The following is a 57,671-nucleotide window of genomic DNA, read 5'->3' as shown; positions in this document are numbered from 1 at the left end:
CAGGGGCCGTATGAAGAAGGCAACAGCATGACTGGAGAAGGCGGCCAGGGTGCCGAGCCATGGGTGGAAACCGGGAAAGAAGAGCGGGCCAAAAACAGTTGCCGCAATGAACGCGTAGAGCAGGAAATCGTAAATTTCAACCGCAGTGCCGATCATCGCAACTAACGCGACCTGTCGCGGCGTCAGGAAGGTCTTCGGCATAAGACCTCCAGAGGCGGTCACTTCCTGCAGCGAACCTCGATGGACATCGCGGCTTCCCATTTCTGCCGAAGGTAAACACCGACGTTCTTGCTGCCCTGTTCGTACGAAGCCTGCTGGCACGTCCACCAGGCCGACCGGATCGAGACAGCTACAGGCTGCCCCCATAGGGGATCGCGGAGTCGGTTGGCAGCGCGATGCTGGCGATGCGCCGGAGGCCGTCACGGAAGGTGCGGTTGGCTGCCCATCCGTTCATGGGCGGTCGGGGGCGTTGCGCCATACCGGTTGGGTGTGCGGGTAGCGGTGGAGCTGGCATTGGATACCTGCGCGGGTGATGACGATGCAGGTGGCGCGAGCCAATGGCTCAGTGCAGGCGCAGGGTGCCCGCGTAACTCTTGTTCGCGGCGGCCCGCAAGAGCCTGTTCTGCGTACGGACGACGTCGGTCGGTCTAACGTGGCGTAGCAGCGCGTTCACGTTCGCGTCGAGGGTGCGTGTGACGATGACGGCGGGGGAGATCTGGGTACACGCCCTCTTTCCCGCAGCGGTGGCGAGCGGGCGCAGGCGCAGGCCGGCCAGTTGGGGCGGGATGACGGTGGGCATCGAGTGCCAGACCGCCGCGTCGATGTCCCCGGCGAGCACGGCTGCCGGGGCGAAGACGAATGGGCACTGCACGTACTCGGGGTTGCGGTCGCCGAACTCGGCCTCGCTCAGCCGTTGGTGGTCGTACGAGTTGCGGTCGATGCCCACCCGCAGGGGAGTGCCCGGCCTGCGGGTGGCGTGCTCGACAACGACGAGGGAGCCGTTGGAGTAGAAGGTTCCCGGGCCCAGGTCGAGACCGGCCAGTCCGGGCAGGGTTTCCTTGTGCCGCTCCAGCGCCCCGGCCGAGGTGACCGTGGCGTGCACCCGCTCGTGGTAGACGTCCTCGAGCCGGGTGATCGCGCCCGGGCGGAAGTCGGCGACTACCGCGATGCCGAGGTCGGCGAGCGCGTTCTGGATCGCTTCGAGGATGCCCTGCTGCTCGACGGGGCCTTGCGGCGGCAGGATCATCCGGAAGTTGCCGAGGGCGGCTGCGTTCCATAGCTGTCCGATGTCCCGGCTTACCACCACGGTGCCCTGATGGCCCCGCGCGGTCAGGGTCACTGCTCCGGCGTCCTGCAGGTTGCGCAGCGCCTTGACTACCGTGCCCGTGCCCGCGCCCGTGCTCGCCTGCAACTCCTGCACCGTCGGGATGCGTTGACCCACCTCGCGGGCGAGCAGTACCCGCGCCACGTGGGCGCGGACATCGGGTTCGGCGGTCGCAGTCACGGCCGGGAACCGAGGCCCAGCTTGCCGGGGTTGAGCAGATGGCTGGGGTCCAGCGCATCCTTGAGCCGGCGGAGCACCGGATAGCCGGTGCCCAGGGACTCTTCGACCCAGGGCTGTCGGGCCAGGCCCCCGCCGTGGTGGTGCGAAATCTCGCCGTCGTGGGCGATCACCACCTTCATGGCCCGGGCCCAGATCTCCTCGAGCCGGCTCAGCGCCACCTCGTCGTCGTCGGCCTGGCCGAGCAGAATCAAGTAGAGCGACGAGCCCTGGTCGTACACGTGCGAGAAGTGACCCAGCACCTCGCCGGCTAGCGGGGCGAGCTGCTCCTTGAGCTCGGCGTACATCGGGCCGATCCGGCTCCACAGGTTGGCGACTTCGACGGTCTCGGCGTACCCACCTGGCCGGGCGAGGAGGTTTTCCACCGTCGAGAAGTCGTAGCGGCGGTCGAGCCAGGCGTTGACCGGTGCGGCCCCCATGCTCGTTCCTCCCAGCGACGCGACGATCGCGGTGGCCGCGGCGTGCTCGGCGGTCGCGACGTCAGCCAGGCCCTCGTGTCCAAGGAACAATACCGGTGCGGTGGCGGGCGTGGTGGGGACGGCGTGGGCGGCCTCGTCGAGGTCGTAGAAGCGGACCAGGAACGGTCGCAGCCCGGCCTGGCTGATGCGCCGCATTGCGGCCAGACCGGCGTCGACGGTCGGTAGTGCGAACGCCTCGACGATCCGGTGCTCGGCGCGTGCGAAGACCTTCAGCGTCACCTGGGTGACCACGCCCAGGGTGCCCTCGGAGCCGATGAACAGTTGCTTCAGGTCGGGGCCCATCGCCGCGCGTGGGCGCTGGCCGAGCTCGGCGATCGTGCCGTCGGCCAGGACCACCTGGTAGCCGACGAGGAGGTCCTCGATGCCGCCGTAGCGGGAGGAGAACTGGCCGGTGGCCCGGGTAGCGATCCAGCCGCCGATAGTGGACCGGCCGAGCGACTGGGGTGAGTGGTTAAGTGTGAGGTCGCGCTGGTTGAGCCAGGCTTCGAGGTCGCTGCCGCGTACGCCGGCCGCGACGGTGACCGTGCGGTCGACCTCGTTCAGTTCGGGTTCGGAGACCAGTTCGGCCATGTCGAGCACGATGCCGCCCGCGACAGGCAGCGGCTGGCCGGTTACGGAGGAGCCCAGGCCCCAGGCGGTGATGGGGGTGTCCGTCTCGGCGCCAATCCGCAGTGCCTCGACGACGTCGGCGACAGTGCGGGCGCGCACGATCGCGTCCGGACGGAAGGGGTGCCTGCCGAGTTTGGCCCACACGGTGGCGACAGGCCACGTGTCGTGGCTGCGGGCGTCGCGGTCGGCGTCGTCGGTGAGCAGCGCGTCCGGGCCGAAGGCGTGGCGGAGTTGGTCGATTACCGAGGCGGCCGACATGACTTACTCCCTGATCACTAATCGGACCGCCTGTCACGCTCCGGGTGCGCTTACTCAATCCTCAAAAAACTGAGTTGTCAAGACGTGTTGTGCGGGTTGCGGGACTCGATGGCCTCCCTCCCCAGGGAGGCGTCAGGACCAGGAAGTCTGCCGAAGCAAACCCTTGACATGTTGGAAACGGCACTCCTAGCCTCTGCTCAACAGACAGACTTCTGAATTTTCGAGGACGGGCCCACAGGCCGCCACCCACTACGGGAAGGTGAGAAGCGGTGACAGCGCACGCACTGCTCGAGGCGCGAGGGGTGAGGAAACGTTTCGGCGCCGTCGAGGCCCTGCGCGGAGCGAACTTCTCCGTCCATCCCGGTGAGGTCGTGGCGCTCATGGGCGACAACGGCGCCGGCAAGAGCACCTTGATCAAGACGATCTGCGGGGTGCACGGCCCTGACGAGGGTGAGATCCTCTTCCACGGCAAGTCAATCGCCGGCTGGACGCCCAGCGAGATCCACGCGATGGGCATCGAGACGGTCTACCAGGACCTCGCCCTAGCGCCCGACCTGGACACCGCCGCAAACCTCTACCTCGGTCGTGAGTTGCTCGCGAAGGGCCTGCTCGGCCGGCTCGGGGTGCTGGACAAGAAGCGGATGGCGACGCATGCCCAGCAGGTGCTCACCGAACTGAACGTCAACATCAAGGACGCCTCGGCTCCGGTCGCCATGCTCTCCGGCGGCCAGCAGCAGAGCGTCGCCGTCGCACGGGCCGTCACCTGGGCGAACAAGCTCGTGATCATGGATGAGCCGACCGCCGCGCTGGGCGTGCCCCAGACCCGCGCGGTGCTCGACCTGATCCGCCGGGTCCGTGACTCGGGCCGCTCGGTCGTGCTGATCAGCCACAGCCTCCCCGACGTCATGGCCGTTTCCGACCGCATCGAGGTGCTCCGGCTCGGCCGCCGTGTCGCCCGGTTGACGACCCGGGACACCACCGAGGAACAGATCGTGGGCGCCATGACCGGCGCGTTCACCAGTGAGGACGCGGCATGACATCGACTACCGAGACGCCCACCGAGACACCGGCTGGCAGCGCCGTCCCGCCCCGCGGCCGCCGCGTGTTGCTCGGCTCGGCCACCGACATCACCGCGGTCCTGCTCGTGATCGTGGCCCTGTTCGCCATCCTCGACTTCGGTGCGTTCTTCACCAGCGCGAACCTGATCAATATCCTCATCAACGCGTCCCTGCTGATCGTGATGGGTGTCGGCGCGACGTTCGTGCTGATCACCGGCGGCGTCGATCTCTCGGTCGGTTCGGTGCTCGTCTTCTCGGGCGTCATCGCGGGCAAGGTGATGATCGCCATGGGTCCGCAAGGCTGGGGCGCCAGCATCGTCGGCGTCGTCGTCGCGATGCTGGCCGGCGCTGTCTGGGGCGCGATCAACGGCATCGTGATCACAAAACTACGTGTGCCGCCGCTGATCACCACGCTCGGATCGTTTGGGGCCGCGATGGGCCTGGCCCAGATCGTCACCAACGGCAACGACCTCAAGGACGTGCCCAACGAACTGATCGACACCCTGGGTGTCGGGCGCTTCGTTGGCCTGCCCTGGCTGGTCTGGGTGGCGCTACTGGTAGCGCTCGTCGGCGGTCTGATCCTCGCGCTCACCCGTTACGGGCGGCGCACCTACGCGATCGGCTCGAACGCCGAGGCAGCCCGGCGGGCCGGCATGAACGTCGACCGGCATCTGATCAGCGTCTACACGGTCGCGGGGCTGCTCGCCGGCCTGGCGGGAATCATGAGTTACGCCCAGTTCGGCTCCACGACCCTGAGCGGCCACGGCACCGACAACCTCGCGGTAATCGCCGCGGTTGTCATCGGCGGCACCAGCCTCTTCGGCGGCGTCGGCACCATGTTCGGCACCCTCGTCGGCACCATGATCCCCGCCGTGCTCGCCAACGGCCTGGTGATCGTCGGCCTCAACTCCTTCTGGCGCGACTTCGCCGTCGGCGTCGTCCTCGTCGCGGCCGTCTACCTCGACCAGCTGCGCCGGCGGTCCCGCACCAGGCGTTGAACCCACCCCCTACCACCCCCTCTTTCAGTAACCCAGGAAGGAATCCCCCCATGCGTCCTTACCGCTGGGTATCTGCCGCGACCGCGGCCATGCTCCTGACTTCTCTCGCCGCCTGCGGCGGCAACGACTCCGGCGGCTCCGGCGACAAGACCAGCGGCTTCAAGATCGCCCTGATCCCGGGCGTCGCGAACGACGCCTACTACGGCTCCGTAGCGTGCGGCGTGCAGGCCGCCGCGAAGGCGAGCAACTCGACCGTCGAGGTACAAGCGCCAAAGTCGTTCAGCCCGACCGACCAGATCCCCATCCTGCAGGCGGTCATCGCCAAGAAGCCTGACGCGATCATCATCGCGCCGACCGACAGCAAAGCGCTGTACGCGCCGCTCAAGCAGGCCGTCGCCCAGGGCATCAAGGTGGTCCTGGTTGACACCACGCTCGAGGACCCGTCTCTGGCGGAAGCGCAGGTCAGCTCCGACAACGTCGAGGCCGGCAAGACCGCCGCGGCCAAGCTGATCGAGCTGCTTGGCAACAGGTCCGGCTCGGTTCTCACGGTCAACCTGTCGGCCGGCGTCACCACTACCGACGACCGTTTCAAGGGCTTCGCCGAAGGACTCAAGGCCGCGCCGGCACTCAAGGACCTGGGCCAGCAGTACTCCAACAACAGTGTGCAGACCGCGTCCTCGATTGTCTCGTCGACGATCGCCGCCCATCCCGACCTGGTCGGCATTTTCTCCACGGCCGCGTTCAACACCGAGGGGGCCGTCGCGGCGCTGCGCGCGGCCAAGGACACCAAGGTGACCGTCGTCGGCTTCGACGCCAACCCGCCCGGCGTCAAGCAGATCCGCGACGGCGAGGTCGCCGCGCAGGTCGTGCTCAAGCCGTACGACGAGGGCGTGGCGGCCGGCGAGCAGGCCATCAACGCGCTTACCGGCAAGCCGGTCACCAAGGTCATCTCGACCGGCGCGGTGGTGGCCACCAAGGACAACCTGGACAGCCCCGAGGTCAAGAAGTACCTCTACAGCTTCGACTGCCCGGCGGCTTGATCTCCACCCCATCTTGGCGAAAGGTAGACATGGACTCGCGTACCGGTAAGAAGATCAGGCTCGGCCGTCTGCTGAGCCCGACCACGGGAAGGTCGGTCGTCGTCGCGGCCTCACACGGTGTGATGAGCGGCCCGCCCGCCGGACTGCGGACCCGGGCCGAGATCGATGCGGCCTTCGCCAAGATGGGGGCGGCCGACGGCGTCATGGTGTCCCCCGGCATGCTGCCGCTCCTCGAGGACTTCTACGTCGGCAGGGGCCGCCCCGCCGCGGTCCTGCACCTGGACTGGAAGAACCACGGCCGCAGGATCTACACCCCCGGCAAGGACGGGCGCAGCGAGGGCGTTCTGGCCCAGCTCGCCTCGCTCGAGGAGGTGGCCGCCGCCGGCGTCGACGCGGTCATGACCTACCTGTACATCGGTCAGCGCGACAGCACGCTCGAACGGGCCGAGATCGAGCGCAATGCCCGGATCGTCGCCGAGGCGGCCAAGGTCGGCGTCGCCGTCATCGTCGAGCCTCGGTCGTCGCTGGAGGCCGAGGGAGGCGACGCACTCAGCACCGAGGTGCTTAGCCTGTACTGCCGGATCTCCGCCGACATCGGCGCGGACCTCGTAAAAGTTCTGTGGAACGGGTCCGTGGACGCGTTCGCACCTGTGGCGCAGAGCTGCTACGCGCCGATCCTGGTCGCAGGCGGCCCGGGCGGTGAGGACGAGAAGGACACGCTTCAGCTTGCCGCTGACTCGATCGCGGCCGGCGCGGCCGGAGTGATGTTCGGCCGCCGGGTCTTCCGGGCTTCCCGTCCCGACGCCGTGCTAGCCGGGCTGCGCAGCGTCGTCCACGAGGGTGCGTCGGTGGATGACGCCCTCGCCCGACTGTGAGGGACGGACGCCAATGTTGCTGATCGTGGGTGAGGCGATCGTCGCCTACCAGCGGGACATCGGCGCGGACGGCTCACACGCCGACGCTCCGTACACCGGGCCGTGGCCGAGCGGCTCGCCCGCGATTGCCGCGTACGTGGCCGCCCGGCTCGGCGTACCCACCATGTTCGTCGGTGGAGTCGGCCGGGACAGTCACGGCAAGGTGATGGCGGACGGCCTCGCCGCCGGGAATGTGGTGACCGACCACCTCGCGATAGCCGCGGATGCCCCGACCGCAACGGCCTACATCACCTACCGAGGAGAGGCGCGCGACTTCGACTTCCGGGTGGCCGGCACGGCCGCGACGCTGATCAACGAACGGGATCTCGGTGACCTGCCGGAGCGGGCCGACTGGGTGCACATGTCGGGCTCCGCGCTGATCTTCGGCGAACCGCTCGCCGCGACGACCCTGTCCGCGCTGCGTCGGGCCCGAGCGGCCGGCGCCCGGATCTCGGTCGACCCGAACGTGCGGCCCGAAGCCCTGCACCGCTCGGCCCGCAGCGCGCTGATCGAGGTGCTCGGGCTTGCGCACGTGCTGCTGCCCAGCGAGGGCGAACTCGCGGCGCTCGGCGTTGACGCACTCTCCCTGGTGGCCGCGGGCGCGACGGTGTGCACGACGCTCGGCTCGGGCGGCGCGACCGTCACCGACGCTTCCGGGACCACACACGTCGACGCGCTGCCGGTGGAACCGGTGGACACGGACGGGGCGGGGGACTCGTTCGCGGCCGGCTTCATCGCGGCGACGCTGGCCGGCCAAAACCCGGTGGCCGCAGCGCGGGCCGGGGCGCGGGTAGCAGCCGCGGCGATCCAGACCGAGGGGCCGATGACGGTCGTGCCTGACGCCGGGTTGCTGGCCGAGTGAGCGGCCGCCTGCTGATCGTCGGGCTAGCGACCTCCCTAGACCGGTACGCCTGGTTGCCGCAGCTGCGGCTCGGCGCGATCAACCGGCCGCGCGAAGTGCTGGTCCGCGCCGGTGGTAAAGGCCTGAACGCCGCGAGGGCCGCCTCGGGGCTCGGCGTCCGCGTGCGGTCGGTCTCGTTGGCCGGCGGTGAGACCGGGCAGCTCGTGCGGGCGCTCGCGCCGCCGCTGGATGTGCGGTTTGTTGACAGCGGCGCAGAGACCCGGCAATGCCTCTGCCTGCTCGGCGACGACGCGGTTCTGACCGAGGTCTACGAGCCAGTCCTGCCCGTTTCCTCAACAATCTGGCCGTCCGTTCTCTCCGCGGTGGCCGACGAGATCGAAGAGTGTGATCTCGTCGCACTGTCGGGACGGGTGCCGCCCGGGCTGCCCGTGGACGCGCTCGCCGAGATCGTCGATCTGGCGGTCGCCCGTCGGGTACCGGTCGTCGTGGACTCCGACGGGCCGTCGCTGATTGAGGCCATCCGGCGTGGGCCGACACTGGTCAAGGTGAACGCTGCCGAGGCCGCCGCTGCGGCACCAGGAGACCTAAGCCAGCTGCAGAAACTGGGCGCGAAATCCGTAGTGGTCACGACCGGGCCGACTGGGGCGCGCTTCCTCGGCGCGGACGGCTCGCGTCTGACGGTCTCGCACGACGCGATCCCCAACGCTCTGCCCGTCGGCAGCGGCGACGCCTTCCTGGCCGGCCTCACCGCAGTATGGCTCGGCGGCTCCTCCGGCCCGCCATTTGGCGGCCTGTCGGAACCGGCCGAGGCACTCCGGGTCGCGGCTGCAGCGGCCCGGGCCAACGCCCGCCGGCTCCCCGCGGGAGATATCAGCTGGGACCAGGTCAAGGCCGAACTGTCCGCGGTGCGGATCTCCGCGATCTGAACGTTCCGTCCACGACTTTGGTGGCTGTCTGATTACAGCCGCCGAGGGGTGCTCAGGCCCGCCGTACCGGCTGGCGCAGCAGTGTGCGCGGCGCCAGGTCGTCCAGGACGAGACGGACCCGGCCGGTGCGTTGCGCGTCGGCCTGGCCCGGGCCGGGTACGCCGTCGATGTGGCGGCCGACGGGGCCGAGGCGTACGAGCTGCTGCTGGTCAACGCAAGATCAAAGGGCGTTGAGCCTGGTAGCTAGGAGCGACCGGCAGCAGGTGTCACTTGAGCCTGCAGGTGGTGGGCCGGGCATCCCAGCGGTAGAGAGTTCGGGCACGGCGGATGAGTTGACGGATTGTGACGATGGCTGCTGCCAGGTACCGGTAGAAGACGATGGTCCTGGCGTTGCGGTCGGTGCCGTGGCGGACCTTGCGACCCCTCTCGTCCACGAGTTCGTTCGCTCGACTACCCAGCGTCTGCCGACCTGGACCGGGGCGGGGATGCCCTTGCGCGCGTTGTCGGCGTATAAGCCCAACTCGTCGAGCAGGTTGCGGTCGGACCGTTGTCGTAGGCGAGGTCCAGACGCGCGGTGACCTGCTCGGGCCGGCGATGCCGCAGTTGGGTGCTGCACCGTCGAAGGTCGCGCAGTAGCGGCGAGTCGTGGCGGTTGGCCGCCGCGCCGGTCAACCCGAGCGGGATCCCCTTGCCGTCCACGCCGGTCGAGGGTTTCGCCATTGACGGGCCACGCCCGCGTCCTTCCTCCGGACGGGTCGGTGTCACGCCGGCGACGGGCACGGGGCCATGCAAAGCCCGTCGGTCATTTCTTGGAGGCGCTGCTCATCGGTCGCCGGCGTGGCCTGTCGAACATGCCGTCGAGCGGCAACCTCACCTCTGCCCCGACCTCGCAGCAGGAGGGTCGCGGCGTGTGCACGTTTGCCAGGCGGGGCGGTGGCCTTACGTGGAGCTATCTCGGGAGGTGGATGGCGAACGGTAGCTCGCTGACGACGACGTCGGCCCGGATCCTCCGTCCGGCGTGGACTTCGGACGGTGGGCGGACTCGCCTGAACGGTTGAGTTCGGTCCCGGGTTGGGGCCGGCGGCGAGCCGGCTCACCAGGTATGGAACGGGGTCGTGGGGAGATCGACGGGGGAGGCTCGCATCCGGGTTCTCTGGCGTCGGACGTGGTTCCGGAAGGCCCATGCTGGTGGTATGGTGTCCCAAGTATTCCACCATGCGGAAATTGGTATTCGCCATACGAAAGACAGGAGGTCGAGCGTGGCCACAGAGGCCTCGGTGAGGATCGTTGGACCGGCTGTAACGGGCAGCGAGGACGTGCTCACCCCCGACGCGCTCGCGTTCGTCGCCGACCTGCACCGCCGTTTCCATGGCGACCGAAACCGGCTACTGACCGAGCGGGTGCGCCGACGTACCGAGATCGCCCGGACCGGGCGGCTGGACTTCCTGTCGGAGACGGCCGATGTCCGGGCGGGCGACTGGCGGGTGGCAACCGCCCCGGCCGACCTGCGTGACAGGCGAGTGGAGATCACGGGTCCGACCGACCGGAAGATGACGATCAACGCGTTGAATTCCGGGGCCAAGGTGTGGCTCGCCGACTTCGAGGATGCCACCGCCCCGACGTGGACGAACGTGGTCGCCGGTCAGCTCAACCTTACCGACGCCATCGAACGGCGAATCGAGTTCACCAGCCCGGAGGGCAAGCGCTACCAGCTCGGCGAGGGACCGTTGCCGGCGATCGTGGTCCGGCCGCGCGGCTGGCACCTCGACGAACGGCACCTGCTGGTGGACGGGGCGCCGGCCGTCGGCGCGCTGGTCGACTTCGGCCTCTACTTCTTCCACAACGCCCGACGGCTGCTGGCCGCCGGCAGCGGGCCGTACTTCTACCTGCCCAAGCTGGAGGGGCACCGGGAGGCGCGGCTCTGGAACGACGTGTTCCGCTACGCGCAGGAGGCGCTGAGCATCCCCACTGGAACGATCCGCGCCACCGTGCTCATCGAGACCATCACCGCCGCGTTCGAGATGGACGAGATTCTCTACGAGTTGCGCGAGCATGTCTCCGGACTGAACGCCGGGCGCTGGGACTACCTGTTCAGCATCATCAAGACATTCCGTGACGCCGGATCCGGGTTCGTGCTGCCCGACCGCAACTCGGTGACGATGACGGCCCCGATGATGCGGTCGTACACCGACCTGCTGGTCGCAACCTGCCATCGGCGGGGCGCGGTGGCGATGGGCGGGATGGCGGCCTTCATCCCTAACCGCCGGGAGCCCGAGGTCACCGCGGCGGCTCTGGCCAAGGTGCGGGCGGACAAGGAGCGCGAGGCCGGCGACGGCTTCGACGGCTCCTGGGTTGCGCACCCGGATCTGGTGCCGGTCTGCCGGGAGGTGTTCGACGCGGTCCTGGGGGACCGGCCCAACCAGGTCGAGCGGCAGCGGGACGACGTGAAGGTCGCCGCCGACGATCTGCTCGACATCGCGGCCACGCCGGGCGCGGTGACCGAGGCGGGGCTGCGCAACAACATCGCGGTCGGGCTGCGCTACGTCGAGGCGTGGCTGCGGGGTACCGGTGCGGTGGCGATCTTCAACCTGATGGAGGACGCGGCCACGGCGGAGATCTCCCGGTCCCAGGTGTGGCAGTGGGTGCACACCGGTACGGCGCTGGACAGCGGTGAGGTGATCACGGCGGAGCGGGTTCGGGGCCTGATCGCCGAGGAGGTCAACGCGCTCCGGGCCGAGCTGGGCGCGGAGTGGTTCGCCGCCAGCCGGTACGAAACGGCCCGCGAGGTGTTCGAGGAGGTCGCACTCGGGGCGACCTACGTCGACTTCCTGACCCTGCCAGCGTACCGGTTGCTCGCCGGCTGAACCGGTCGCCGCAACGCCGGTCGCGCGGGCCAGGCGGCCGGCGTTGCGGTCGTGGGTGTCGCGGCCGGTCAGCGGTGTGCCACTGCGGCGGGTGCGCCGGCTTTTCCGGGCGTGGCTAGCGAACCGCCCGGGGAGCCGGCAGCCCGACGTAGCTGGCCGCCGCCGCGATCGCCGAGGACGATTGCTGCAACAGCGGTACGGCCTTGGCGACCAGGCTGTCGTTGATCCGGGCAGTCGGCCCGGAGACCGACAGTGCCAGCGTGCCGGGCGGTCCGGGTACCGCCACCGCCACGCAGCGCACCCCGACCTCCTGCTCCCCGTCGTCTATCGCGTAGCCGTTCTTCCGTACGGTCCGCAGCTCCCGCAGTAGGTCGTCCAGGTCGGTGATGGTGGTCGGTGTGGTGGCGACGAACTCGGTGTTGGCGTAGACCTCGGCGATCACCTGGTCGTCGAGCTGGGCGAGCATCGCCTTGCCGACCGCGGTCCGGTACGCCTCCACCCGGCGGCCGACCTCGGTGAACATCCGCATCTGGTGCCGGGATGGCACCTGCGCGAGATAGACGATCTGCGTTCCCTCGAGTCGGGCCGCGTTGGCGGTCTCGCCGAGGGTGTCCACCAGCGCCGCCAGGTGCGGCCGGACCAGCGGAGCGATCATCGCCAGGGCCTGGTCGCCGAGGTGGATCAGCGCGGTGCCGAGCGCGTACCGCCGGTCCGGTTCCTGACGCAGCATGCCGGCGCCGATCAGGGTCCGGAGCAGCCGGTGGATGGTGGCGATCGGCAGTCCGGTGGCGCTCGCCAGCTCGGACAGCCCGCACGGTGCTCCGGTGTCGGCGATGACGTTCATGATCTGCAACGCCCGCTTGACGGACTGGACGCCGCCACCCGCGCCTTCGCTGTCGCCTTCGCTCCCGCGCGCCATATCCCCTCGTTCCCGTGCCGCCGTGGTTTCCGCGCCGATGCCCGCGCGGCGCACATCGTATGCCGTACAGGGGGGGTCCGTGCTGCCGCCACCCGAGCGGGCCGTGTCGCCGCCGGTGGAGTACCCGCCCGGCGGACGGGAGTTCCACTGAAAGAGCACTTGACAGGCGCGATGCGGATACTACTATCCGCAGTGTGGAAAGTCACGCCGGTTCGCGAAGGCCGACCGGCCCCGCCGCGCACCACGGAGTGACCTCGGCTGGCCGGCGTACAGCACCCGGTACCAGCGCATCACCCGTCTGATGCCAGCCCCCGCGGCACCACGCACGTCCACGTACCGGGAGGTCCCCCGTGTCAAATCGAAACCCCCACCGCCGTCTCCGGGCGGCGACAGCCGCCCTCACCCTGCTGACCGTTCTCGCCGCCTGCACCAGCGGGGCGGGGGGTGAGGACGTCGGTTCCGGCGTCAAGGCCGGCCAGCTCGACGCCAACCAGGCCAAGGTCGCCGACGGCGGAACGCTCGCCTATTCGATCGACGTCGACGTCAAAAACTGGAACATCCTGCACGCCACCGGTGACGTCTTCGGCTACCGGCAGATCCTCAACCCCGTGCTCCCGCACGCGATGATCTCCCTGCCGGACTTCACCATGGCCAAGAACGACACGCTGCTCACCGAGGCGAAGGTCATCAAGGACTCGCCGCAGACCGTCGAGTATCGGATCCGCCCGGAGGCCACCTGGTCGGACGGCACGCCGATCACCGCCGACGACTTCAAGTACACCTGGCAGGTCCAGGACCCGCAGCAGTGCCCGACCTGCGAGCCCGCCACCCAGGCCGGGTACGACCAGGTCGCCTCGATCACCGGCAGCGACAACGGCAAGACCGTCACCGTCGAGTTCAAGAACACCTACCAGCCGTGGCGGCTGATGTTCCCGCACCTGCTCCCGGCGCACATCGCCGCCCAGCACGGCGACCTGGCCACCTCGTTCAACGAGTACTTCAGCACCACCGTGCCGACCTGGTCCGGCGGGCCGTACCTCATCGAGCAGTACGTGCCGAACCAGTCGGTCACCATGAAGAAGAATCCCAAGTGGTACGGCGACGGCCCGCACCTCGACCAGCTCGTCTTCCGGATCCTCACCGACGAGCGGCAGGCCGTCACCGCGATGGCCAACAACGAGATCCAGGTCGTGGCGCCCCGCCCCACCCTCGACCTCGTCCAGCAGCTCAAGGGCATCAACAACGTCACCACCGCGCTGGCCTCGGGGCTGGTCTACGAGCACCTGGACATCAACACCGCGAACCCGGCCCTGGCCGACGTCGCCCTGCGCCGGGCCATCTTCACCGCAGTCGACCGGCAGGCGATCATCGACAAGACCATCGGCCAGTTCGCGGCCGGCACCAAGCCGCTCGGCAACCGCAACTTCATGCCTGGCCAGAAGCTGGACGGCGTCAACGCGTACGCCGACAACGTGACCTCGACTGGGCTCGGCGACGGCAACATCGAGGCGGCCAAGAAGATCCTTACCGACGCCGGCTACGTGATCGGCGATGGTCGGCTCACCGACCCCAAGGGCAAGCCGGTGCCGCCGCTGCGGATGCGCTACAGCAAGGGCAACCAGGTCCGGCTCGACACCTCGGTGCTGGTCCAGAACCAGCTCAAGCAGCTCGGCATCACGCTTCAACTCCAGGAGACCGACAGCCTCGGCACCACGGTCAACACCGGTGATTTCGACCTGATCGTCTTCGGCACCAACCTGGACGTGATCCCGACCGCCACGGCCCAGTCGGTGTTCGGCTCGAAGGGTACCCACACCGGCTACCGAGACCAGGAGATCGACGGCTGGCTCAGCGACGCCGCCCGCACCCTGGACCCGCAGCAGGTGATCGATCTGCTGAACAAGGCCGACACCCGGATCAGCGAGCAGGCCGTGACATTGCCGATCTACCAGACGCCGACTCTGATCGCGTACCGCAGCGACCTCGGCAACGTGCGGGTCAACCCGACCCGCTTCGGCACCAGCTACAACACGCAAGAGTGGGGAATCAAGAGTGACGGCTGAGCTCCGGCCCGGCCGGGACTTCATCGTGGAGGTCCCGGCCCCGGCCGTCGAATTCAACGAGGTCTACCGCAACTTCGTCGGCTCCGCCGGCTACTTCGTGGCGAACAACATCTACAGCCGGCTGGTCGTCTTCGACACCGGTTCCCCGGCGGCCTACCCGGATCTCGCCGAGCACTGGGAGATCGCCCCCGACGCCCGGACCCTGCGGTTCCAGCTCAACCGGCACGCCCGCTGGCACGACGGGGAACCGGTCACCGCCGAGGACGTCGCGTACACCCACCTGACCGCGTTGGCCCACGGGTACCACGCCGCGTCGTTCCTGCACGACGTGCGGGACATCGAGGTCCTCGGCCCGCACGAGCTGCGGTACGTGCTGCGGCGACCCAACGCCGGGTTCCTCGCCCAGCTGGGCAACCTGGTGTTCGCCCACATCCTGCCCAAGCACCTGTACGAGGGCACCGACTGGGCCACCAACCCGTACAACCAGCAGCCAGTCGGCTCGGGACCATTCCGGTTCGTCGAGCACGTGCCCGGTGAGCGGGTGGTCCTGGAAGCCTGGGACGGGTACTGGGGCCCCCGCCCCCAGATCGACCGGGTCATCCTCGACATCGAACCCGACCTGGACGAGGCGGTCCGCAAGGTCGCCGACGGGCGGGCCCACTACATGGTCCAGGACGTGCTCACCTTCCCCCGGCTGCACCTGGCCGAGGGGAGCACGACCGCCTCGGTCTGGCGCAAGCGTGGCCCCGGCATCGCCGTGCTCAGCTTCAACCACACCCAGGACCGGTGGCGCGACCGGCGGGCCCGGGCCGGGATCGCGCACGCCGTGGACCGCCGACGGCTGGTCCCGCTCGCCGATCCCGGCTGGTCCGAGCCGTACGCCCACTACCTGCCGCGCAGCGTGGACTGGGCGTTCGCCGAGGACGCCACCGCGCCGGCCCACGATCCGGCGGAGGCGGTCCGGCTGCTCGACGCGGCCGGCATCACCTCGGCCGGTCGGCGGCCGGCACTGCGACTGGCGTACATGAAGACCTTCACCGGACACGCCGGCATCGCCGCCGCGGTCGCCGAGGACCTGCGGACCGTCGGGCTGGAGGTCGACGTCGTCGGCCTGGACTCGCAGACCTGGGCGCATCAGATCGGCCGGGACGCCGACTTCGACCTGACCATCAGCGGCGGCAACATGGTCCCCGACCCGGAGATCACCGCCAGCCGGTTCGAGACCGGCGGCGGGCGCAACCACGCCCGGCTCTCCGACCCGGAGGCCGACGCCTGCTACGGCGCCGCCCGAGCCACCACCGACCGAACCCAGCGCGGCGAGCACTACCGGGAGCTGCAACGGGTTTGGGCCCGCAACGTCGACTGGGTGCCGCTGTTTTGGTACGCGGCCTACTACCTGCGCAACGACAGCTTCTTCGGCTGGCCGGACCAGGTCGGCTTCCGGGTGCCGTTCTGGCACTGGGGCCGGATCCGGCCCGTGACCTGACCTGCCACCAGCCGCCCGGACACCCCGGGCACCGACCTTCCCCACCGGCCCGGGGCATCCCCGGGCACCCCACCACACCGAGGAGAGGACTTGGACGAGTACATCGTCGTCGTACCCGAGGGCACGACCGAGATCAACGAGTCGTACCGCAACGTCGTCGGGGGCGCCGGCTACTTCGTCGCCAACAACATCTTCAGCCGCCTCGTCGTCACCGAGGTCGGCGGGGCCGCGTCCTACCCGGACCTGGCGGAGCACTGGGAGTGCCTGGACGGCGCCCGGCGCTGGCGGTTCACCCTCAACCGTCACGCCCGCTGGCACGACGGTCAGCCGGTGACCGCCCACGACGTGGCCTACACCCACCTCACCGCGCTGGCCAACGGCTACCACGCCGCATCCTTCCTGCACGGCATCGCCGACATCAAGGTCCTCGACGACCACCTGCTCGAGTACCACCTGACGCAGCCCAACGCCGCCTTCCTCACCCAGCTCGGCAACTTCGCCGCCACCCACGTCCTGCCCAAGCACCTGTATGAGGGCACCGACTGGGCGACCAACCCGTACAACCAGAAGCCGGTCGGCTCGGGGCCGTTCCGGTTCGTCGAGATGGAGCCCGGCGGGCGGATCGTGCTGGAGGCCTGGGACGGGTACTGGGGGCCGCCGGCCGGCGTGGACCGGGTCACCATCGTCGTGGAACCCGACCTCGACGAGTGCGTCCGCATGATCGCCGACGGCCGGGCGCACTTTGCCCCGCAAGACGTGCTGACCATGAAGCGGCTGCCGCTGGCCGAGGGCTCCGCCCACGCCACGGTGTACCGCGAGCGCGGGCCGGGCGTGGCGTTGCTGAGCTTCAACTACCGCCAGGAGCGGTGGGCCGACCGCCGGCTGCGGCTGGCGATCGCCCACGCGGTGGACCGCAGCCGCCTGGAGCGCTTCGCGGAGCCCGGCTGGTCGGAGCCGTGGGCAAACTTCTTCCCCGGCAGCAGCTTCGCCGTGGCCCGCGACGTCACCGCCGTCGGACACGACGCGGCAGCAGCCGAGAAGCTGCTCGACGAGGCCGGCTACCCGCGCGGGGTGGACGGGCGCCGGCTGTCGCTGCGGATGTACTACATGGCGACCTTCGACGGCCACGGCGGGCTGGCCCGCAGCGTCGCCGAGGACCTCGCCGCAATCGGCGTGCACGTAGAGTTCGCCGGCTTGGACTCGGAGACCTGGGCGCGGCAGATCGGTCGCGAGGGCGACTTCGACCTGACCATCAGCGGCGGCAATATGATGCCCGACCCGGACATCACCGCCAGCCGGCTGGAGAGCGACGGGCAGCGCAACCACCTCGCGCTGTCCAACCCCGACGCCGATGCCTGCTACGTCGCCGCCCGGTCGACCACCGACCGCGCCGAGCGGATCGCGCACTACCGGCGGTTGCAGGAGGTGTGGGCACGGGACGTCAGCGTCATCCCGCTCTTCTGGTATTGCATCTACCTGCTGCGCAGCAACGAGTTCTTCGGCTGGGCCGACCAGGTCGACTTCCGGATCCCCTTCTGGCACTGGGGTCGGCTCCGGAAGATCACCGGCGGCGAAGGCTAACCGGCAGCGGGCGCGGGAAGGTTCCTCATGGAGATCGTGGGCTTCGCCCTGCGGCGGCTGCTCGTCGCCATACCGGTGCTGTTCGTGTCGACGTTCCTGATATTCCTGGCCGTCGCCAAGTCCGGTGACCCGCTGGCCGAACTGCGGGAACGACAACCACCGGTACCGCCGCACACGATCGCCGCCGAGGAGGCACGGCTCGGGCTGGACCAGCCCGTGCTACAGCGGTACTGGAACTGGCTGACCGGGGTCCTCCACGGTGACCTCGGCCCGTCGGTGGACCGCAACGCCGACATCGGCATGGAAATCGGCTCGCGCCTTGGCATCACGATGCGGTTCGTCCTCATCGCAATGCTGATCGCGGCCGTGCTGGCGATCCTGGTCGGGGTCGTCAGCGCGGTCCGCCAGTACTCCTGGCTCGACTACCTGTTCACCTCGACCGGCTTCCTGTTCCTGGCGATGCCGTCGTTCTGGCTGGCAGTGCTGCTCAAACAGGGCGGCATCGAGCTGAACACGCTCGCCGGTCAGACCCTGATCTACACCGTCGGCGACAGTTCGGTGATCCCGCCGCCCACCCTGGGCGGCCGGATCGCCGACCTCGCCGGTCACCTGATCCTGCCGACCATCACCCTAGTACTGATCAACTTCGCGGCGTGGAGCCGGTTCCAGCGCTCGTCCATGCTGGACGTACTCGGCAGCGACTACGTCAAGCTGGCCACCGCCAAAGGGCTGCGGCGGCGTACCGTGCTGCGCAAGTACGCCCTGCGTACCGCGCTCACCCCGCTGGTAACGGTCATCGCTCTGGACTTCACCGCGGTTTTCGCCGGAGCGGTGGTCACCGAAACCGTCTTCCAGTGGCGGGGCATGGGCGACTACCTGCTGGAGTCCATCAACGGGCGGGACGTCAACGCCGTGATGGCGTGGCTGCTCGTCGCGGCGGTCGCGGTGGTCGTGTTCAACCTGTTCGCCGACATCCTGTACGCCGCTCTCGATCCGAGGATCCGCCGTGTCCGCTGACCCGCCACCGGTGCCCGCCACCGCCGCCACGCCCGGACAGTGGCGCGCCGTCTTCGCCCGGTTCCGTCGGCACCGGCTCGCCGCCGCCGCGCTGGTGGTGCTCGCCCTCGTCGCGCTGTTTGCCTTCGTCGGCCCGCTGCTGTGGCGTTACGGCCACGACGAGATCACCCCCGACAACTCGCAGCCGCCGTCGACGATCCACCCGCTCGGCACCGACTCGCTCGGCCACGACCTGCTCGCCCAGGTAATGCGGGGCACCCAGCAGTCGCTACTGATCGCGCTCACCGTGGCGCTCGGCGCGGCGGTGGTCGGCACCGCCATCGGCATCGTCGCCGGCTACTACCGGGGCACCGTCGACGCGCTGCTGATGCGGCTGGTGGACCTGTTCCTCACCGTGCCGACAATCGCGGTCGCCGCCGTGCTCGGGCACAACTTCGCCGGCAGCAGTGGCGGCTGGGTGCTCATCGCGGTCGTGCTCGCCGCGCTGATGTGGACCAGCGTCGCCCGGGTGGTCCGCGGCGTCGTGCTCGGCCTGCGGGAACGGGAGTTCGTCTCGGCCGCCCGCGCGCTGGGCTCCTCCGACCTGCGGATCATGGCGCGGCACATCCTGCCCAACGTGGCCGGCCCGATCATCGTCTCGGTGACCATCCTGGTCGCCACCGCGATCCTCGCCGAGACCGCGCTCTCGTTCATCGGCTTCGGGGTCCAGCCCCCGGACACCTCGCTCGGTCTGCTGGTGGCCAACGCCCAGTCCGCAGTCGCCACCCGGCCCTGGCTGTTCTACTTCCCAGGACTGGTCATCCTGCTCATCGCGCTGTCCATCAACTTCATCGGCGACGGGCTGCGCGACGCCCTCGACCCGACCCAGACCAAGGGACCGCGCCGCCGCCGCTACCTGGCCCGGCCCGTTGCGCGGATCGACGCGGTCAGCGAGGACGTGCTGCTTTCCGTGCGGGACCTGCGGGTGGTGTTCGCCGCAGACGGCGGCGACGTGCCGGCAGTGCGCCACCTCGACCTGGACCTGCGCCGGGGCGAGGTGGTCGGCCTGGTCGGCGAGTCCGGCTCCGGCAAATCGGTGAGCGCCGCGGCGATGATGGGACTGCTCCCACCCACCGCCACCGTCAGCGGTTCGATCTGCTTCGCCGGCCAGGAACTCATCGGGCTCACCGAGCCCCGGTTCCGGCGGCTGCGCGGCAGCCGCATCGCCATGGTGTTCCAGGACCCGATGTCCTCGCTGAGCCCGGTGCACACCATCGGCGACCAGGTCGCCGAGGCGGTCCGCATCCACCGGGCCTGCTCCCGGAACGAAGCCCGGGAACGGGCCATCGAACTGCTGGACACGGTAGGCATCCCCGACGCCCGCAACCGGCTCGGGGACTACCCACACCAGTTCTCCGGCGGGATGCGCCAACGAGTCGTGATCGCGATGGCGATCGCCAACGACCCCGACCTCATCATCGCCGACGAGCCCACCACCGCCCTCGACGTGACCGTGCAGGCCCAGGTGCTCGCCGCGCTGCGGGCGGTGCGGGAACGGACCGGCACGGCGATCCTGATGATCACGCACGACCTGGGCATCGTGGCCGAGATCGCCGACCGGATCGCAGTGATGTACGCCGGCCGGCTGGTCGAGGTCGGAACCGCCGCCGACGTTTTCGACCACCCCGCGATGCCCTACACCCGCGGGCTGCTGGACTCAGTGCCCCGCCTCGACCGGCCCGCGGACGAGGAACTGTGGGCGATCCCCGGCTCACCACCGGCGATGACCGCCCTACCGGCCGGCTGCGCGTTCGCCCCGCGCTGCACATTCCGCACCCCGGACTGCTCAACGGCAGTGCCAGAACTCGTCCCGCTGACCGCCGGGCACCGGGCCGCGTGCCTGCGACTCACCCCGACAGGCGACCCCCCGCCGGAGCCCGCCACCACCACGCCGACCCACGAAAGGCCGTGACGACATGACCCCTCGCACGCCGCTGCGTGCCCCGGCCGGAGAGAACCGACTGCTCCGCTTCCCCGTCCTGACCGACCTGGACGGCTCGGAACTGGCCATCCACGCACACGTGATCACAGGCACCGCCGACGGACCGACCCTCACCCTGCTGTCCGGGGTGCACGGCAACGAGTGGTTCTCGCACGCCGTCCTACGCGCGATGCTGGCCGACACCGACCCCGCCACACTGCGCGGCACCCTGGTGCTGGTACCGGCAGCCAACCCGTACGCGCTCCGCACCGCCACCCGGTACTCCAACGACATCCAGCAGGTCGGCTTCGTCAACATGAACAAGGCGATCCTGCGCGACACCGAGTCGATCACCGGACGAACCGGCCAGGTCCTCGTCGAGCAAATCGTCAAGCGCTCCACCCACCTGCTGGACTTCCACCCCGGCCCCTGGGGCACCACCTGGGGAGTCGTGCTCTACGACGCGACCGGCCCGCTGTCGGCAGCCAGCCGGGAACTGGCCGTGGCCTTCGGCATGCCCTACATCCAGGGCGAGGACGCCGCCGTGGTCTTCCCGAACTCGGTCTTCGACGCGGCCACCGCCGCTGGGGTGCCAGCCATCGGTGTGGAGGTCGGTGGCCTCGGCTTCGGTGCCCGCAGCGAAGCCGACTGGCTCGCCCGCAACGTCGAAGGCGTGCGGCGGGTGATGGCCCACCTCGGCATGCTCGACGAGCCGGTACCACCCCGGCCAGTCACCGACGTCGAGGTCGCCTGGGACCTGCGCCCCAGGCACGGCGGCATGCTGATCCCCGAGATCGGCGTCGACCGCCTGCTCACCCCGACCACCGAGGGCGAACTGCTCGGCCGACTGCTCTCCCCAGTCGAGCTGACCGTCATCGAGGAATACCGCACGCCCGGGGACGGGATCCTGCTCTCCGTCCCACGCAACCACCCGGTGCACCCGTACAACTTCGGCTTCGTCATCGGCCGACCCCGCCGGAGCACGCCATGACCGGCGAGCTGCTGCTGGAGGTCGAGCGGCTGACCAAGTACTTCCCTGTCCGGCGGGGCAACCTGATCCGCCGGTCGGTGGGGGTCGTCAAGGCGGTCGACGGCGTCTCGTTCCAACTCCGCGCCGGTGAGACGCTCGGCGTCGTCGGCGAATCCGGATGCGGCAAATCCACCCTCGCCAGGCTGCTCACCCGGCTGGAACAACCCTCCGGCGGACAGATCCGCTACCGGGGAACCGACATCGCCGGGCTGCGCGGCCGGGAGCTACGCGACCTGCGCCGGCGCATCCAGGTCGTCTTCCAAGACCCGTACTCCTCGCTCGACCCGAGGATGACCGTTGGGCAGATCATCGCCGAGCCCTTCACCGTGCACGGAGAGCTGGGCACTGCCGACCGGCGCCGCCGCCGAGTCCAGGAGCTGCTGGAAACCGTCGGCCTCAACCCCGAGCACATCGACCGATACCCGCACCAGTTCTCCGGCGGCCAACGGCAACGCATCGGCATCGCCCGCGCCCTGGCGCTCCAACCGGAGATCGTGGTCTGCGACGAACCGGTGTCGGCGCTAGACGTATCGGTGCAGGCGCAGGTGATCAACCTGCTCCGCCGGCTGCAGCGCGACCTCGGCCTCGCGTACGTCTTCATCGCCCACGACCTGTCCGTGGTGCGGCACATCTCGCACCGGGTCGCCGTGATGTACCTAGGCAACGTGGTGGAGACCGGCACCGTGGCGGAGATCTTCGATCGACCGGCGCACCCGTACACCCAGGCGTTGCTCTCGGCGGCACCGGTGCCCGACCCACACCACCAGCGCGAGCAGATCCTGCTCCGCGGCGACCCGCCCAGCCCAGTCAACCCGCCGAGCGGCTGCCGGTTCCGGACCCGCTGCTGGCAGGCGCTCGACGCCTGCGCGGACGAGCCGCCGGCCCTGATCGAGCGCGCCGCCGGGCATCCGGTGGCGTGCGTCAACGAGGTACCCCCTACCGCGCGACGGCTGCCGATCGTCACCTGAGGCCCCCCGGGCTCCCTTGAGTGCCGGACCCGTTGGCGCCGGCTCCCGCACTCAAGGAGTCAGGAGCCGTACCGGGCGGGGCCCCGGTACCCGGTGGTCGGTGGGTACCGGCCCCGGCCGCCCACCGACGGGGGAGTGGAGCCCCGCCGGGGCAGCGGCAGAGGGCGAAGGCACTGATCTCAACGAGATTGGCGTCGACCGGCTCATCGCGGCCCTGCAACACGCACGTGCCGTCGACCTTGTGCCAGGTTGTGCGCGCGGTGCCCAGGTCGGGTCCGAGGGCGTTCATCTGGATGGCGAACTCGACCAGTCGGCCCTGGTCGTCCGTGGCAGCGGTGAACGGAACGGCGTGGACCTTGCGGCCGTACTTCCGGCAGAGGGCCTCATCGGCGTGTGGGGTGGCCATCAGGTCGAGCTCACCGGCGAAGCCACTCTTCCCTCCGGCCTTGCCGTCACGGCGTACATCCACTACCGCATTGACGAGTCGGCTGACGTTGCCAGGGTCCAGGCATCAACCAGGGTCGTCAGGACCACCCCGTCGGGCAGGTCGTCAGCGCGTAGCTCGGGCCGGTAGTCGCGCTGTACGCGCGCGGCGTGCGGTCAGCGGCGAGGACGTGCGACGGCACAGGGCAATCGGACACCGAGCGGTAAACAGCAAGTCACGACAACCGACTGGACCGGGCGCGCCCATAGGATGAAGTCGCTCGATATTTCGCCGCCGTTCTCGCTGCTACAGGCAGTGCCGCATGGGCGGGGACGACTACGAGACAGGGAGTAGCAGATGAAGCTCACCGCAGTCGCGCGCCGGGCGGCGTTCGCCGTGGCCCTCGGCCTACCGCTGCTGGCCGGGCCGGTCGTGGCCGCCGGCCCGGCGACCGCGCAGTCCGCCCCGCAGATCGCGACCGCCCCGGGCGGCAGCACGGATGGTACCGCCCCGGCGGCGCGGATCTCCGCTGGCGACCGAGCCGGCACCGGCCCGGCCACAGCGATGGCGCCGCGCTGCGGCTGGCGGCCCGGCGCCTACGAGCCGCACAGCGTCGGCTTCTCGGGCGACGGTATCCGCCTGCGCACCGGCCCGTCGACGACCTGCACCGTGCTGGGCCTGGGCTACGCGGGCCAGAGCGCGACCCTGCGGTGCGGCGCGGTGGGTGACGACGGATGGGGCTGGTACTACGTCAGGAACAACAGCACCGGCGTCACCGGCTTCGTCCGGGGTGACGGCCTGACGGGCGTACCGATCTCCACCCTGGCGTGCTGACGCCCAGTGTCGGCCGGCAGCGGTCGGCACCGATCTCCGGGCCGCGTCGGACACCTGCCCGGCGCGGCCTGCCGAGGTGATCTTCGGGGGCGAGGGTGTTCCGGGCCTTGGTGGCGGCGTCGAGCGCGGCCAGGGCGTTCGAAGGGCGGTGCCGGCGGGCCTCGGCACGGGCGAGCAGGCTGAACAGCCGGACCGTGATGGTCCCCTCGCGCGTGTATTGTGTGCCGTCCTCGGCGGCAGCGACGGCCTCGTCGAGGCGTCCGTCCCAGTAGGCCGTCCGTGGGCGGGTGATCGTAGAGGTTCAGGATCCGGCGCATCTTCGTGGTGAAGTCGGGGTCGGTGCTGGCCTTCCAGGTCTTGGTGCCTGCCAGGACACCCCGCGTTCGTGCAGGATCCGCCGGAGGGTCTCGACGCTGATCGTCGTGACGTAACCGGCGTCGATGAGGTAGTCGCGGAGTTTGGCCAGGGACCAGCAGGAGAACGGTTTGCCGAGGAAGCGGGGGGTCGCACCGGGCGATGACGCAGATCCGGTCGCGGGTCTGCTCATCGATCCGTCTCGGTGCGCCCCCGCCCCCGTTTTGGGTCCAGCGCGTCGAACCCCCGCTCGTTGAACGCGTGGATCACGTCCCGGACGTAGTCCTGGCTGGTCTTGAGCAGGTGAGCGATGTCCGGGGCTGGCTGCCCCTGCGCGGACATCAGCACCACGATCGCCCGGCGCAGCTTCACCGGGTCCTTCGCGGTCCGGGGTGATCCGCTGCAACCGTTGACCCTCGGCCATCGACACCTGCCGGACGAACACTTCCGGCCGTCTGCCCACCGGCCACCACCTCCCACCGTGAACGATGAGAGACAACCTGCCCGACGAGCCCTCAGAACCGACGGATTACACGATCAACGTTCAAAGACGAGGCACTCGCCGTGGCTACGAGGCCACCCTGGCCATCGCGGCCACCAACCAGTACCTCCAGGACCTGTGAAACACGGGCTCAGGCGTGTTTCACAAGGCGGTCAGAGTCACTCGGTGATGATGGTGATGGTCAGGACGGCTTGGAAACGGACGGCGGGTTTGTCGTAGCGGGTGGCGACACCACGGTGACAACGTCATCGGGTGCACCGCCGCGATGGCGCAGTGGGCCATGGTCGTCGTCCTGACCCGACGGCTGGTCCCCTCCCACCGCACCGGCCGCCTCCGAACCGTCACCAGCCCCGCCTGACTCGAACGACGACCCGCTCCGCGTCCTAAGCCAAGCCGGTAACAAGATACGGTCGGGATCATGACCCTCATCTTCGCCGACCTCGGCCTGCACCTGGGCGTCCTGGACGCCCTGCTGGATGACGCGATCGCTGCCGACGACCTCAAGGCGCTCATCGAGTCGACCGGCCCCGATGGCCCGGAGGACGGCTACCCAGGTCCAGGCCCGCGCCTGGAGGCGTCACTAGAGCTGTTACATGCCGTCGCGGTGCCGTCGGCCGAGGCTGCAGCGATCACCCACTTGCAGTTCGACGGCGGCAGCGACATCTACATGCTGATCGAGCAGACCCTGGACATCGACACCGGCGGCGAGTCCGACGACTACAACGTGACGTCGCTGGAGGGCATTCACGCACTGTCCAGCCTGCGGTCCCTGGACCTGGACGGCCACGGCTACCGTCGAGGGCCGTTGGATCTGACCCCGCTGACCGGCCACCCGGCCCTGTCGGAACTGGTACTGACCGGGAAATGCACGGGAGCGGCGGCGCTGGAGTCGCTGCCTGCGCTACACACCCTCGACGTCTCGATGGCACACCTCGACGACCCCGATGTCCTGACCCGCCTGGAGGCCCGCGGAACGACGGTCCACCGTTGACCGTGCCACAGCAGAGGCCGTTGCCCCACAGAGGCCGGGAGTCCTGGGTGGGGGAGCAGGTTGGTGCCCGACGCCCACTGCCTCGGCGCGACCGACGCGCCCCCAACCGCATACATCTGCGGCTGTCGGCTCCGCCTGAAAAACGACCCGGTGGTTCCGGGTGGGTTACCACAACCTGGTCACCTCCGTGGTCGACGGCGGCAACACGGCGAGCGGCGGCAGCATCGTCCAGGTAGTGCCCAAACCCTGAGCGTCGGGGCTCGCGTCCCCATATGCGTCAGGCAACCGACCGGCCTGGGGATTAGAAGAAGATCGCGGATGGCTGGCCCGGTGGTGGCGCTCCTGGTCAGCCCGTCCGTCGTTGTCGGGCAGCGTCGGCGCCAGCGGGCGGGCTTGGCTGTAGGGATGGCTGTACAGCCAACCTGGCAGGTGGCCTGGTTAGGCGATCGGAGGGCGGGCCATTTTCATCCTGAGTAGCCGGCGTCCTATGCAGCCTGCGGCTGCTGGACGACGAACAATCGCCGCAGGTCCTGCGCGCCGAGCACGCACACCGCCGGTCCCCGCCGGCGGGTGACTCGTAGTCCGACGACTCGCCGCTCAATCCGGGTCGGGTCTGTCCGGGGCTGGTCCCGGGACCCCGAGCGTGGCGTCGTTGACGCTCCTGTCGACGAGTCGAGCGGCGACCCGATCGGCTTGGAGCGTGTCGGAGTCGACGAGGAGCCGGACGTGACGCATCTTGGCTTCCGAGTACGCGGGCGGACGGGACCGTGAGGTAGCCGGTAGGTAGCCACTGGTTGGGCGGCGGGCTTGACCGCGTTGGGACTGTCGGGCACCGTGCGGGGGAACGGCGGAGCCGCTGCTGAGGGGCCACGAGTGCTTCGGCCTTGACGATGTCGGCATTGACCGCCGTCGACGGAATCGTGCCTTGGGCGGAATGCTGCGGAGGTCGAGGTGACGGCGAGTACCGAACGACGTCGGCGACCGGCGGGCCGTTCGACGACGACGCCCGCGCTGGTCGGCCGCGACGACGCGTTCAGCAAGGTGACAGGCGCCCTCGCGGCTGGCTCGGCGCTCGTGGTGGTGGAGGGCGAGGCAGGGATAGGTAAGACCCGCCTGCTGCGCGAGGTCCTGGCGGCGCTCGACGGCTCGCCTTCGCCTGCCAACCGTGTGCTGCTCGCGACCTGTCCACCGGTGCCCGAGCCGGCCCCGCTGGGTGCCGTGGTGGCCGGCATCCGGCGCCTGGCACCGAACCCGGACACCCATGGCATGAGTGCGCTGGGCGGCGCTCTGCGGCCGCTCTTCCCGGAGTGGTCGCAAGATCTCCCGCCCGCGCCGGAGCCGCTGGACGACCCGTCCGCGGTCCGGCATGTGCTGTTTCGAGCGTTGTCCGAGCTCGTCGACCGTCTCGGGGTGACGATTCTCGTCCTCGAGGACGTCCACTGGGCCGACACCGCCACGCTGGAGTGGCTGTTGACGTTGTGCGCGGACGAGCCCGCCGGCGTGCGTGACCTGTCGATCGTGGTGTCCTTCCGTCCGTGGGACGTACCGGCGGGTTCGCTGCTGCCCCGGCTGACTGCGCGCACGCCGGCCGGTATGTCCCGCCTCCGCATCGCCCTGCAGCCGCTGGGCATCGAGCAGATCCGGCAGCTGGTGGCTTCGATGTATGCCACCGACCAGGTGTCCGAGCAGTTCGCCGAGTTCTTGTACGGCGCGACCGACGGCATCCCGCTTGTCGTCGAGGAGTACCTACTGCTGCTGGAGGACCGCGACGACATCACCCGGGAAGATGGCCACTGGACTCGCCGGCTCCTCACCGAGCTCGAGGTGCCGGCATCCGTGCGCGAATCGGTCCTGGAGCGGGTCCACCGACTCGACCGGGACACTCAGCGACTGCTCGAGGCGGCCAGCATCCTGATGGACCCGGCCGACGAGCCGCTGCTGGCCACGGTCGCCGACCTCGACGAGCCGGCCGCCCGCAGCGGTGTGGCCCGGGCGTTGGCCTCCGGCCTGCTGCGCGAGCGTTCGACCGGCCGATTCACCTTCAGGCACGTGCTGGACGCGCAGGCGATCAGCGGCGCGATGCCGGTCTCGGAGCGGCGCCGGATGCACGAGCGGGCCGCGCGGGCGCTGCGGCGAAAAGACCATCCGCCGGTGGCGCGGCTCGCCCACCACTTCCGCGAGGCCGGGGACGACGATCAGTGGTGTGGGTACGCCGAGGCGAGCGCCGAGCTGGCCTTGGAGTCCGGCGACGATCGAACCGCTGTCGAGACGCTCCTGCAGGTGATGAACGCCGCCGAGCATCCGATCGGTCGGCGGGTCCGGCTGGCCCGTCAGTTGGGTCAGGCTGCCTTCTTCGGTGCGGCCGCTCTCGGCGATCTCGCCGAGCACGTGGTCGATGTCCTTCGCCGGGTTCTGGAGTCGGGTGAGATCGCCCGGTCTGACCGGGGCGAGCTGCGGTTGCTGCTGGGCCGCATGCTGTGGGCGGTCGGCGAGCGGTCCGCCTCGTTCGAGCAGTGGGAGGCGGCCGTTCCCGATCTTGGCCATCGCCCGGATCTGGCGATCCGGGCGATGGCCAACATGGTGCTTCCGCTGATCCCGGACTGGCCGGTGAGCCGGCACCGACACTGGTTGGACCGCGCCGGCGAGTTGCTCGATCAGGTCGCGACGAAGGACCGGCGGGCGTTCCTGGACATGCGCATGACCGCGCTGCTCCTGCTCGGCGAGGAGGCGGGCTGGGAGGCGCTGAGGCATCTCCCGGACTCGGCGCCGACCCGGGCGGGCGAACGTGAGATCGGGAGTACCCGGGTCAACGCGGTCTGGGCGATGCTGGCGTGGGGCCGGTTCGACGGCGCGCGCGAGCAGTTGGCCGTGTGTCGCCGACACCTCGAGGCCGCCGACTCGTCGCGGCTCACCTACCTCGCCCTGGCTGTGCAGGCGCGGATCGACTGGTACGTGGGGAACTGGTCCGGGCTTGACGCCAGGGTGGCGGAGCTGGCTGGGCGCGAGGACAGCGACGCAGAAAGCAGGCTCCATGCGCGGCAGGTTCGCGGTCTGCTGCAGCTGGCCGCCGGCGGACGTTCCGCGGCCCGGCGTGAGTTGCACGAGGTCGCCGCGGAGCAGACTCGGCTCGGTGTCATGGAGCCGGAAGCGGTGGCCGTGCCGGCGGCGCTAGCTCGGTTGCACCTGGCCGACGGCGACCCGGCCGAGGCGCTCTCGATCACCGGACCAGTGGTGCACCTGATCGCGCACAAGGGTGTGTGGCTGTGGATCACCGACATCGCGCCGGTCCACGTGGACGCGCTGCTCGGCATGGCCGCGGGAAACGACGCCGATGACTTCGTCGCCACATTTGCGCACGAGGTCGCCGATCGAAACTTTCCGGCACCGGCGGCCGCGCTCGTGACGTGTCAGGGCCTCGTGGCCCGGGCCGCGGACGACCCACGCCGGGCCGCCGGCCTGTTCGCGGACGCGGCCCGGCTGTGGGCGGCGCTGCCGCGGCCCTATGACGAGCTGCTCAGCAGGGAGCGGCAGGGCCGGGCGCTGCTGGCCGCCGGCGAGAGCGCTGGCGCGCTGGAGCTGCTCGCCGACACCCAGCAGCGGCTGCACGACCTGGGCGCCCGGTGGGACGCGGATCGGGTGGCCCACGTGGTGCGGGAGCACGGCGGAGAGGTTGCTCGCACGTGGCGCGGCGGGCGCCGCGGATACGGCGACCGGCTGTCCCCGCGCGAACTCGACGTGGTGGGTCTGGTCGTCCGCGGCATGACGAATCGGCAGGCCGCCGAGACGCTGTTCCTGTCACCCCGCACCGTGGAAGGTCATGTCAAATCCGCGATGCGCAAGCTCGGCGTGACGTCGCGAACCGCCCTAGCCCTCGCCGCGGTCGAGGCCGGGCTTCATCGCGCGGACGGCGAGGACTCGGTCGGTGCGGGATGAATTCCACGTAGTCTGCACGGTCGCTAGCGACCACTTCGCTCGCGATGCTTGCCGGTATGGCCGACGATCCGCCTGAAGCGCAGGAGGCCGAAAGGGCGTCAGCCGGCTCGCCGGCTGATCGGAGCAGCCCTGCCTGCACTCCGCCGCCCGACCCCGATGACGGGCAGTCGGCTCGACGCCGCGACGAAGACCAGGCCGGCGACGCCGGCGGGAAGCACTACGAACCACTGTGACCGGCCTTGCCGGCGGCAACCAAGGAGTGTCGATGACCCCACGACCTGCTCCGCTGGGCGGACGATCCCGCCTCGGCCGACCACTGTCGCTGCTGGCGGCACCCGCGCTGGTAGTGACGCTGCTCACCGGTGCCGCGTCCCCCGGCGCTGGTGCCGACGATCCCCGAGCCACACCGGCCGGCGTGGTGGTGTCCGCGCTGCCGAGCGGCTCCGCCAGTCCAGACCCGATCACCCTCATCACCGGTGACCAGGTACGGCTGGAACCGGCCGAGGACGGACGACAGGTCGCCGTCGTCGAGCCGGCCCCGCGGCCCTCCGGGCAGGAGCCCCAGTTCGAGGTGCTCGACAAGGGCGACGACCTCTACGTCATCCCGTCCGACGCGGCGATGCTGATTCCGGATCGGTTGGACCGGGAGTTGTTCAACGTCACCAAGCTGGCCGACTACGGCTACACCGACGGCGTCTCGGTGATCGTGACCGACACGCCGGCGCGCGTCGCTGCGGCGAGCACCAAGGGCCTGGCGGTGACCACCCGCCTGTCGAGCATCAACGGGTACGCCGCCACGGTGAAGCCCGACGGCGGCTGGTGGTCGACGATCGCGCCCGCCGCCGGCGGCACCGCGAGGACGCTGACCAGCCCCGGAAAGGTCTGGCTGGATGAGATCGCCGAAGTCAGCCTCGACACGAGCGTGCCGATGATCGGCGCACCCGCGGGGTGGTCGCAGGGCTTCGACGGAACCGGCGAGACCGTGGCGGTGCTGGATACCGGCGTCGATCTCAGCCATCCGGACCTGGCCGGGCAGATCGCCGGAACACGGATCTTCACCGGCGAGGCTAGCATCACCGACCAGCACGGTCACGGTACCCACGTGGCCAGCACCATCGCCGGTACGGGTGCCGGATCGAACGGCAAGTACAAAGGGGTGGCTCCGGGAGCCGACCTGCTGATCGGGAAGATCTGCACAGCGTCGGGCAGTTGCCCGACCTCGGCGACGATCCGGGCGATGGAATGGGCCGCACCGCTGGCCGACGTGGTGAGCATGAGCATCGGCAGCAACGTCGGTGACAATGGCACCTCGCCGGAGTCGATGGCGATCAACCAGCTGAGCGCAAGCCATCCGCACACGCTGTTCGTGGTTGCCGCCGGCAACAACGGTCAGCAGGGCGCGGGCAGCATCGCGTCGCCGGGTTCCGCCGACGCGGCGCTCACCGTCGGCGCCGTCGACAAGCAAGGCAAGCTGGCCTACTTCTCCGGCCGCGGTCCGCGGTTGGGCGACTATGCGATCAAACCGGATGTCACCGCACCAGGTGTCGGGATCGTGGCGGCGCGCGCCGCTGGGACGGCCATGGGGACGCCCGTGAACACCCTGTACACCTCCGCGAGCGGCACCTCGATGGCCACCCCGCACGTCTCGGGAGCCGTCGCCATCGCCATGCAGCACAACCCAGAGCTGACCGCGAAGCAGGTCAAGGCCGAGCTGATCGCCACCGGACGCCCCAGCGCGGACGCGAGCGTCTACGAGCAAGGCGGTGGCCTGATCGACGTCCCGGCAGCGATCAACGCGCCCGTCCTGGCGACGCCGGAACCGTTGAATGTGGGCTTCTTCGCCTACCCCCAGGACAACACTCCGGTCACTGCCAAACCGGTGACCTTCACCAACCGCAGCAATGCGGCCGTCACTCTCGACCTGGCGCTGGATGTCAGGCACAAGGACGGCACCGCGGCACCCGGCGCGGCGCTGTCGGTCAGTCCGGCCACCCTGACGATCCCAGGCGACGGCACCGCTACGGCGACCGTGAGCCTGGACGTCCGGAACCTGCCGAAGGGTGTCTACGGCGGCTACTTGAAGGCGCAGGGCGGAGCTGCCAATGTCCGCGTGCCGGTCGGGTTCACCGTGGAACCACCGATGGCCGGCCTGACACTCACCGGGATCATGCGGGACGGCCGCCCGGCGACCCGCGCCAGCGTCGTCTACGTCCTCAACGCCAACGACCCGGCACAGCCCTGGAAGGAGCTGCGCTTCGAGAACGGCGTTGCAAGCGGGCGGTTCACGCCGGGTACGTACTACATCGTCGGCGCGATCCAGACGATGGACGGCGCCAACAGGTACATGCTGAACAGGACGATGATCGGGTCCCCGACGGTGCGTCTCACCGAGGACATCGCGCTGACCTTCGACGCACGGCAGGCCAAGGCGATCTCGGTCGGCACCCCGGATCATCCCGAGGCGTCGCCGGTGGATCAGATGGCGAAGACGGTGATCGGGTACGGCGGGCCGCGCTCGACCGAGAACTTTGCGCCGCAGTGGATCGGGAAGTGGACACCGACGTACGTGTTGAAGTCCGGGCCTGCCGAGGTGAAGCCTCTGGAGTTCGTCCAGCAGGTCCGGCTGGCAGCGGCACCGCTGGAGCTGAAGGTGGTGTCGCCACGGGCTGAGGACGTGTACATCCAGCCGCTGGCCGGTACGCCGAAGATCGACACGTCGATGGACCTCGACCTGGTGTACGCCGGCCAAGGCGCCGAGGCCGACTACACGGGCCTGGACACCATGGGCAAGGCGGTACTGGTGCGGCGGTCGGACACGGCGTACTCGACGATCGAGGCGACCGCGCGTGCGCACGGAGCGAAGGCCCTGGTGATCATGCACGACACCAGCGGATACTTCTTCGGCTCGGTAGGTACCAACGCGCAGATCCCGTCCATGGCGATCAGCGGCGAGGCGGGCCAGCAGCTCCGTGACCAGCTCGCGACCGGAAAGGTTTCAGTGCGGGTGTCGGGCACGTCCTGGTCGCCGTACCTGTACGACCTGGCCCTGATCCGATCCGGTGCGCTTCCGGACGGCGTCGATGAGACTGTGCACACCGATGACCTCGTCACCGTGGACAACGCGTTCCATGGCGAACCGGGCGGGTCGCTGGGTGAGTACCGGGCACTGTGGCGGCCTTACCTGCTGTTCGCGGCGTCGCAGTTGTCGACCGTCAAAGCCGCGCAGCAGCGCACCGAGTACGTGACCGCCGGGACGGACTCGCTGTACCGGCAGGCCGTCACCGCTCAGTATCCCTCCGGGGGCACGCTGCAGGAGCGCGACGTCATCTACCCGGGCGTCGAACACGTCAAGCACGAGTGGTTCCGCGGCCCGAACCACCCCACCGTGCTCGGCCCGGCGGGTCCGCGCAACCCTGGCTATCCGGTGACCCGGACCGGGGACGTCATCACACTCCAGCTTCCGGAGTGGTCGGACAGCAGCAGCGCGGAACACTACGGCAACGGCGGCACCGATACCTCGCCGATCACGTTCTACCTCGACGGGAAATACATCGGTCAGGCGTCCCGCCCGATGGTGAAGCTGAGCAGCCTGCCGCCCGGCGAGTCGACGGCGCGGTTGGAGCTGACCACCACTCGCAACGCGCCGTGGTGGCAGACCTCCACCAAGACCGTGACGAACTGGACGGTGCGGACGGCACGCCCGAGTGCACCCGCGTTGGTGCCGATGCTGACGGTGGACTACGACACGCAGCTCGACCGGACCAACACCGCCGTGCTGCCGAGTGATCGCAACGGTCCGGCCACCCTGAAGCTGCACGTGCGGCACCAGGCCGGGTACGTCGGAGGCACCGTCGCCGGAGCCAAGGTGTCGATCTCGTACGACGACGGGGTTACCTGGCAGGAACGACCGACAAAGGTCACGCCGGGGGCCGGTAACTTCCAGGCGATCCTGGACTCGACGGCCGCCGGCGACACCCCGACCGGGTACGCCTCGGTGCGAGTGGAGGCCTGGGACACCAACGGCAACCGCATCGAGCAAGAGATCACCCGCGCCTGGCGGTTGGCACCCCGCTAGGTCAAAACGATCGACGGTGGCGTGCGACAGTCGAGGTCGCACGCCACCGCGGGTGTGCGACCCGCGATGTAACGCGAGCGGGGGGCCGGCGTTCGCTGCCGTTGTCGAGCACACACCGCGCACATCAGGGGCACCCCCGTTCCCGCGGTCCTGGAGGTGTGCTGTGTGCCGGCGACCGCTTCGAGTTGCGTACCGAACGGCACCACTGTGCCGTGTCACTCACCGGGCGGGATGGTCCCCGACGGCGCGACAGCGCGTGCGGCGGCCATCGCGCGACGACAGAAGGCAATGTGTCACGCATCGGTTGCGGGCCGTGCCTGAATCCGAAAGGGGAGGTTTCCGCTATCTCTGTGATGCGTAAAGATGGCGGTAGGGCATATAGATCAACGTTGTTCAACAGCGGTGAATGGCTGACACGTCACACAGTCGACGGCGGCCGACCGTGGTCCCGTCCATCGCGCTGGCGGGGGAACGGAGAAGCCCGTGGCGGGGGCGGGCCGGTCGATGCCCACCCCCGCCACGGCGTCACCCCCGCAGCAGCGGCAGCACCCGGCGGCCGAGCAGGTCGACACCGCCCGCCGGGGTCAGACCGTGCGGGGTGCCGAACTCCACCCGGGTGGCCCCGGCATCGAACACCGCCGCGGCCTGCGCCGCGACGTGTTCCGGGGTGCCGGAGAAGGCGAACAGGTCGAGCAGGTCCCCGCCGATCAGCGCGCCGGCGAGGTCGTGTTCCTGGCGGGCGACGTGCTGCTGGATCCGCGACAGCAGCTCCGGATCGATGTCGACGTTCGGGTCGAGGGCGGCGACCACGGCGAGGTACATGGCCACCTCCGTACGGGCCACCCGACGGGCCAGCGCGCCGTCCTCGTCCACCACGGTCACGGCGCCGAGCACCACGCCGACCTGGTCACCGGCCCGACCGGCGGGCGCGGCGTCGTCCAGCCAGGCCCGCATCGTCTTGGCCATCGCCGGGTTGGCCGAACCGCCAACCTTGATCTCCGAGGCGAACGCGGCGGCCGTCCGGGCGGTCTGCTGGCCCCACGTCCCCACCAGGACGGGCACGTCGGCGCGGACCGGGGCGTAGCGCAGGGCGGTACCGGGCGCCACGGTGAACTCCCGGCCCTGGAAGCCCCCGTCGCCGCGGGACAACAGCAGCCGGACCACGTCGACGGTTTCGGTGATCCGCCGCAGCGGCCGGGCCTGCGGCACCGCGATCTGATCCAGCCAGGTGCCCCGGGCCAGCCCGAGGTAGGCCCGCCCGTTCGACGCCAGGTCCAGCGCCGCGACCTGCCCGGCGATCTCCACCGGGTGCATGGTGAACGGGTTGAGGCAGGCCGACCCGAGCCGGATCCGTCGGGTGTGCCGCGCGGCCACCAGCAGCGGGAAGAACGGCGGCTGGTACATCAGGTCACCGAAGACCGACAGCACGTCGAAGCCGTGCCCTTCGGCGAGCTCGGCCAGCGCGGCGTACTCGTCGGCGCTCTTGTCGGACTGGAGTCCGATGCCGACCAGCCGGCGTCCTTCGTCGGTGCTCACGTGAGTTCTCCAGTCGGGATCTGTCGCCGGGCGGTCCGCTCGATCCGCAGGATGACCCGCTCGTCCGGATCCGGGCAGGCCACGTGGCAGTCCCGGGCCAGCCAGTCCTCCGGCGGCAACGGACGTTGCTTGGCCGGCAGCAGCGGCAGGCACGCCGCGAGGGCGTAGAGGCAGAAGTGCCGGCCGGTGGGGATGGTGAGCCGGCTCGACTCGGTCAGGTCGATGTGGTCGCCCGGCTGGAGGCCGCAGACGGAGCGGCCCTCGATCCGTTCCACCACGACCCGCAGGTCGTACAGGTCGGTGACCGGTTCCTCGGCGCTCATCGGAGGGCCTCGGCGTGGTGGTGCACGATCCGCCAGCCCCGCTCGTCGCGGCGCAGCACGTCCGTCACCCGGAAACAGTCGTCCGGCTGCCCGGTCGCGTACCGGGCCCGCAGGACGTAGCGGACCAGGCCCGTGTCCTCCCACGCCTCGGCCCGGAACTGCTCGGGGGCGACCGAGGTCGGGGGCGCGGCCGGTCCCCGGGCCGCCGCCCGGCGGTCCCGCAGGTCGTCCAGGGCGGCCAGACCGTCCAGCAGGTCGGGTGCGTCGGACTCCCAGATCGTCAGTTCGGGGTGCAGCCGGGCGTCGAACGCCGCCCGGTCGCCCAACGACCGGTACATGTCGGTGATGGCGGCGGTGAGATCGTCAACGGTCATCGGGGCTCGCTTCCGGTCGGGGCGGACGGGGGTGTCGGGGGTGGATCAGGAGAGCTCGGCGAGGCGGGCGCGCAGCGGATCGAGCCCCATCGGCCCGAGCCGCAGGGCACGCTGGTGGAACCGCTTGCGGTCGAACCCGGCTCCCTCGCGCCGTTCGACCTCCCGGCGGGCCTGCTGCCAGAGCCGCGCCCCGGCCTTGAAGGCCAACGCCTGCGCCGGCCAGCCGAGGTACCGGTCGACCTCGAACCGCGCGGTCGCCGGGGCCAGCCCGGCGACGCGGACCAGGAAGTCCACGGCCAGCTCGGGGGTCCACCGGCGCGCGTCGGTGAAGCCGGTCCCGGCCGGGATGGGCACGTCCAGGTGCAGGCCGAGGTCGATGACCACCCGGGCGGCGCGCCACATCTGCCCGTCGAGCATCCCGAGCCGCTCGGCGGGACCGGCGTAGAGGCCGAGCTCGTCGGCGAGGCGTTCGGCGTAGTGCGCCCAGCCCTCGGCGTACCCGTGCACCTGGCACAGCGACCGCTGCCACGGGTGCAGGTCGACGGTGGTGAGGGTGATCGCGTGCTGGAGGTGGTGCCCGGGCAGCCCCTCGTGGCAGAGCGTCCCGACGTGCCGCCACACCGGCACCGTCGACTCGCCGGGGGGCGTCGACCACCAGATCCCGCCCGGGCGCGTCAACCCGGCGTCGGGCGGGGTGTAGTACATGACCCCGGAGGCGGCGGGGCTGATCCGGCACACCACCCGGCGGGCGGCGGCCGGGATGTCGAAGTGCGGGCCGTCCAGGGCGTCGGTGAGCCGCTCGGTGCGCTCCCGCAGCCACTCCTCCAGGTCGGGCCCGACCGGCACCCGGCCGGCGGGGTCGGCGTCCAGCCCGGCCCGTGCGCCCGCCACGTCCGGGTACCCGAGCTCGGCGGCGACCGCGCGCTGCTCGGCGGCGGTCCGGGCCAGCTCCTCCCAGCCGTACGCGTACAGCTCGTCCAGGTCGACGGTCGCGCCGAGGAAGCTGCGCGCGGTGACGGCGTACAGGTCGCGGCCGACGCCGTCGACGTCGGTGGCCCGTGGCGCCAGCTCGGTACGCAGGAACGCGGCGAAGTCCGCCGTCGCGGCGGCGGCCGAGCGGGCCCCGGCGGCCAGCTCCCCGGCCAGCGGCCCGTCCGGACACCCGGCCACCAGCCGGCCGTAGAAGTCGTCGGAGGTGACCCAGGCGGTGCACTGGTCGGCGACCGCCAGCACCTGCCGGCGGGCGACCAGGTGCCCCCGCCGGGCCGACCAGCGCAGCGTCTCGGCGTACTGGCCGAGGGCCGTGGGCACCCGGCGCAGGTGCGCGGCGACGACCGCCCAGTCCTGCGCGGTGTTGCGGGGCAGGTTGTCGAAGACCTGCCGGACCAGGTGCACCGGCGTCGCCAGCGGGGCGAGCAGCCGGGTGGTGAAGCCCGCGTCGTAGAGGTCGACCTCGCTGGCCAGCCGGTCGATCAGCGCGCCGGCGAGGGCCCGCTGGGCCGTGCCGTCGACACCGGCGCCGTCCGCCGCCGTGGCGGTGCTGCGGGCCAGCTCCGCGCGGGCGGCGAAGCCGTCGGGGGAGAGGTCCGCGAAGTGCGAGTCGGGCGTACGACCCGCCGCCTCGGCGGCCTCCGGATCCAGCCCGGCGAGCACGTCGAGGTACCGGTCGGCGACCTCGGTGATCGTCGTCATCGGGCGACGCCGAGGCGGCCGTGGTCGTCGCGGTAGGAGACGCCACCCTTGAGCACCGTGTGCAGGGTGCGCAGCGCGGACACCGAGCGGGTGGGATCGTCGCGCAGGACCAGCAGGTCCGCGTGCTTGCCCACCTCGACGCTGCCGAGCGTGTCGGCCTGGCCCAGCCACTGCGCGGGGCGGATGGTGGCGGACTTCAGGGCGTCGGCGACGGGCATCCCGGCGTCCACCATGAACTCCAGCTCACGCACGGTCGCGGTCGTCTCGTCGTAGCCGGCGTGTGGCGGCATGTCGCTGCCCAGCGCGATCGGCACCCCGTTGCGGATGGCGTGCTGGAGGCTCTCCCAGTGCCGGGGCCCGGCGGCCAGGGCGCGGTCCATCAGCCAGCCCGGCACGCCGGAGTCGCGGAAGAACTGCTCGCAGCGGCTGACCACGATGGTCGGGACGTACCAGACGTCGCGTTCGGCCATCAGCCGGGTCACCTCGTCGGTCAGCTCGTAGCCGTGCTCGACGCAGTCCAGCCCGAGTTCCACGGCGCGGCGCACAGACTCGGCCGGGCCGGCGTGCGCGGTGACCTTGCGCCCCCAGTCGTGCGCCACCCGGATCACCGCCGCCAGCTCGTCGTCGAGCAGTTGGGGGGTGTCGATCGACTCGAACTCGCCGGCGATCCCACCGGAGATGCACACCTTGATCAGGTCGGCGCCGGCCCGGATCTGCTGCCGGGTGAGCCGGCGGAACCCGTCCGCCCCGTCGGCCTCCAGCGCGTCGGCCTCCCAGCCGTGCCCCCCGGTGCAGCAGAGGGCGTGCCCGGCGGTGAAGATCCGCGGGCCGTCCACCGCGCCGCGTTCGATCCCCTTGCGCAGGGCGAAGTCGGCGTACCGGCTCTCGCCGACGAGCCGGGCGGTGGTGACGCCGGAGTGCAGGGTCCGGCGCGCCGAGTCGGCCATCAGCAGCACCAGCTCGGCGAGGTTCGACCGGTGCACCTCGTCGCCGAAGTGGCCGGGCAGGCCGAGCGACAGGTGCACGTGCATGTTGGTCAGGCCCGGCATGACGTGGTCGCCGTGCAGGTCGACCACCCGGGCGCCGCCCGCCTCGGTGAGGACGTCGTCGACCGGCCCGACCGCGCGGATCGTGCCGTCGGCGCCGATCCAGATGCCGCTGTCGCGTTGGACGTCGTCCCGGACGCCGTCGTAGAGCGCGAGGTTGACCAGGACCTGTTCGGTGGGGATGCGCATGCGGTGTCCTCTACGCGGCGGGCACGGTGGTCTGCGCCACCGTGGGGTCGTTGAGCCAGCAGGCGGCGGTGCGGCCGCCGAGGTCGAGCGTGGGCGGCTGCTCGCCGCACGGCCCGAAGGCGTGCGGGCAACGCGGCCGGAAGCGGCACCCGACCGGCGCGTGTGCCGGGTCGGGCACCTCCCCGGCGAGCGTCCTGGGCAGCTGCGGGGAGAGTGCGATCTGCGGCACCGCGTCGATCAACGCCCGGCTGTACGGGTGCCGGGGCGAGGACCACAACTGACGGGTGGGCGCGGTCTCGACGATCCGGCCCAGGTACATCACCGCCGTGACGTCGGCGATCTCGTGCACCAGGGAGAGGTCGTGCGAGATGAACAGCATGCCCATGTCCAGGTCCCGGACCAGCCCGACGAGCAGGTTGACCACCTGCGCCTGCGACGACGCGTCCAGCGCGGTGACCGGCTCGTCCGCGATGATCATCCGGGGTTCCGGCGCCAGCGCCCGGGCGATGGCGAGCCGCTGCCGCTGGCCGCCGGAGAACTGGTGCGGGTACCGCTCTGCGGCCCCGGCCGGCATGCCGACCCGGTCCAGCAGGTCGGCGACCCTCGCCCGGCGGGCGGCGCCGGTCACCGTGTCCGGCACCCCGTCGAGGAGCTGGGCGCCGATGGTGCGCCGGGGGTTCAGCGACGCGTACGGATTCTGGAAGACCATCTGGAGCCCGACCTCCGACACCGGCCGGCGCCGCCAGCCGAGCGGGGTGATCGGGCGGCCGGCGAACCGGATCGTCCCGGCGCTCGGCGCGGCCAGCCCGACCGCCACCCGGGCCAGCGACGACTTGCCGCAGCCGGACTCGCCGACCAGGCCGACGATCTGGCCGGGCGCCACCTCCAGGCTCACCCCGGCCACGGCCCGGACCGGCCCCCGGCCGCGCGGCTTGTACTCCACCTCGACGTCGCTGATCTCGAGCAGGTTGCCCGACCCGACCGGCTCGTTCATGCCGCCACCTCCAGGTGCGGACGGACCACGCAGGCCACCGACCGGTCGGTGCCGGCGGGGGACAGCGGGGGAGGCGCGGTGCCGCAGGAGGGCTCGGCGTACCCGCACCGGGGTTGGAACGGACATCCGGGCGGCGCCTGCCCCGGCGTCGGCGGCCCGCCCGGGATGGGACGCAGCGTGCCGACGGCCTGGGTGCCGTGCGGGCGGGCGCCGAGCAGCGCGGCCGTGTACGGGTGGCGCGGCGCGGTGAGCAGCGCTCCGGTGGGGCCGGTCTCCACCACGCGCCCGGCGTAGAAGACGTACCCGCGGGTGGTGAGCGCGCTGAGCACCCCGAGGTCGTGGGTGATGAAGGCGACGGCCAGCCCGGTCTCGGCGCGCAACTGGTCCAGCAGCGCGAGGATGCCGGCCTGCACCGTCACGTCGAGCGCGGTGGTCGGCTCGTCGGCGATCAGCAGCCGGGGGCGGGCGGCGAGGGCGATCGCGATGGCCGCCCGCTGCCGCATGCCGCCGGAGAACTGGTGCGGGTACGCCCGCACCGCCCGCTGCGGGTCGGGGATGCGGACCTGGTCGAGCAGTTCCACCGCCCGCCGGTCCGCCGCCCGCCGGTCCAGGCCCAGGTGGACCTGCATGTGTTCGGTCAGTTGCCGGCCCACCGTGAGCATCGGGTGCAGCGCCGCGGTGGGGTCCTGGAAGACCATCGCGATGCCGGCGCCGCGCACCTTCTGCCAGCGCCTGGTGTCCAGGCTGAGCAGTTCGGTCCCGTCGAACCGGGCCGACCCGGTGACCTTGGCACCGGCGGGCAGCAGCCCGAGCAGGGTCTGCGCGGTGAGGCTCTTGCCGCACCCGCTCTCCCCCGCGATGCCGACCATCTCCCCCTCACCGACGGTGAACGACACGTCGTGCAGGATCGGCAGCGGCCCCGTGGGGCCGGGCAGGGTGACGGCCAGGGAGTCGACTTCGAGCAGCGGTCGCATTCTCAACGTCCCTTCGCGTAGCGGGGGTCGATCCGGTCGCGCAGCGCGTCGCCGAGCACGTTGAAGGCCATCACCACGGTGAGGATGGCCAGGCCGGGGAACACGCTGACCCACCACATGGAGAGGTCCTGCGAGCCGAGCGCCACCATCGAGCCCCACTCGGCCGCCGGCGGGCGGGGGCCGAGGCCGAGGAAGGACAGCGCGGACAGCAGCAGCACGGCGTTGCCGAGCTCCAGGGTGGCCAGCACGATCGCCGGCCCCACGCTGTTGGGCAGGACGTCGCGGCGCAGCGCGCGGACCGGCCCGATGCCGAGCAGCCGGGCGGCGCTGAGGTAGTCCTCGCCGCGCATGGTCAGCACGGCGCTGCGGATGACCCGGGCGTAGACGGGCCAGGAGACGATGACCAGCGCGAGGACGGCGTTGCGGGTGCTGGGCCCGAACGCGGCGGTCACCGCCATCGCCAGGATGATCTGCGGGAACGCGAAGACCAGGTCCGTCAGGCGCATCAGCGCCTCGTCGACGAACCGTCCCACGTAGCCGGCGACCAGGCCGAGCAGGCCGCCGATCAGCAGGGCGAGCGAGACGATGGCGAGCGCGAGCGGGATCGACAGGCGGGAGCCGTGGATCACCCGGCTGAACACGTCCCGGCCGAGGGAGTCGGTGCCGAACCAGTGCGTGCCCGACGGCGGGGCATACGCGTCCGGGCTCTGTGCCAACGGGTCGTACGGCGCGACGACCGGGGCGAACAGCGCCATCAACAGCCACCCGCCGAGGATGACCAGGGCCGCCACGGCGATCGGCTGCCGCCAGACAGGCCGCCCGGTGGAGCGACCGCGCAGCCGGCCCAGGAACCGGCGCCGAGCCAGCGCGTCGGTCGCCTTCGGGTCGGGCGCTACGGGGTCGGGTGCGAGTGTGGTCATGACAGCCGGATCCTCGGGTCGATGAGCCCGTACAGCAGGTCGACGGCGAGGTTGACCAGCGTGTAGACCAGCGCCACGAACAGGCTGACGCCGAGGATCGCGGGCAGGTCCAGCGCCGTCGCGCTGCGGTACGCGTACTGGCCGAGGCCCGGCCAGCCGAAGATGTTCTCCACCAGCACCGTGCCGGAGAGCAGCGAGGCGAAGGCCAGACCGGAGACGGTGATCACCGGGACCAGCCCGGCCCGCAACAGGTGCCGGCGGAACACCACCCGGGCGGGCAGGCCCTTGGCGTACGCGGCCCGGATGTAGTCCTGCTGGAGCACCTCCAGCATGGACGAGCGGACGAACCGGACCAGCATCGCCACGGTCAGGCTGGTCAGCACGAGCACCGGCAGGACCAGGTGCTGGGCGGCGTCCCAGGCGACGTCCCACTGACCGGCGAGGGCGGCGTCGACGGTGTACATCCCGGTCACCGTCGGCGGCGGGCTGAAGTCGGTGGAGAGCCGGCCGCCGCTGGGCGCCAGGCCGAGCTGGTAGAAGAACACGTAGAGCACGACGAGCGACAGCCAGAACGGCGGGGTGGACAGGCCGAGCAGCGCGCCGACGCGGATCAGCTGGTCGGTGATCCGGCCGTTGCGGACGGCGGCGAGCATGCCGATCCCGGTGCCGATCAGCAGCGCCAGCACCATGGTGGGGATGGCCAGTTCCATGGTCGCCGGCACGTACTGCAACAGGTCGTCGGTCACGGTGCGGCCGGTCTGCTGGGAGATGCCGAGGTCGCCCGTCAGCAGGTTGCCCAGGTACTGGAGGTACTGCACGTACAGCGGCTGGTCCAGGCCCCACTTCTCGCGGAACGCCGCGACCGTCGCGGGGTCGTTGAGCGCCTGGTCGGAGAGGTTGGCCGTGACCGGGTCGCCGGGTACCACGGTGACCAGGCCGAACGTCACGATCGTGACGCCCAGCAGCAGTCCTGCCGTGATCGCCACCCGCTTGGCCAGGAACACCAGCAGCGACCGGTGCGGCCGGGGCCGGGACGCGGTCGTGGTGACCGCGCCCGGCTCGGCGTCGTCGACTGTCGTCGTCATGAGATGGTTACTCCCGGCCGACGGCGGCCAGGTCGACCTGCCAACCGGCGGCGGTGTAGTCCGTGCCGGTCAGGTCGCCGCTCGCCACCACGGTGGAGGAGTTGCTGGCCAGGACGACGTACGGCGAGGCGGCGTTCATCGCCCGCTGCCACTCCTGCATGGCGGTGGCCCGGGCGGCCAGGTCGAGGGTCTCAGTGACCTTCTTGCCGGCGGCCACGACGGCCGGGTCGGCCCGCTCCACCGTCCAGCCCGAGCGCAGCGCGGTGGCCTGGCCGGGGGACATGTTGTTGATCAGCGAGTCGGCGACCGGGTAGTTGAGGCTCTGCGGGGTGAACCCGAGCGCCATCTTGCCCGTACGCATCTCGTCGAGGAACGTGGTCAGCGGCTGCGGGGTCAGCTCCAGCTTGATGCCGGCCTCGGCGGCGTCGCCCTGCACTTTGGTCGCCACCGTGCCCAGGTCGACGCCCTTGTACGTGATGGCCGGGTAGTTGAACTTGACGGTGGGGTTGGTCAGCCCCGCCTCGGCGAGCAACGCCTTGGCCTTCGCCACGTCACGCTTCGACTCCTCGCCGGCGGGCAGCGCACCCGGGTAGGCCGGGGCCACCAGCCCGGCGCCGGGGGCGGCGCCCTTGCCGTACAGCCCGGCGATTCCCTGGTAGTCGATGGAGGCCCGCAGCGCCTGGTTGAACTTCGCGTTCGAGGTGACCCCGGAGACGGCCGGGTCGGCGTTGAGGAAGAGGAAGTAGACGGTGTCCTGCATGGCGGAGGTCTTGAGCGTGTCCGGCAGCCCCTCCAGCAGCTTGCCGGAGATGTCCAGCGCGATCTCGGAGCCGCCGGCCCGCTGCATGGTCAGCTTCTGGGTCTGCACGTCCATGTTGCGCAGCACGACCCGGCCGAACTCTGGCTTGGCGCCCCAGTAGTTGGGGTTGGCCTCCAGCACCACCTGCGCCGACGGGTCGTACGACTTCAGCACGTACGGGCCGCTGCCGATGGAGTTCTTGTCGAGGTACTGCTGGGCGGTGTCGGTCTTCGCGGCGTCCGCGGCGTCCGTCGCGCCGTTCTCCTTGGCGACCTTGGAGTTGACCACGCCGGTCGAGGGCATCGCGAGGACCACGGGGATGTTCGGGTCGGCGGTCGCCGAGGTGACCACCACGGTCCGCTCGTCGGTCTTGGCGACCGTGAGGCCGCTGACCATGACTGCCGGGCTGGCCTTGACGTTCTTGAGCCGGTTGAGGGAGAAGACCACGTCGTCGGCGGTCAGCGGGCTGCCGTCGGAGAACTTCACCCCCTCGCGGAGCTTGAAGGTGAAGGTCTTCGCGTCGGCGGAGGCCTCGTACGACTCGGCCAGCGCCGGGACGGGCTTGCTGACGTCCGAGCCCTTGAAGGTCAGCAGGGTGTCGTAGAGGGAGTGCACGGCGGTGAGGCCGGTCGCCTCGTAGATCCGGCCGGGGTCGAGCGTCTTGAGGACGAACGAGGTGTTGACGGTGAGGGTCTTGGCCGAACCACCGTTACCGTTTCCTCCGCTGCCACCCGCGCTGCACGCGGTGCTGGAGGCTGTGACCAGCGCCGCCAGAGCGATTGCTCCGACGCGGAGCCGGCGAGGGGACACCGACATGCTGTTCCTACCTTCGAATGGGCCGGCCCGCGCGGGACGGGCTCTGGGGTTGTCGCGCCGACGTCGCCGGTGACGCCGAGGTCGGGGGCCGGTGCCAACCGATGGCGGCTCGCGGGGCTTCGCCCGTAGACCGTCATGAGGTTGGATGTATCCGGACGGCACTCCTGTCCGGTTCGTGCCCCGACGTCGCTTGTCTAGTTACGCCAAACACGTTCGCCTTGTGTTTGACCATGCTAGACAGGGGCGTATAGTTGCGTCAAACATTTCTAGCCAGACTGTTTTGGAACGAGGAAGAACGCATGCTCGGTGACCAGCTCCGCGACCTGCGCCAGCAGCACTCCCTCACGCTGCGCCAGCTCGCGGCCGCGGCCGACGTCTCGCCCGCCCTGCTCAGCCAGATCGAGAACGGCGCCACAGACCCCAGCCTGGCCACCCTGCGTAAGCTCGCCAAGGTCTTCGACACCTCCATCGCGGCGCTGTTCTCCGAGCCGGACGCGCCGCTGGTGCACATCAGCCGGCCCGGCTCGCGGACCCGGCTCGCCGCTCCCCCCGGGCAGATCGCCTACGACCGGCTCACCCCCGGGCGGGGCGACCTGGAGGTGCTCGAAGCCGAGCTGGCGCCCGGCGACTCCAGCTCCGGCGAGCCGTGGGCGCACCCCTCGACCGAGTGCGCGATCGCCGTCACCGGCGAGGTCGTCGCCGAGATCGGTGGCGAGAAGTACGTGCTGAGCACCGGCGAGGCGATCACCTTCGACTCCCGGCTGCCCCACCTCTACCGCAACGCCAGCGACCAGCGGGCCCGGCTCATCATCGCGGTCACCCCGCCCACCCCCTGACCCACCCGGCACGTCACCCGGCCCGCGTCGCGCACGCGGGCGGTACGACGCCGCCCGTCGAAAGGACCCCGCAGTGGACCGCGACAGCGTCGACTGGTTCGGCTACCTGCCGGCCGTCACCACCCCGTTCACCGCCACCGGCGAGCTGGACCTCGCCGCCTGGCGCGTCCAACTGGACTGGCTCGCCGCCGAGCGGCTGCACGGGATCATCGTCGGGGGCACCACGGGCGAATGGTTCAGCCTCACCGAACAGGAACGCGCCGCGCTGTTCCGGACGGCCGCCGAACGGGTCGGCGACCGCCTCACGGTGCTCGGCGGCTGCAACGCGTACACGCCGGCGGAGGCGATCCGGCACGCCGAGGCCGCCCGGGACGCCGGCCTGCACGGCATCCTGCTCACCCCGCCGCCGTACGTGGTGCCCACCCGGTCGGAGATCGTGGCCTTCTACCGGACCGTCTCCGAGGCGGTCGACCTGCCGCTCTGCGTCTACAACTGGCCCCGTGGCACCGGCGTCGACCTGGACGCCGACCTGCTGTCGGAGCTGAGCGGGCTGGACACCGTGGTGGCGGTCAAGAACTCCACCCCGGACTTCGGCGGATTCGTCCGTAGCCTCGTCGCCCTGCGCCACCGCGTGCGCTACTTCGGCATTCCCACCAACGAGGTCGGCATCGAGCTGATGACCACGATCGGTGGCGACGGGCTGATGGGAGCCGGCGCCGTGCTCGGCGCCGACCACCCCGACTTCTTCCGCGCCCTGCGCGCCGGGGACCTCGACCGGGCCCGGGTCCTCGGCGCCCGCGACCGGGTGATCATGGAGGACTGGTTCGGGCCGGACTACGGCGCCCGGTTCGGCAACGCGCAGGCGATCATGAAGTACGCGCTCACCCTGCGCGGCGTACCGGCCGGTCACGTCCGCGCGCCGCTGCTCCCGCTGACCCCCGCCGAACAGGACCGCGTCCGGGCCACCATGACCCAGCTCGACCTGCTCCCATGACTTCGTACGACACGGCGGTCATCGGCGGCGGTCTGCTCGGCTGCGCGACCGCCTGGCACCTGGCCCGCGCCGGCAACCGGGTCCTGCTCGTCGAGAAGGACCAGGTCAACCGGCACGCCTCCGGGCAGAACGCGGGCAGCCTGCACTTCCAGCTGGAGTTCCGGATGGTCGAGCACGGCGACGACGGGGCCCGCGCGGCGGCCCGCGCGCTCCCGCTGCACCTGGACGCCATGCGGGCCTGGGCCACCGTCGAGGACGAGCTCGGTGAGCGATGCGGGGTGTCCCGCACCGGCGGGCTGATGCTCGCCGAGACCCCGGCGGAGATCGCCGTGCTGGACCGGAAGGCCGCCCTGGAACGCGAGTACGGCCTCGACGTCGCCGTGCTCTCCGGCCCGGAGCTGCGCCGGTTCGCGCCGTACCTGGCGGACACCGTGCTCGCCGCCGGTCACGTGCCCGGCGAGGGCAAGGCCAACCCCCGGCTGGTCACCCCGGCGCTGGCCCGGGCCGCCGGCCGGTACGGCGCCGTGCTGCGTACCGGCTGCCGGGTCACCGGGCTGCACCGGCGCGGCCGGCACTGGGAACTGCGCACCGTGACCGGGCCCGGGGACACCGCCGGGGAGACCCACCTGACCGACACGGTGGTACTCGCCGGCGGGGTCTGGACCGCCGAACTGGCCTCGATGGCCGACGTCCGGCTGCCGGTCTTCCCGGTCGGGCTGACGATGAGCGCCACCGCCCGCAGCCGGCCGTTCCTGCCGCACCTGATCCAGCACGTCGGCCGGCGGCTGTCGATGAAGCAGACCGAGGACGGCAACGTGCTGATCGGCGGCGGATGGCCGGCCAAGCTGGTCAGCCGGGCTGGACAGGTCGACCTGGAGACCAACCCGGAGTTGCGGTACGAGTCGCTGGTCGGCAACGCCGACGCCGCCCGGGTGGTCCCGGCGGTGTTCGACCTGCCGGTGATCCGGACGTGGACAGGCATGACCACGCTCACCCCGGACCACCTGCCGTTGCTCGGCGCGATCCCGCGCCGGCCCGGACTGTTCGTCGCCACCGGCGGCTCAGCCTTCACCCTCGGCCTCACCTACGCCCGGCTCCTCGCCGGCATGGTCGTGACCGGCGAGACCGACCGGTCGATCGAGGACTACTCACCCTCCCGCTTCGGAGCGCTGAACTTTGTCTGAACACCGCCCGTCGAACCCTCCGGACACGCCGAGGCGCACCCCGATGGGCCGACCCGAGCCGGTCACCATCGAGGTGGACGGGCGGACCCTTCCCGCCCACCCGGGCGAGTCGCTGGCCACCGCGTTGCTCGCCGCCGGTGAACGGTCCGTCGGCACCACGCGCGGCGGTGCCCGCCGGGCGCCCTACTGCAACATGGGGATCTGCTTCGAGTGCGTCGTGACGGTGGACGACGTGCCCTGCCAACGTTCCTGCCTGATCCGGGTGCGGGCCGGCATGCGGGTCCGCACGGCGGTGCCCCGGTGAGCGCGCCCGACGTGGTGGTGGTCGGCGCCGGCCCAGCCGGGCTGGCCGCCGCCGCCACCCTCGGCCGGCACGGCGCCGCCGTCACCGTCGTCGACGAGCAGGAGCAGCCGGGCGGGCAGATCTACCGCCAACCGCCGGCCGGGTTCACCCCGCCGGCCGGATCGTCCTCCGCCGGTCGGGCGCTCCTGGCCGAGGCCACCGCCGCTCCCGGCGTCCGGTGGCTCGCCGACACCACGGTGTGGGGCGTCCTCGGCACCCGGGCCGGCCTCGACGGGTACGCCGGCGACCAGCCCCCGCCGGGCCGCTACCGGGTCGCCACGCACGGTCCGGCCGGGGTCCGCCTGCTCGAACCCCGGGCGGTGCTGCTCACCGCCGGCGCGTACGACCTGCCGGTGCCGTTTCCGGGCTGGACCCTGCCGGGAGTGCTCACGGCGGGCGGTGTGCAGACGTTCGTCAAGGCACAGGGCCTGCTGCCGGGCGGCCGGTTCGTCCTGGCCGGGGGCCACCCGCTGCTGCTGGTCGTGGCCGCCCAACTGGTTCGGGCCGGCGCCCGGGTGGTCGAGGTCGCGCTGATCCAGCGCCGCCGCGACCTCCTGCCCGGACCGGCCGGGCTGGCCGCCGTGGCGGGCGCGGGAGGCAAGATCGCCGAGGGTGTCGATGCGCTGCGCGTCCTACACCGGGCGGGCGTGCCCGTCCGGTTCGGCACGGTGGTCCGCCGCGCCGCCGGCGACCCGGACCTGACCACGGTGACCCTCGCCGAGGTCGGCCCCACGGGGCTGCCGGTTCCCGGGACCGACCGGGACGTCCCCTGCGACGTGCTGGCGCTGGGGTACGGCTTCGTCCCCTCCGTCGAGCTGGCCCGGCAGGCCGGTTGCGCGGTGACCTGGGATTCCCCCGCAGGCGGCTGGGTGGTCCGGCACGACGAGTGGCTGCGGACCTCGGTGCCTCAGATCGCGGTGGCCGGCGAGCTGACCGGCGTCGCGGGTGCCGAGCAGGCGGAGGTCGAGGGCCGGCTCGCCGCCCTCGGCGTGCTGCGCGACCTGGGGCTGCTCGACGAGCACCGGGCCGTCACGCTGGCCCGCCCGGTCCGCCGGGAGCTGCGCCGCCGGCGACGCTTCGTCACGCAGGTGCTCGACCGGTTCGCGCCGGACCGGGCGGCCCTGGGCAGCCTGGTCACCGACGACACCGTGCTCTGCCGGTGCGAGGAGGTGCGGGCCGGCGACGTGCGCCGCGCGCTGCGGGCCAATCCGCACCTCGGCACCGCGAACGCCGTGAAGCTGGTGACCCGCGCCGGGATGGGCCTGTGCCAGGGGCGGTCCTGCCAGCCGGGCCTCTGCCAGCTCATCTCCACCCTGACCGGCCGGGGGCCGGAACAGGTCGGCGCGTTCACCGCCCAGGCGCCGGTCAAGCCCGTCCCGCTGCGCGCCCTCGCGGTCGGCGACGAACCGCCCGCCGCGGACTGACCGAGGATCAGCCCAAGCCGAGGGACTGTAAAACGAAGGTGTAACTCCTGATCAAGGAGCAGCACCTGATGACGGATGTCGTGATCACCGAGGTCGGTACTGACCAGGTGGCGAAGCGTGGACCGGCGCGGCCGGTGGGAGACGGAGTCGACGATCAGCTCGTCGCCGAGGTGGTGGAACAGGCCCGTGCGGCGGGTCTGCAGCTCACTGGCGAGGGCGGGCTGCTGCAGCAGCTGACCAATCGGGTCCTGGAAGCCGCTCTCGACGGTGAGATCGGCCCGGTGCAGATCGAGGTGCCCCGCGACCGCGACGGCACGTTCGAACCACAGATCGTGCGGAAGCGTCTTGAACGCGGCGGCATGCAGGCAGCTTGACCTCAGGAGAGGGCAGCGCGTTGCGTCGATGGGCGCGGATGTCGAGACGGGCTGTGCTGAAGCTGGATCAGGGACCCTCCAGCCAGTGCCACATCCCTACGCGTACGGGAACGCCGGCAGACGCGTGGAGGACGGGGGCGCCGACCGGCGCAGGCAGTCCCGCCCCCGCCAGCAGGTCCTGGTCCAGCCGCAGCAACTCGACCTGGCACAGCGGCCAATCGGGGTGTTCCGCCTCGGCGGCGGCAACCCTGCCGGCGATGACCGTGAACAGGCGGTACCGGGCGGTGAGGAAATGGGCCAACTCGTCGCGCTCCGTCTCGCTCAGCGGCGGGCCCAGCCGCACCTCGACGTCACATCGCAGCCCGCGAGGGCCGGGCCAACGGCGCTCACAGCGATAGGCGACCTGGTTGCCGGTGACCCGTACCGCCATGTTCGCCCAGTAGTACGGCAACCCGTAGCTGGCTCGGGCAGCGAGGACCGCAGGCAGGCGGGCCGCATCCAGCGACAGGAACCAGATCCCCGGCCGGCCCCGCCGGTCCTGGACGTACGTCCGGACGTTGGTCTCGGGAAAGCTCGACAAGCCCGGTACGGCCGGTAGCGCTGGGGCCCGCACCCCTTGCATCAGGAACGGCGTCAACCCGACCCAGGCTGATCCGTCGAAGGTCTCCACCGCCAGCCCCGGCGGCAGCATCGGCTGCAGCACCGAGGGAGGGCAGCGCCAGTGGAGAAACGTTATCCAGCTCCACCGGTGATACATCACCGGTCGTGCCACCCTCGGCGACGGCGGAGCCTTCATCAGCCTTCCCTCCCACCGTTGGTCATAGTCGATGTGGCATCGCGGGGCGGACCCGCACCGTCTGGCCCGCCCGTCGCTGCAGCGACTCAACGATCCCCGATGCTCAGCCGGGGCTCCCTGCGCCGGCCCCTGCGCCTGTGGACCGGCCGACTGGGGCTGCTCCGGGACCGCGGACGCGTCATGAACGGCGGTGGCTCCCACGGACTGGGCTGCCTGCTTCACGGGCGCACGCAGATTGTCCCGCATCTGGTGGCGGACCTGGCTGGTTGCCCGCAACCCGGTCGAACGCCACGATCAGCGTCGCCGGGTCGTACACCCGCCGTGGCCACCTACGTTCAGGCCGCGCTGCCCCACACCGACTACACCGAGAGCGGCAAGCTCGACTGCGGACGAATGTACCTTTCCTGCCGACCCACTGTGGGTGCCCCCGGCAAAAGGCGTGACGTTTTCAGTGTTAGCGGACCGGGTTTTCCAGTTGTGATCGGATCTGACGGAAGTCGTCGGCTCGGCTCTGCGCTGCGGGGAATCCGTTGAAGGTCACCAGCGCGATGGTGTGATTGTCGGCCCAGCCGCAGGCTTCGACGTGTATGCCCTTGTCTTGGCCGGTGCCGCAGCGGGCTTCGCCGCCGAGCGGGCCAGGCGCGGTGGGGGCGACCGTGGTGAGGTGGGTCAGGTTGGCGAAGGTGGCGTCGAGTGCGGCCCCGGGGTCGCTGACAGTGCCGGACACTGCGCTGATGAGGACGGTGCTGCCTCCGGCTGGTCGGTGCCAGCCGCGCTCCGGCGAGTACTCGCCTTCCCAGGTGACGTAGGCGGTGCCGATGGCGCTGGCCGGTTCACCGTTGAGCAGCTTCTTGAGGTTTCCCATGTTCTGCTTGGCGGTCTCGAGCAGTGATCGGTCTACCGATTCGGGCCAGCGGTCCAGCAGCCGTTTCGGCTTGTCCAGTCGCACGGCAGTGGTGGTGGGGGACAGGGCCGGCTGCGCCTCCGGCTTGCGGGTTTCGCCGGGTCGTGTGCATCCGGTCGCGGTGAGCAGCCCGGTCAGGAGCACGACCACGACGCCAGTCAGCCGCCTGCGGGCGCCGTTCGCTCTTGTACTCGTCATACCGCGCATCCCGTCTCCGTCTCGGCCGGCAGCACCGTACACCAGATGATCGTCGCGTTGGCTTCGGTGCATGCAGAAGTAGGGGTGTTCGCGGTCTCTCAACCTGGTCGAATGAACTCATCATTGACACCGCCGGCAGGGTGCAGAACCAGATCGCCCGACGGGTACGCGCCGCGGGCCGCCGGCTCGACGACCTCGAACGTGCCGCCGTCGCGTCACCACCCGAACCGCTGCGGTTCCGCGCGACCGCGCTCGCCACCGCCACCGCCGACGGGACCCTCGTCAGCCTGCGTCACGTGCGGATACCCGGCCGGCTCAGCCTCGACCGTCTCGACGTCGCCGCCGCCGACCGGCTGTTGGTCACCGGCGCCAACGGTGCGGGCAAGTCCACGCTCCTCGCCGTCCTCGCCGGTCGGCTGGACCTGGCCGGTCACGTCCGGCGCCGCCCCGACCTGCGCATCGGCGTTCTGACCCAGGACACGGTGTTCGACCGGCCCGAGCGTACCGCCGAGGAGGTCTACGCCGACGTCCTGGGCCGTGTGCGCGCCGACGCCGTACCGCTGGACGACCTCCGTCTGCTCACCGCCCGCGACGCGCGCCGGCCGGTCGGCGATCTGTCGGTCGGCCAGCGACGCCGGCTCGCCCTGGCCCTGTTGGTGGCCGACCCACCCGACCTGCTGCTGCTCGACGAGCCCACCAACCACCTCTCGCCCCGACTCTGCGACGAGCTGGAGGACGCCCTCGGCGGCAGCCCCGGCGCCGTCGTGGTCGCCAGCCATGACCGGTGGTTGCGCTCCAGGTGGCACGGACGCGAGATCCATCTACGCGGCACCTGAACGTGTGCCCACCTTCCTGGCATGCCGCCGACCCACCGTCATCGGCGACGCGGCGTGATCAGCCCCGACTCGTACGCCCATACGACCAGCTGGGCACGGTCGCGGCAGTGCAGCTTCGTCATCGCCCGGTTGACGTGTGTCTTGGCGGTCAACGGACTGATCACCATGCGCTCGGCGATCTCGTCGTTGCTCAGCCCCCGGGCGACGAGCTCGACGATCTCCTGTTCGCGGGCGGTCAGCACGTCGCGTCCGGCCGCCGGGTCAGCCGGCGGTGGGCTGGCGACGAACTCGCTGATGAGGGTACGCGTGACCGCCGGGGCGAGCAGCGCGTCGCCGCGAGCCACGACGGCGACGGCCTGCAGCAGGTCGGCGGGGTCGGCGTCCTTCAGGAGGAACCCGCTGGCGCCCGCGCGGAGCGCGGCGAAGACGTACGAGTCGAGCCCGTAGTTGGTGAGGATGAGGACGCGGACGGCGGCGAGGTCGGGATCGGCGGCGATACGCCGGGTGGCTTCGATTCCGTCGAGTCCCGGCATCTGCACGTCCATCAGGATGACGTCCGGCCGCAGGCGTCGCGACAACTGGACGGCCGAAGCGCCGTCGGCGGCCTCGCCGACGACCTCCAGGTCGTCCTCGGCGTCGAGCAGTGCCCGGAATCCGGCCCGCATCAGCGCCTGGTCGTCGGCGAGCAGGACACGGATCATGCCGGCTCCTCCCTCCGGTCGGGAGCCGCCACGATCCGTGGCGGGCTGCACTGGTGGGACCTCGCGCAAGCGCTCGGTCATGCCGGACCGTCCAGCGGGAACGTGGCCCGTACCGCGAACCCGCCGCCGTCGCGGGCGGCGGTGTGCAGCGCGCCGCCCAGTCCGGCGACCCGTTCCCGCATGCCGCGCAGCCCCACCCCCGGTGTCACCGGCCGGACCGGCGACGCCCGGCCGTCGTCGTCCACCGAGACGGTCAGCTGTGTCGGGGTGTACTCGATGTGGATCTGGGCGGTGGCGGGGCCGGCGTGGCGGGCCACATTGGTCAGCGCCTCCTGGACCACGCGATACCCGGCCTGGTCGACCTCGACGGGCAGATCCCGCGGCTGACCGGTGACGGTCACCTGCACCGGTACGCCGGCCGCCCGGGTCCGTTCGGCGAGCTCGCCCACCCGGGCCAGTCCGACGCGGTCCCCGTCGGAGGGTGAGCGCAGCACGTCCAGCGTCGACCGAAGTTCCCGCATCGCGGCGCCGCTGGCCTCCTGGATCGCCAGCAGCGCGGCTGACGGTTCCTCGTTGTGCTTGCGGGCCAGGTGCACGGCGATCCCGGCCTGCACCTTGATCACGGAGATGCTGTGGGTCAGCGAGTCGTGCAGGTCCCGGGCGATGCGCAGGCGCTCCTCCCCGGCGCGGCGCAACGCCATCTCCTCGCGGGTGCGTTCGGCTTCGATCGCCCGCTGCTCGACCTGTTCCAGGTAGGCCCGGCGCTGCCGCGCGACGAGTCCGGCGACGTTGGCCGCGAAGAACCAGCCCAGCAGCAGGGCGGTCCGCTCGGCGATCTGCTGGCTGGGCCGGTCGGTGGGTGCGACCGAGACGTCGCGGGTCAGGAAGCCGCCGAGGAAGACGAGGCTGGCCAGGGCAGCGGCCGCCCGGTGGCCCCGCCAGGCGGCCAGGTAGACCGTGCCGAGGACGGGGAACGCGGCGGACACCCCGGCGTGCACCCGGACGTGGAGGGCCAGCATGGCGGCGGTCACCACGCTCAACGCCACCACCGGGTAGCGCCGGCACACCGCCAGGGCCGCCGCCATGACCAGGACCAGGGCGACGTCGATCGCCCGCACCGGTGCGGCGTCCGGCGCGAGCGCGGCGTTGCCGAGCAGGAGGCCGCCGAGGGTGAGGCCGCTGAGGGCGTACGGCAGATCGCGGCGCATGATCGAACTGTAGAGCGGCCGTCATCAGGGAGCATCCCCCACCCGCGGTAGATGAGGCGTACCGCGGACGCGGTATCGGCGGCCGGGCAAGTGCCTGCGGCGGCACGATGTCTTCCCGGCCCGCCGCGGCAAGCATCGAACCCATGACATACCGCTTCTTCACCCCCGCGAAGGCATCGGCGGCGACCGGTCTCACCGCGGAGGTCTACCGGCAGCTGCGGGACGAGTTCCTCGGTCCGGTGCCCACCTTCCAGGCGCTCTCGGCCGTGCCGGAGGTGCAGGCCGCGACGTGGGCGCTGATGCGCGAGGCCCTGCTCGCCGGGGACACGTCCCGGGTCGACCGCGAGCTCGTCGCGTCGGCGGTGTCCCGGGCCAACCGCTGCCGGTTCTGCGTCGACGCCCACGTGCTGCTGCTGCACGCCCTGGGTGAGCACGAGCTGGCCGAGGTCATCGCCCGGGGCGGGACGCCACCGGAACCGAGGCACGTCGAGCTCGTCGGCTGGGCCGAGGCCAGCCGGAGCCCTCGGGCCACCGGCTGGACCAGCCCGTACCGCCCGGAGTTCACCGGCACCCTGCTCGCCTTCCAGTTCATCAACCGGATCGTCTCGGCGCTGCTCGACCCGGACCTGCTGCCCGGCGGACTGCAGCGCTCCCCGCTGGTGCGCTCGGTCGGGGGCCGGCTCTACGCCAGGGCGGCCCGGGAGCCGAAGGAGCCCGGCCGCAGCCTGCCGCTACTCGACGCCGGCACGACGACGCCACCGGCCTGGGCCGGGGACAGCCCGGTCGGCGTCGCGTACGCGTCGCTGAAGAACGCCGCCACGCGAGGCGGAGACCTCCTGGGCGACGTGGCGCGCCAGACCGTCACGGCCACCGTGCGGTGGGAGGACGGACGACACCCGGCCCGGCCCGCGGACTGGGCCGTCGACCTGGTCCGGGACGTGCCCGGCACGGACCGCATCGGGACGCGGATCGCGCTGCTGGCGGCGTTCGCGCCCAGCGCGATCAGCCCGGGCGACGTCGCCCTCTGGCGGCTCTCCCATCCGGACGACGCCGACCTCGTGCGGCTGGTCGCGTACGGCGCGATCACGGCCACCGATCACGTCGCCCAGGCACTGTCCCCGGCTCACCGCTAGGAGCTCACCATGCGCAAGGCCTTCGTCATCGTCACCGCTCTGTCGCTCGCCGCGTTCGCCCTGCAGTTCATCTTCGCCGCCGTGGGCGCGTTCACGAAACCCGCGGGCGACGACGCATTCGCGCTGCACAGCGTCACCGGAACGGCGGTCATCCCCGTTCTCACCCTGCTCACCATCCTGTTCGCCGCGCTGGCGAAGGCGCCGGGCCGGACCGTCGGACTGGCGGTCCTGCCGCTCGGCCTCGTCGTCCTGCAGGCGCTCATCGCCGCGCTCGCGAACGGGTCGACCGACGCCGCGGGCGTCAGCACCCCGTTCGGCCTGACCATCGCCGGCCTGCACGCGCTCAACGGCATCATCGCCGTGCACGTCGTGGTCAGCGTCCACCAGGCGGCTCGAAAGCTGGCCAACCCGGCACCGGCCGGCGCCGCCCCGGTGGCCGTCCGGGAAGGGGAGCCCGCATGACCACCGGCTCGCTGCTCGCGGCCGACCTGGTGATCGCGGTCCTCGCGGCCGCCGGGTGGCTGGGCGGCGGCGCCGCGTCGGCCGCCCGGCGCCGGCCGCTCGCACTGGGACTGGCCGCCTTCGCGCTGCTCGCCACGCTCGCCCGGGCGATCACGATCACCGCGCTCGCCCGCGCCGGCTGGTGGTTCGCGGCGGAGAAGGTCCTCATCGCCGCCCCACTGTCCCTCGCGGGGGTGGCCGTCGCCGGGCCCCGGCTGCTGCGTGCCCCGGGCGACATCCGCTCCGTCGCGGTCCCGCTTCTCTTCGCCGGGTACGCCGGAAGCGCCGGCCTGCTCGTGACGGTCCTGCACGGCTATCCGGCATCGGCGGGAGTCGGACTGCTGGCGGTCGCCGGGGTCGTCGCGGCGACCGCGATCACGTGGCGCGTCCTCGGCGCACGCCCGTCGCCGACGGTGTCCCGGGCGGCCCTCGCGGTGGCGGTCGCGGCGCTGGTGACCGGAACCGGGCTGGCCGTCACTCCGGACGCCGCTCCCGGTACGCCACATGATCATGGATACCGGGATGCGCGGACCGCCGGCGAACCGACCAGACGGTTCACCCTGACGGCCGGGGCCGCCACGGTGAACGTGAGCGGCCGGGACGTCGAGGCGTGGGCGTTCAACGGGCAGGTTCCCGGGCCGGACCTGACCGCCACCGTCGGCGACGTCCTGGAAGTGACGCTGCGCAACCGGGACATCGCGCGGGGGGTCACGCTGCACTGGCACGGGTACGACGTGCCGAACAGTCAGGACGGGGTGCCCGGGGTGACGCAGGCGGCGGTGCTGCCCGGACAGGAGTTCGTCTACCGGTTCCGCGCCGACCAGGTCGGGACGTACTGGTACCACACGCACGCGGTATCCGACATCGGCGTGCGGAAGGGGCTCTACGGCGTCCTGGTGGTGCGCCCGGCGCCGGTGACCGGCGTCGACGTCACCGTGCCGGTGCACACCCTTTCCGGCCTTCCACTGCCCGCACCGAGAACGGAGCCGGTCGAGGCGGGGGTGCCCCTGCGGCTGCGGCTGATCAACACCGACAGCACGACACACCGATACGCCCTGGCCGGGACCCCGTTCCGGGTCGCCGCGATCGACGGATCCGACCTGCAGGGCCCGACGCCGCTCGTCGACACCGCCGTGCTGATCCCGGCCGGGGGACGCTACGACCTGGTGTTCACCGCACCCGCCACGCCGGTGGCGCTGTTCGTCGACGGACGCGAGGTCTACTCGACCGGACCGGTGTCGGCGGCGACCGGCCGGTGGCCGGTGCTGGATCCGCTCACCTACGGCGTCAGTTCTCCGGCGCCGTGGTCCCGGAACGACCGGGAGTTCACCCTCGTTCTCGACCGCGGCCTCGACCTGCACGGACTGCTACCGCGATACGCCCACACCGTCAACGGCGCGGCCGATCCGGACATCCCGTCTCAGGTTGTACGCCTCGGCGACATCGTCAAGTTCACGATCGTGAACCGGTCCCAGATCGTGCACCCGTGGCACCTGCACGGGCACCACGTCCTGGTGTTGAGCCGCAACGGAAGACCGGCGACCGGGAGCCCCTTGTGGCTCGACTCTTTCGACGTACGCCCCGGCGACGTCTGGGAGGTGGCGTTCCGGGCCGACAACCCCGGAATGTGGGCCAACCACTGCCACAACCTGGCACACGCCGACGCCGGGATGACGCTGCACCTGATGTACTCGTGATCCGGTCGCCGCGATCGTGCCGTCCCAGGCGGCACGATCACGGCGCAGACCAGGGCCGACCCGACCGGTCCGGCAGCTGGTCGATACC

47 protein-coding genes and 2 pseudogenes (1 of these 49 running past the window's edge) are annotated in these 57,671 nt (G+C 71.1%); 29 read left to right on the top strand and 20 right to left on the bottom strand.

Annotated features, from left to right (window positions below; genetic code table 11):
- The 3 genes from AB0L34_RS09005 to AB0L34_RS08995 form a co-directional block, all read right to left on the bottom strand.
- Positions 1 to 261, bottom strand: the beginning of a protein-coding gene (locus AB0L34_RS09005) for an MFS transporter (protein WP_363703219.1). 1,128 nt of this gene lie to the left of the window's left edge; the window shows 261 of its 1,389 coding nt (coding positions 1–261); the start codon lies at positions 259 to 261; its stop codon lies beyond the left edge, outside the window.
- Between the two features lie 301 nt (positions 262 to 562).
- Complete coding sequence (locus AB0L34_RS09000; RefSeq protein ID WP_363703218.1) at positions 563 to 1,504, bottom strand: YhfZ family protein; 942 nt, start codon at positions 1,502 to 1,504, stop codon at positions 563 to 565.
- On the bottom strand, positions 1,501 to 2,907 hold the full coding sequence (locus AB0L34_RS08995) for an FAD-binding oxidoreductase (RefSeq protein ID WP_363703216.1): 1,407 nt from the start codon (positions 2,905 to 2,907) through the stop codon (positions 1,501 to 1,503). The genes AB0L34_RS09000 and AB0L34_RS08995 overlap by 4 nt, the downstream gene beginning before the upstream one ends.
- Positions 2,908 to 3,176: 269 nt before the next feature.
- Here AB0L34_RS08995 and AB0L34_RS08990 point away from each other — a divergent pair, with 269 nt between their 5' ends.
- The 7 genes from AB0L34_RS08990 (at position 3,177) to aceB (ending at position 11,569) form a co-directional block, all read left to right on the top strand.
- The gene (locus AB0L34_RS08990) at positions 3,177 to 3,944 is read left to right on the top strand and encodes an ATP-binding cassette domain-containing protein (protein WP_357462213.1); all 768 of its coding nucleotides are present in this window, start codon (positions 3,177 to 3,179) and stop codon (positions 3,942 to 3,944) included.
- Positions 3,941 to 4,963 carry an ABC transporter permease gene (locus tag AB0L34_RS08985; protein WP_363703213.1) on the top strand — a complete coding sequence of 341 codons (1,023 nt, stop codon included), beginning with the start codon at positions 3,941 to 3,943 and terminating at the stop codon, positions 4,961 to 4,963. The genes AB0L34_RS08990 and AB0L34_RS08985 overlap by 4 nt, the downstream gene beginning before the upstream one ends.
- A gap of 50 nt (positions 4,964 to 5,013) precedes the next feature.
- The gene (locus tag AB0L34_RS08980; protein ID WP_357462219.1) at positions 5,014 to 6,003 is read left to right on the top strand and encodes an ABC transporter substrate-binding protein; all 990 of its coding nucleotides are present in this window, start codon (positions 5,014 to 5,016) and stop codon (positions 6,001 to 6,003) included.
- Between the two features lie 29 nt (positions 6,004 to 6,032).
- Positions 6,033 to 6,878, top strand: a complete 846-nt coding sequence (locus AB0L34_RS08975; protein WP_357462221.1) for a hypothetical protein — start codon at positions 6,033 to 6,035, stop codon at positions 6,876 to 6,878.
- 13 nt (positions 6,879 to 6,891) lie between these two features.
- Complete coding sequence (locus tag AB0L34_RS08970) at positions 6,892 to 7,779, top strand: PfkB family carbohydrate kinase (protein ID WP_363703211.1); 888 nt, start codon at positions 6,892 to 6,894, stop codon at positions 7,777 to 7,779.
- On the top strand, positions 7,776 to 8,705 hold the full coding sequence (locus AB0L34_RS08965; RefSeq protein WP_363703209.1) for a PfkB family carbohydrate kinase: 930 nt from the start codon (positions 7,776 to 7,778) through the stop codon (positions 8,703 to 8,705). The genes AB0L34_RS08970 and AB0L34_RS08965 overlap by 4 nt, the downstream gene beginning before the upstream one ends.
- A gap of 1,277 nt (positions 8,706 to 9,982) precedes the next feature.
- Positions 9,983 to 11,569, top strand: a complete 1,587-nt coding sequence (aceB, locus tag AB0L34_RS08960) for a malate synthase A (RefSeq protein WP_363703207.1) — start codon at positions 9,983 to 9,985, stop codon at positions 11,567 to 11,569.
- A gap of 115 nt (positions 11,570 to 11,684) precedes the next feature.
- Here the strand turns inward: aceB and AB0L34_RS08955 are convergent, their stop codons facing one another.
- A complete protein-coding gene (locus tag AB0L34_RS08955) occupies positions 11,685 to 12,488 on the bottom strand; it encodes an IclR family transcriptional regulator (protein WP_363703205.1) in 804 nt (267 codons plus the stop codon).
- 350 nt (positions 12,489 to 12,838) lie between these two features.
- On the opposite strand from AB0L34_RS08955, the gene AB0L34_RS08950 reads away from it, so the two are divergent.
- The 8 genes from AB0L34_RS08950 (at position 12,839) to AB0L34_RS08915 (ending at position 23,851) form a co-directional block, all read left to right on the top strand.
- On the top strand, positions 12,839 to 14,551 hold the full coding sequence (locus tag AB0L34_RS08950) for an ABC transporter family substrate-binding protein (protein ID WP_363703203.1): 1,713 nt from the start codon (positions 12,839 to 12,841) through the stop codon (positions 14,549 to 14,551).
- The gene (locus AB0L34_RS08945) at positions 14,541 to 16,037 is read left to right on the top strand and encodes an ABC transporter substrate-binding protein (RefSeq protein ID WP_363703201.1); all 1,497 of its coding nucleotides are present in this window, start codon (positions 14,541 to 14,543) and stop codon (positions 16,035 to 16,037) included. Before AB0L34_RS08950 ends, AB0L34_RS08945 begins: the two co-directional genes overlap by 11 nt.
- 90 nt (positions 16,038 to 16,127) lie before the next feature.
- Positions 16,128 to 17,618 carry an ABC transporter substrate-binding protein gene (locus AB0L34_RS08940; protein ID WP_357462245.1) on the top strand — a complete coding sequence of 497 codons (1,491 nt, stop codon included), beginning with the start codon at positions 16,128 to 16,130 and terminating at the stop codon, positions 17,616 to 17,618.
- A 27-nt stretch (positions 17,619 to 17,645) separates the two neighbouring features.
- Complete coding sequence (locus tag AB0L34_RS08935; RefSeq protein WP_363703199.1) at positions 17,646 to 18,635, top strand: ABC transporter permease; 990 nt, start codon at positions 17,646 to 17,648, stop codon at positions 18,633 to 18,635.
- Complete coding sequence (locus AB0L34_RS08930; RefSeq protein ID WP_363703197.1) at positions 18,625 to 20,586, top strand: dipeptide/oligopeptide/nickel ABC transporter permease/ATP-binding protein; 1,962 nt, start codon at positions 18,625 to 18,627, stop codon at positions 20,584 to 20,586. The genes AB0L34_RS08935 and AB0L34_RS08930 overlap by 11 nt, the downstream gene beginning before the upstream one ends.
- A 4-nt stretch (positions 20,587 to 20,590) precedes the next feature.
- Positions 20,591 to 21,586, top strand: a complete 996-nt coding sequence (locus AB0L34_RS08925; RefSeq protein ID WP_363703195.1) for a succinylglutamate desuccinylase/aspartoacylase family protein — start codon at positions 20,591 to 20,593, stop codon at positions 21,584 to 21,586.
- On the top strand, positions 21,583 to 22,593 hold the full coding sequence (locus AB0L34_RS08920; RefSeq protein WP_363703193.1) for a dipeptide ABC transporter ATP-binding protein: 1,011 nt from the start codon (positions 21,583 to 21,585) through the stop codon (positions 22,591 to 22,593). The genes AB0L34_RS08925 and AB0L34_RS08920 overlap by 4 nt, the downstream gene beginning before the upstream one ends.
- Positions 22,594 to 23,374: 781 nt before the next feature.
- Positions 23,375 to 23,851, top strand: a complete 477-nt coding sequence (locus AB0L34_RS08915; RefSeq protein ID WP_363703191.1) for an SH3 domain-containing protein — start codon at positions 23,375 to 23,377, stop codon at positions 23,849 to 23,851.
- A 543-nt stretch (positions 23,852 to 24,394) separates the two neighbouring features.
- Here AB0L34_RS08915 and AB0L34_RS08910 read toward each other — a convergent pair.
- Positions 24,395 to 24,577 (bottom strand): helix-turn-helix domain-containing protein, encoded by a 183-nt coding sequence (locus tag AB0L34_RS08910; RefSeq protein WP_363703189.1) that lies wholly within the window; start codon positions 24,575 to 24,577, stop codon positions 24,395 to 24,397.
- A gap of 116 nt (positions 24,578 to 24,693) precedes the next feature.
- Here AB0L34_RS08910 and AB0L34_RS08905 point away from each other — a divergent pair, with 116 nt between their 5' ends.
- On the top strand, positions 24,694 to 24,828 hold the full coding sequence (locus AB0L34_RS08905) for a hypothetical protein (RefSeq protein WP_363703187.1): 135 nt from the start codon (positions 24,694 to 24,696) through the stop codon (positions 24,826 to 24,828).
- 37 nt (positions 24,829 to 24,865) lie between these two features.
- Here AB0L34_RS08905 and AB0L34_RS08900 read toward each other — a convergent pair.
- Positions 24,866 to 24,958, bottom strand: a pseudogene (locus AB0L34_RS08900) (IS5/IS1182 family transposase); the annotation flags it as partial.
- 167 nt (positions 24,959 to 25,125) lie between these two features.
- Between AB0L34_RS08900 and AB0L34_RS08895 the strand changes: the two are divergent.
- The 3 genes from AB0L34_RS08895 (at position 25,126) to AB0L34_RS08885 (ending at position 33,706) form a co-directional block, all read left to right on the top strand.
- Entirely contained in the window at positions 25,126 to 25,698 is a 573-nt protein-coding gene (locus AB0L34_RS08895) for a hypothetical protein (RefSeq protein ID WP_363703185.1), read from the top strand.
- Positions 25,699 to 26,649: 951 nt separating this feature from the next.
- Positions 26,650 to 29,631, top strand: coding sequence for an AAA family ATPase (locus AB0L34_RS08890; RefSeq protein WP_363703183.1), 2,982 nt, complete (start codon positions 26,650 to 26,652; stop codon positions 29,629 to 29,631).
- Positions 29,632 to 29,896: 265 nt separating this feature from the next.
- A complete protein-coding gene (locus AB0L34_RS08885; RefSeq protein ID WP_363703181.1) occupies positions 29,897 to 33,706 on the top strand; it encodes a S8 family serine peptidase in 3,810 nt (1,269 codons plus the stop codon).
- 525 nt (positions 33,707 to 34,231) lie between these two features.
- Here AB0L34_RS08885 and AB0L34_RS08880 read toward each other — a convergent pair.
- From AB0L34_RS08880 to AB0L34_RS08835, 10 genes are read right to left on the bottom strand one after another with little or no spacing between them, the layout of a single operon-like run.
- Positions 34,232 to 35,242, bottom strand: a complete 1,011-nt coding sequence (locus AB0L34_RS08880; RefSeq protein ID WP_363703179.1) for an LLM class flavin-dependent oxidoreductase — start codon at positions 35,240 to 35,242, stop codon at positions 34,232 to 34,234.
- Complete coding sequence (locus AB0L34_RS08875) at positions 35,239 to 35,565, bottom strand: TIGR04076 family protein (RefSeq protein WP_091105867.1); 327 nt, start codon at positions 35,563 to 35,565, stop codon at positions 35,239 to 35,241. Before AB0L34_RS08875 ends, AB0L34_RS08880 begins: the two co-directional genes overlap by 4 nt.
- A complete protein-coding gene (locus AB0L34_RS08870) occupies positions 35,562 to 35,939 on the bottom strand; it encodes a nuclear transport factor 2 family protein (protein ID WP_357462273.1) in 378 nt (125 codons plus the stop codon). Before AB0L34_RS08870 ends, AB0L34_RS08875 begins: the two co-directional genes overlap by 4 nt.
- Before the next feature lie 45 nt (positions 35,940 to 35,984).
- Positions 35,985 to 37,631 carry a DUF885 domain-containing protein gene (locus tag AB0L34_RS08865; RefSeq protein ID WP_363703176.1) on the bottom strand — a complete coding sequence of 549 codons (1,647 nt, stop codon included), beginning with the start codon at positions 37,629 to 37,631 and terminating at the stop codon, positions 35,985 to 35,987.
- A complete protein-coding gene (locus tag AB0L34_RS08860; RefSeq protein ID WP_363703174.1) occupies positions 37,628 to 38,866 on the bottom strand; it encodes an amidohydrolase family protein in 1,239 nt (412 codons plus the stop codon). The genes AB0L34_RS08865 and AB0L34_RS08860 overlap by 4 nt, the downstream gene beginning before the upstream one ends.
- Before the next feature lie 10 nt (positions 38,867 to 38,876).
- The gene (locus AB0L34_RS08855) at positions 38,877 to 39,860 is read right to left on the bottom strand and encodes an ABC transporter ATP-binding protein (protein ID WP_363703172.1); all 984 of its coding nucleotides are present in this window, start codon (positions 39,858 to 39,860) and stop codon (positions 38,877 to 38,879) included.
- The gene (locus AB0L34_RS08850) at positions 39,857 to 40,834 is read right to left on the bottom strand and encodes an ABC transporter ATP-binding protein (RefSeq protein WP_357462284.1); all 978 of its coding nucleotides are present in this window, start codon (positions 40,832 to 40,834) and stop codon (positions 39,857 to 39,859) included. Before AB0L34_RS08850 ends, AB0L34_RS08855 begins: the two co-directional genes overlap by 4 nt.
- A gap of 2 nt (positions 40,835 to 40,836) precedes the next feature.
- Positions 40,837 to 41,754, bottom strand: coding sequence for an ABC transporter permease (locus tag AB0L34_RS08845; RefSeq protein WP_363703170.1), 918 nt, complete (start codon positions 41,752 to 41,754; stop codon positions 40,837 to 40,839).
- Positions 41,751 to 42,839 carry an ABC transporter permease gene (locus AB0L34_RS08840; RefSeq protein ID WP_357462287.1) on the bottom strand — a complete coding sequence of 363 codons (1,089 nt, stop codon included), beginning with the start codon at positions 42,837 to 42,839 and terminating at the stop codon, positions 41,751 to 41,753. The genes AB0L34_RS08845 and AB0L34_RS08840 overlap by 4 nt, the downstream gene beginning before the upstream one ends.
- Positions 42,840 to 42,846: 7 nt before the next feature.
- Entirely contained in the window at positions 42,847 to 44,454 is a 1,608-nt protein-coding gene (locus AB0L34_RS08835; protein WP_363703168.1) for an ABC transporter substrate-binding protein, read from the bottom strand.
- A 299-nt stretch (positions 44,455 to 44,753) separates the two neighbouring features.
- On the opposite strand from AB0L34_RS08835, the gene AB0L34_RS08830 reads away from it, so the two are divergent.
- The 6 genes and pseudogenes from AB0L34_RS08830 to AB0L34_RS08805 all read left to right on the top strand — a co-directional run.
- On the top strand, positions 44,754 to 45,290 hold the full coding sequence (locus tag AB0L34_RS08830) for a helix-turn-helix domain-containing protein (RefSeq protein ID WP_357462292.1): 537 nt from the start codon (positions 44,754 to 44,756) through the stop codon (positions 45,288 to 45,290).
- Between the two features lie 73 nt (positions 45,291 to 45,363).
- Positions 45,364 to 46,284 (top strand): dihydrodipicolinate synthase family protein, encoded by a 921-nt coding sequence (locus tag AB0L34_RS08825; protein WP_357462295.1) that lies wholly within the window; start codon positions 45,364 to 45,366, stop codon positions 46,282 to 46,284.
- Positions 46,281 to 47,468, top strand: coding sequence for an FAD-dependent oxidoreductase (locus AB0L34_RS08820; RefSeq protein WP_357462297.1), 1,188 nt, complete (start codon positions 46,281 to 46,283; stop codon positions 47,466 to 47,468). Before AB0L34_RS08825 ends, AB0L34_RS08820 begins: the two co-directional genes overlap by 4 nt.
- 43 nt (positions 47,469 to 47,511) lie before the next feature.
- The gene (locus AB0L34_RS08815) at positions 47,512 to 47,772 is read left to right on the top strand and encodes a (2Fe-2S)-binding protein (RefSeq protein ID WP_363703165.1); all 261 of its coding nucleotides are present in this window, start codon (positions 47,512 to 47,514) and stop codon (positions 47,770 to 47,772) included.
- Entirely contained in the window at positions 47,769 to 49,235 is a 1,467-nt protein-coding gene (locus AB0L34_RS08810) for an NAD(P)/FAD-dependent oxidoreductase (protein WP_357462302.1), read from the top strand. The genes AB0L34_RS08815 and AB0L34_RS08810 overlap by 4 nt, the downstream gene beginning before the upstream one ends.
- Positions 49,236 to 49,303: 68 nt before the next feature.
- A pseudogene (locus AB0L34_RS08805) lies at positions 49,304 to 49,579 on the top strand (transposase); the annotation flags it as partial.
- 97 nt (positions 49,580 to 49,676) lie between these two features.
- Here the strand turns inward: AB0L34_RS08805 and AB0L34_RS08800 are convergent.
- Positions 49,677 to 50,366 (bottom strand): DUF2071 domain-containing protein, encoded by a 690-nt coding sequence (locus tag AB0L34_RS08800; protein WP_363703223.1) that lies wholly within the window; start codon positions 50,364 to 50,366, stop codon positions 49,677 to 49,679.
- A 493-nt stretch (positions 50,367 to 50,859) separates the two neighbouring features.
- Positions 50,860 to 51,459, bottom strand: a complete 600-nt coding sequence (locus AB0L34_RS08795) for a hypothetical protein (protein WP_363703161.1) — start codon at positions 51,457 to 51,459, stop codon at positions 50,860 to 50,862.
- Between the two features lie 188 nt (positions 51,460 to 51,647).
- On the opposite strand from AB0L34_RS08795, the gene AB0L34_RS08790 reads away from it, so the two are divergent.
- Positions 51,648 to 52,343 (top strand): ATP-binding cassette domain-containing protein, encoded by a 696-nt coding sequence (locus tag AB0L34_RS08790; RefSeq protein ID WP_363703159.1) that lies wholly within the window; start codon positions 51,648 to 51,650, stop codon positions 52,341 to 52,343.
- Between the two features lie 38 nt (positions 52,344 to 52,381).
- On the opposite strand, the gene AB0L34_RS08785 is transcribed toward AB0L34_RS08790, so the two are convergent.
- On the bottom strand, positions 52,382 to 53,044 hold the full coding sequence (locus AB0L34_RS08785) for a response regulator transcription factor (protein ID WP_363703157.1): 663 nt from the start codon (positions 53,042 to 53,044) through the stop codon (positions 52,382 to 52,384).
- Positions 53,045 to 53,121: 77 nt separating this feature from the next.
- Entirely contained in the window at positions 53,122 to 54,252 is a 1,131-nt protein-coding gene (locus AB0L34_RS08780; protein WP_363703155.1) for a sensor histidine kinase, read from the bottom strand.
- Positions 54,253 to 54,395: 143 nt separating this feature from the next.
- Here AB0L34_RS08780 and AB0L34_RS08775 point away from each other — a divergent pair, with 143 nt between their 5' ends.
- The 3 genes from AB0L34_RS08775 to AB0L34_RS08765 are packed head-to-tail and all read left to right on the top strand — an operon-like array spanning position 54,396 to position 57,583.
- Positions 54,396 to 55,385 carry a carboxymuconolactone decarboxylase family protein gene (locus tag AB0L34_RS08775; protein ID WP_363703153.1) on the top strand — a complete coding sequence of 330 codons (990 nt, stop codon included), beginning with the start codon at positions 54,396 to 54,398 and terminating at the stop codon, positions 55,383 to 55,385.
- A gap of 9 nt (positions 55,386 to 55,394) precedes the next feature.
- Positions 55,395 to 55,847, top strand: coding sequence for a DUF6220 domain-containing protein (locus tag AB0L34_RS08770; RefSeq protein WP_363703151.1), 453 nt, complete (start codon positions 55,395 to 55,397; stop codon positions 55,845 to 55,847).
- Positions 55,844 to 57,583, top strand: coding sequence for a multicopper oxidase family protein (locus AB0L34_RS08765; protein WP_363703149.1), 1,740 nt, complete (start codon positions 55,844 to 55,846; stop codon positions 57,581 to 57,583). Before AB0L34_RS08770 ends, AB0L34_RS08765 begins: the two co-directional genes overlap by 4 nt.
- Positions 57,584 to 57,671: the final 88 nt, after the last annotated feature.

The sequence above is a fragment of the Micromonospora sp. NPDC052213 genome, assembly GCF_040679695.1.
In the GTDB taxonomy this organism is placed as follows: Bacteria; Actinomycetota; Actinomycetes; order Mycobacteriales; family Micromonosporaceae; genus Micromonospora.
This window is presented reverse-complemented; position numbering and strand designations above follow the sequence as displayed.

Excerpts from the sequence above, each read along its gene's own strand:
- AB0L34_RS08775 (WP_363703153.1), top strand. The coding sequence starts at position 54,396 with ATGACATACCGCTTCTTCACCCCCGCGAAGGCATCGGCGGCGACCGGT.
- AB0L34_RS08875 (WP_091105867.1), bottom strand. The coding sequence starts at position 35,565 with ATGAGCGCCGAGGAACCGGTCACCGACCTGTACGACCTGCGGGTCGTG.
- AB0L34_RS08870 (WP_357462273.1), bottom strand. The coding sequence starts at position 35,939 with ATGACCGTTGACGATCTCACCGCCGCCATCACCGACATGTACCGGTCG.
- AB0L34_RS08985 (WP_363703213.1), top strand. The coding sequence starts at position 3,941 with ATGACATCGACTACCGAGACGCCCACCGAGACACCGGCTGGCAGCGCC.
- AB0L34_RS08820 (WP_357462297.1), top strand. The coding sequence starts at position 46,281 with ATGACTTCGTACGACACGGCGGTCATCGGCGGCGGTCTGCTCGGCTGC.
- AB0L34_RS08915 (WP_363703191.1), top strand. The coding sequence starts at position 23,375 with ATGAAGCTCACCGCAGTCGCGCGCCGGGCGGCGTTCGCCGTGGCCCTC.
- AB0L34_RS08995 (WP_363703216.1), bottom strand. The coding sequence starts at position 2,907 with ATGTCGGCCGCCTCGGTAATCGACCAACTCCGCCACGCCTTCGGCCCG.
- AB0L34_RS08895 (WP_363703185.1), top strand. The coding sequence starts at position 25,126 with ATGACCCTCATCTTCGCCGACCTCGGCCTGCACCTGGGCGTCCTGGAC.
- AB0L34_RS08980 (WP_357462219.1), top strand. The coding sequence starts at position 5,014 with ATGCGTCCTTACCGCTGGGTATCTGCCGCGACCGCGGCCATGCTCCTG.
- AB0L34_RS08765 (WP_363703149.1), top strand. The coding sequence starts at position 55,844 with ATGACCACCGGCTCGCTGCTCGCGGCCGACCTGGTGATCGCGGTCCTC.
- AB0L34_RS08905 (WP_363703187.1), top strand. The coding sequence starts at position 24,694 with ATGAGAGACAACCTGCCCGACGAGCCCTCAGAACCGACGGATTACACG.
- AB0L34_RS08970 (WP_363703211.1), top strand. The coding sequence starts at position 6,892 with ATGTTGCTGATCGTGGGTGAGGCGATCGTCGCCTACCAGCGGGACATC.
- AB0L34_RS08800 (WP_363703223.1), bottom strand. The coding sequence starts at position 50,366 with ATGTATCACCGGTGGAGCTGGATAACGTTTCTCCACTGGCGCTGCCCT.
- AB0L34_RS08920 (WP_363703193.1), top strand. The coding sequence starts at position 21,583 with ATGACCGGCGAGCTGCTGCTGGAGGTCGAGCGGCTGACCAAGTACTTC.
- AB0L34_RS08955 (WP_363703205.1), bottom strand. The coding sequence starts at position 12,488 with ATGGCGCGCGGGAGCGAAGGCGACAGCGAAGGCGCGGGTGGCGGCGTC.
- AB0L34_RS08830 (WP_357462292.1), top strand. The coding sequence starts at position 44,754 with ATGCTCGGTGACCAGCTCCGCGACCTGCGCCAGCAGCACTCCCTCACG.
- AB0L34_RS08885 (WP_363703181.1), top strand. The coding sequence starts at position 29,897 with ATGACCCCACGACCTGCTCCGCTGGGCGGACGATCCCGCCTCGGCCGA.
- AB0L34_RS08815 (WP_363703165.1), top strand. The coding sequence starts at position 47,512 with ATGGGCCGACCCGAGCCGGTCACCATCGAGGTGGACGGGCGGACCCTT.
- AB0L34_RS08835 (WP_363703168.1), bottom strand. The coding sequence starts at position 44,454 with ATGTCGGTGTCCCCTCGCCGGCTCCGCGTCGGAGCAATCGCTCTGGCG.
- AB0L34_RS08770 (WP_363703151.1), top strand. The coding sequence starts at position 55,395 with ATGCGCAAGGCCTTCGTCATCGTCACCGCTCTGTCGCTCGCCGCGTTC.
- AB0L34_RS08780 (WP_363703155.1), bottom strand. The coding sequence starts at position 54,252 with ATGCGCCGCGATCTGCCGTACGCCCTCAGCGGCCTCACCCTCGGCGGC.
- AB0L34_RS08845 (WP_363703170.1), bottom strand. The coding sequence starts at position 41,754 with ATGACCACACTCGCACCCGACCCCGTAGCGCCCGACCCGAAGGCGACC.
- AB0L34_RS08840 (WP_357462287.1), bottom strand. The coding sequence starts at position 42,839 with ATGACGACGACAGTCGACGACGCCGAGCCGGGCGCGGTCACCACGACC.
- AB0L34_RS08865 (WP_363703176.1), bottom strand. The coding sequence starts at position 37,631 with ATGACGACGATCACCGAGGTCGCCGACCGGTACCTCGACGTGCTCGCC.
- AB0L34_RS08785 (WP_363703157.1), bottom strand. The coding sequence starts at position 53,044 with ATGATCCGTGTCCTGCTCGCCGACGACCAGGCGCTGATGCGGGCCGGA.
- AB0L34_RS08850 (WP_357462284.1), bottom strand. The coding sequence starts at position 40,834 with ATGCGACCGCTGCTCGAAGTCGACTCCCTGGCCGTCACCCTGCCCGGC.
- AB0L34_RS08975 (WP_357462221.1), top strand. The coding sequence starts at position 6,033 with ATGGACTCGCGTACCGGTAAGAAGATCAGGCTCGGCCGTCTGCTGAGC.
- AB0L34_RS08855 (WP_363703172.1), bottom strand. The coding sequence starts at position 39,860 with ATGAACGAGCCGGTCGGGTCGGGCAACCTGCTCGAGATCAGCGACGTC.
- AB0L34_RS08935 (WP_363703199.1), top strand. The coding sequence starts at position 17,646 with ATGGAGATCGTGGGCTTCGCCCTGCGGCGGCTGCTCGTCGCCATACCG.
- AB0L34_RS08860 (WP_363703174.1), bottom strand. The coding sequence starts at position 38,866 with ATGCGCATCCCCACCGAACAGGTCCTGGTCAACCTCGCGCTCTACGAC.
- AB0L34_RS08925 (WP_363703195.1), top strand. The coding sequence starts at position 20,591 with ATGACCCCTCGCACGCCGCTGCGTGCCCCGGCCGGAGAGAACCGACTG.